Source organism: Streptomyces sp. NPDC057428, from assembly GCF_042803195.1.
Classification (GTDB): Bacteria; Actinomycetota; Actinomycetes; order Streptomycetales; family Streptomycetaceae; genus Streptomyces.
Genome location: NZ_JBHVCT010000043.1, coordinates 1 through 53,092, shown reverse-complemented (window position 1 = coordinate 53,092; position 53,092 = coordinate 1). Strand labels below are relative to the sequence as shown.

Sequence of the window (53,092 nt, the reverse complement as noted above, 5' to 3'; positions counted from 1 at the left end):
CGAGGACTTCAAGCCGAAGTTCCTCGCGAAGTCCACGATGGCCCGCAAGGCCGCCGACGCCGCGATCGGCGCGACCAAGACTGCGCTGACCGAGATGGCCCGCAAGCACGGCCGTTCCGCGCACCTCGTGCACCCGGCCCACACCACGATGGACTGCGCACAGTGCGGTGCGAGAACCAAGCACGCGCTCCCCCTTTCTGAACGTATCTACGCGTGCACCGCGTGCGGAGCCGTGTCCCCCAGGGACAAGAACTCCGCCCGCGTGATGCTCGTCCGGGCTGGTCTCAACCGCGCGCGGATCGCCCGCGTTTCGTACAGCCGTTCTTCCCGCTGTGTGACGACGTGAACGCTAACGGTCAGCAGTGACAGCCGGGACATGTACCAGCCAGTGATACGGGCGACCGGACGCCGGAACCGGTCTGAGAGAATTGGGGTGTGATCTCACGAATCGATCTGCGCGGTACCGCCCTCCCCGAGGGCGGCGCCCTGCGCGACCTGCTGCCCCGTGCCGAGTTCGACGTGGAAGCCGCCCTGGAGACGGTGCGGCCGATCTGCGAGGACGTACGCCATCGTGGCTCGGCGGCAGTGATCGAGTGGGGAGAGAAATTCGACGGCGTACGGATCGCCTCCGTCCGGGTGCCCGCCGACGCGATCCGCGCGGCACTGGAAGGTCTCGACCCGGCCGTGCGCGCGGCGCTGGAGGAGTCCGTCCGCCGCGCCCGCCTCGTCCACCGCGAACAGCGCCGCACCACACACACCACCCAGGTCGTCCCCGGCGGCACCGTCACCGAGAAGTGGGTGCCCGTGGAGCGCGTCGGGCTCTACGTCCCCGGCGGCCGCTCCGTCTACCCCTCGTCCGTCGTCATGAACGTGGTCCCGGCCCAGGAGGCCGGAGTCGAGGGCATCGCCGTCGCGTCCCCGCCGCAGAAGGAGTTCGGCGGCCTGCCGCACCCCACGATCCTCGCGGCGTGCGCCCTCCTCCGCGTCGACGAGGTGTACGCCGCCGGCGGCTCCCAGGCCGTCGCGATGTTCGCGTACGGCACCGAGGACTGCCCGCCCGTCAACCTGGTCACCGGCCCCGGCAACATCTACGTCGCCGCCGCCAAGCGCCTCCTCAAGGGCCGCGTGGGCATCGACGCCGAGGCCGGTCCCACCGAGATCGCGATCCTCGCCGACGCGAGCGCCGACCCGGTGCACGTCGCCGCGGACCTGATCAGCCAGGCCGAGCACGACCCGTTGGCCGCCGCCGTCCTCGTCACCGACTCCGAGGAGCTCGCCGCGGCCACCGAGGCCGAGCTGAAGCCCCAGGTCGCCGCCACCCGGCACGTCACCGACCGGATCGAGCCCGCACTGGCCGGCCGGCAGTCCGCGATCGTCCTGGTCGACGACATCGAGGACGGGCTCAGGGTCGTCGACGCGTACGCCGCCGAACACCTGGAGGTCCAGACGGAGAACGCCGCCGCCGTCGCCGACCGGGTCCGCAACGCCGGGGCCGTCTTCGTCGGCCCCTTCTCGCCCGTCTCCCTCGGCGACTACTGCGCCGGCTCCAACCACGTCCTGCCCACCGGCGGCTGCGCCTGCCACTCCTCGGGCCTGTCCGTGCAGTCCTTCCTGCGCGGCATCCACATCGTCGACTACACCCGCGACGCCCTCGCCGAGGTCACCCACCACGTCGTGACCCTGGCCGAGGCGGAGGACCTCCCCGCCCACGGCGCCGCGCTCAAGGCAAGGTTCGGCTGGAAGGTTCCGCAAGCGTGACGAACAGCACCAACGCCTGGGACGCGCTCCCGATCCGCGACGAACTCCGCGGCCAGTCCCCGTACGGCGCGCCCCAGCTCGACGTACCCGTCCGGCTGAACACCAACGAGAACCCCTACCCGCTGCCCGACGTGCTCGTCGACCGCATCGCCGAGCGCGTCCGCGAGGCCGCCCGCGACCTCAACCGATACCCCGACCGCGACGCCGTCGAACTCCGCACCGAGCTCGCCCGCTACCTCACCCGCACCGCGGGGCACGAGGTGGCCGCGGCCGACGTCTGGGCGGCCAACGGCTCCAACGAGATCCTCCAGCAGCTGCTGCAGACCTTCGGCGGCCCCGGGCGCACCGCGATCGGCTTCGAACCCTCGTACTCCATGCACGCCCTCATCGCCCGAGGCACCGGCACCGGCTGGATCTCCGGTCCGCGCAACCAGGACTTCACCATCGATGTCGAGGCCGCGGAGAAGGCCATCGCCGAGCACCGGCCCGAGGTCGTCTTCATCACCTCGCCCAACAACCCCACCGGCACCGCCGTGGACGCGGACACCGTCGTCGCCCTGTACGACGCCGCCCAGGCCGCCCGGCCCTCGATGGTCGTCATCGACGAGGCCTACGGCGAGTTCAGCCACCACCCCTCGCTGCTCCCGCTGATCGAGGGCCGCCCCCACCTGGTGCTCTCGCGCACCATGTCCAAGGCCTTCGGCGCCGCGGGCCTGCGCCTGGGCTACCTCGCCGCGGCGCCGGCCGTCGTCGACGCCGTACAGCTGGTACGCCTGCCGTACCACCTGTCCTCCGTCACCCAGGCCACCGCGCTCGCCGCCCTGGAGCACACCGATACGCTGCTCGGGTACGTCGCGCAGCTCAAGAGCGAGCGCGACCGGCTCGTCGGCGGGCTGCGGGAACTCGGCTTCGCCGTCACCGACTCGGACGCCAACTTCGTCCAGTTCGGCCGCTTCGCCGACAGCCACGCCGCCTGGCAGGAGATCCTCGGACGGGGCGTCCTGGTCCGGGACAACGGCGTACCGGGGTGGCTGCGGGTGTCCGCGGGAACCCCGGCAGAGAACGACGCGTTCCTCGATGCGGTGCGCGAACTGAAGAAGGAGCACGACGCATGAGCCGCGTAGGCAGGGTGGAGCGGACCACCAAGGAGACCTCCGTGGTCGTCGAGATCAACCTCGACGGCACCGGCAAGGTCGACGTCTCGACCGGGGTCGGTTTCTACGACCACATGCTCGACCAGCTCGGCCGGCACGGGCTCTTCGACCTCACGGTCAAGACCGAGGGCGACCTTCACATCGACTCGCACCACACCATCGAGGACACCGCCCTCGCGCTCGGCGCGGCCTTCAAGCAGGCACTGGGCGACAAGGTCGGCATCTACCGCTTCGGCAACTGCACCGTCCCGCTGGACGAGTCGCTCGCCCAGGTCACCGTCGACCTCTCCGGCCGCCCCTACCTGGTGCACACCGAGCCGGAGAAGATGGCGCCGATGATCGGCGAGTACGACACGACGATGACCCGGCACATCCTGGAGTCCTTCGTCGCCCAGGCGCAGATCGCCCTGCACGTCCACGTCCCGTACGGCCGCAACGCCCACCACATCGTGGAGTGCCAGTTCAAGGCGCTGGCCCGCGCGCTCCGTTACGCCAGCGAGCACGATCCGCGTGCCGCCGGCATCCTGCCCACCACGAAGGGCGCCCTGTGACCGGCCTCAACACCATTCTCATCGTCGTCGGCCTCTTCCTGGCCGGCGGCGTCTACTCATTCTGGAAGCAGGGCATGCCCAAGGGCGTCGTCGTGCTCCTCGGATTCGGCTCCGTGATGGCCCTGGTCTCGGGCATCCTGCGGATCCAGTGACTCTGGACTGAGGAATCTGTGAGCGACAAGAAGAAGATCGTCGTCCTCGACTACGGCTTCGGCAACGTCCGTTCCGCCGAGCGGGCCCTCGCCCATGTCGGCGGGGACGTGGAGATCACCCGCGACTTCGACACCGCGATGAACGCGGACGGGCTGCTCGTCCCCGGCGTCGGTGCCTTCTCGGCCTGCATGGCAGGCCTGAAGGAGGCCCGCGGTGAATGGATCATCGGGCGCAGGCTGTCCGGCGGCCGGCCCGTCATGGGCATCTGCGTGGGCATGCAGATCCTGTTCGAGCGAGGCATCGAGAACGGCGTGGAGACGGACGGCCTCGACGAGTGGCCCGGCACAGTCGGCCCGCTGAAGGCGGACGTCGTCCCGCACATGGGCTGGAACACCGTCGACGCGCCCGAGGACTCCCGCCTCTTCGCCGGCCTCGACCGCGACGAGCGCTACTACTTCGTGCACTCCTACGCGGCGCACGACTGGTCACTCGAAGTGACCAACGCCAAGATCCGTGCCCCCAAGGTCACCTGGGCGACACACGGCGAACGGTTCGTCGCCGCCGTCGAGAACGGCGCGTTGTGGGCCACCCAGTTCCACCCCGAGAAGTCCGGCGATGCCGGCGCCCAGCTGCTGACCAACTGGATCGAGACGCTGTAATGCCGAAGCTTGAACTGCTCCCGGCCGTAGACGTGCGCGACGGCCAGGCCGTCCGCCTCGTCCACGGCGAATCCGGCTCCGAGACGTCCTACGGCTCCCCGCTCGAGGCGGCCCTCGCCTGGCAGAGCTCCGGCGCCGAGTGGCTGCACCTCGTCGACCTGGACGCCGCCTTCGGCACCGGCGACAACCGCGCCCTGATCTCCGAGGTCGCCGGCGCGATGGACATCAAGGTGGAGCTCTCCGGCGGCATCCGCGACGACGCCTCGCTGGAGGCCGCCCTCGCCACCGGCTGCCGCCGCGTCAACCTCGGCACCGCCGCCCTGGAGACCCCCGAGTGGGTCGCCAAGGTCATCGCCGAGCACGGCGACAAGATCGCCGTCGGTCTCGACGTCCGCGGCACGACACTGCGCGGCCGCGGCTGGACCCGCGACGGCGGCGACCTCTACGAGACGCTCGCCCGCCTCGACTCCGAGGGCTGCGCCCGCTACGTCGTGACCGACATCGCCAAGGACGGCACGCTGGAGGGGCCCAACCTGGGCCTGCTGCGCGACGTCTGCGCAGCCACCGACCGGCCCGTCGTCGCGTCCGGCGGCGTCTCCTCGCTGGCCGACCTGCGTGCGATCTCCCTGCTCGTGCCGGAAGGCGTCGAGGGCGCGATCGTCGGAAAGGCGCTGTACGCGAAGGCGTTCACGCTCGAGGAGGCACTCAAGGCGGTCTCCGTATGACGGGCTCCGTACGCCGCGTCTCCTCGGACGACACACGGGAGGAGAAGTTCGGCTACTCCCGCGCGGTGGAGCTCCCGGGCGGTCTGGTCCTCGTGTCCGGATGCACCTCGGTGGTCAACGGCGAGATCGCGCAGGGCGGTCCGTACGAGCAGGCCGTCGCCTCCTTCCAGGTCGCCTTCGACGCGCTGAAGCAGACGGGCCTGGGGCGCGAGGACGTCGTCCGTACCCGGATGTACCTCACGCACGCCCGGGACGTGGACGAGGTCGGGCGCGCCCACAAGGAGCTCTTCGACGACGTGCGCCCCGCCGCGTCGATGATCATCGTGGCCGGTCTCGTGGACCCGTCCCTCGTCGTCGAGGTCGAGGTAGAGGCCTGCCGGGCGGGTGAGCGATGAGCCTCGCCGTACGGGTCATCCCGTGCCTGGACGTCGACAACGGCCGGGTCGTCAAGGGCGTCAACTTCCAGAACCTGCGCGACGCGGGCGACCCCGTCGAGATGGCCAAGCTGTACGACGCCGAGGGCGCCGACGAGTTGACGTTCCTCGACATCACCGCGTCCAGCGGTGACCGCGAGACGACGTACGACGTGGTGCGCCGCACCGCCGAGCAGGTCTTCATCCCGCTCACCGTCGGCGGCGGCGTCCGCACCCCGGAGGACGTCGACAAGCTGCTGCGGGCCGGGGCCGACAAGGTCGGGGTCAACACCGCGGCCATCGTCCGCCCCGACCTCGTCCGTGAGATCGCGGAGCGCTTCGGGCGGCAGGTGCTCGTGCTCTCCGTCGACGCCCGGCGCACCCCCACGGGCAGCTTCGAGGTCACCACGCACGGCGGCCGCAAGGGCACCGGGATCGACGCGGTGGAGTGGGCGCACCGGGCGGCCGAGCTGGGAGCGGGGGAGATCCTGCTCAACTCGATGGACGCCGACGGCACGAAGGACGGCTACGACATCGAGATGATCGAGGCCGTACGGGCGCACGTCACCGTCCCCGTCATCGCCTCGGGCGGTGCGGGCCGGCTGGAGGACTTCGCGCCGGCGGTCGGCGCGGGTGCCGACGCGGTCCTGGCCGCATCCGTCTTCCACTTCGGTGACCTGCGGATCTCCGAGGTCAAGGGCGCGCTGCGAGAGGCCGGGCACCCCGTTCGCTGACCCGGTCGGGGAGACAGCCGTACGGGAAGACCGGCGATCTCGCCGATGTCCGCACGCAGGACACACCGCCAGAGTGGCGCCGTCAGCAACTGACGGCGCCACCCACGCGGTGCTCCCGAAGGCCCCGGACGACGGGCCTGCGGCTGCCGCGCAGTGGTTGCGCCTCGACCGAGAGGATCCCCCCTCGTGCAGCAGCACCTCCCCTCCGGCGACATCTCCCCGCGCCACCGGATGTCGAAGAGCCGCTCCCGTACGGTCAGGCTCGCCGTGGCCGCCGCGGCCACCACCGCCGCCCTGGTCACCGCCCTGATGCCGGGCGCCCAGGCAGCGGACAACCCGTACGAGCGCGGCCCGGCCCCGAGCAACTCCAGCATCGAGGCGAGCCGCGGCTCGTACGCGACCTCGCAGACCACCGTCTCCTCGCTGAGCGTCAGAGGGTTCGACGGCGGCACGATCTACTACCCGACCTCCACCTCGGACGGCACCTTCGGCGCGGTCGTCATCTCGCCGGGCTTTACCGCCTACCAGTCGAGCATCGCCTGGCTGGGCCCGCGCCTGGCCTCGCAGGGCTTCGTGGTCTTCACCATCGACACCAACACGACGTTGGACCAGCCCGCGAGCAGAGGTGACCAGTTGCTCGCGGCGCTGGACTACCTCACCGGCACCAGTTCGGTGCGCGGCAGGATCGACTCCTCGCGGCTCGGTGTGATGGGCCACTCCATGGGCGGTGGCGGCGCCTTGGAGGCCGCGAAGGACCGTCCGTCGCTCCAGGCCGCCATCCCGCTGACCGGCTGGAACACGGACAAGACCTGGCCCGAGGTGCAGACGCCGACCCTGGTCATCGGTGCCGACGGTGACTCCGTCGCCCCCGTCGCCACGCACTCCAAGCCGTTCTACAACTCGCTCCCGAGTTCGTTGGACAAGGCGTACCTGGAGCTTCGGGGTGCCAGCCACTTCACCCCGAACAGCTCCAACACGACGATCGCGAAGTACAGCATCTCGTGGCTGAAGCGGTTCATCGACAACGACACCCGCTACGAGCAGTTCCTCTGCCCGCTGCCCTCGACCAGCCTCACGATCGCCGAGTACAGGGGCACCTGCCCGCACACCTCCTGACGACGGGGAAACCGGGGGCCGGACCGCGCGTACCGCGGTCCGGCCCCTTTCGGTGTGCGGGGACTGTGCCCCGGCACAGTGCGTACGACGTTCCGTTGGGAGCCCGCACCGCTCCGGGGCCGACCGGGAACGGGGAGCGGACGCGGGCCTTCCGACGCTGTTTACGCGGAAGTAGCGTCGATGGGGTGACCCCATCGACGACCGTGCACAGTCCGCCCCGGCTGTACGGCCGCAGCGGCGAACTCGCCATCCTGGACACACTGCTGGGACGGCTCCGGGCAGGCGACGGCGGAGCGCTCGTGCTGACCTCGCCGCCCGGCCTGGGCCGCACCGCCCTGCTACGACGCGCCGCCGCCGAGCACCACGGCAGGCACGGAGGGACCGTGCTGTACGCCGCCGCCGCCCCCACCGAACAACGGCTGCCCCACAGCGGGCTGCACACCCTGCTGTGCTCCGCGCCGCGCCCGCTGCCCGACACGCTCCTGCGGTCCGGCGTCACGCCGGGCGGGCTCCTCGCCGTGCTGCGCGGCCTGGGGGCGGAGGAGCCCCTGCTGGTCTGCGTGGACGACGCGCACGCCTGGGACCCGGACTCGCGCGCCGCACTCGGATACGCCGCTCGCAGACTCGGCGCGGGCAGCCGGGTCGCGGTCGTGATCGGCTCGGCGGACGAGACCGCCTTCGCCGGACTGCCCGCGCTGCGTCTCGCCCCGCTCGACGACGACGCGGCGACCGCGTTGCTCGATTCACTCACCGCCGCCACCAGCGATGTCGACCCCGTCGTACGCAGTGAGCTCCTGCGCGAGGCGGCAGGCAACCCGCGGCTGCTGGCCGGTCTCGTCGGCCGCCTGACCCCGGGTCAGCTCGCGGGGCGCACGGCGCTTCCGTACCCGCTGCCCGGCGCCGAGAGTGTCCTTGACGCCCACGCCGAACACCTGGGCGGGCTCTCCGCCGACACCCACACCCTGCTCCTGCTCGCCGCCGCCGCGGAGGAGCACGAGCCGGACGGGGCCGGGTCCGACGCCGCCCTGCTGCTGCGGGCCGGTGCCCGCGCCGGGCTCCCCAGCGCGCAACTCGACCGCGTACTGTTCGCGCCCGCCGGGACGGCCGGGGCCCTGCAACGCGCGGGAAGCCGGGTGCACTTCAGCCACCCGCTGCTGCGTCGCGCGGTCCTGCACCGGGCGCCGCCCGGCCGCCGCCGCGCCGCGCACGAACTGCTCGCCGGACTGCTCACACGGCCCGGCTCGCCACCGCTGCCGGCCCTCGTCCAGCGGGCCTGTGCGGCGCCCGGGCCCGACGCGGCCCTCGCGGAGCGGCTGGAGGCGGCCGCCGTCGCCCCGTACCCGCACGGCGAACGCTCGGCCGCACTGGCCCGTGCCGCCGCGCTCTCCACCGACGACACCCTGCGCGCGGCACGCTTCGCCGCCGCGGCCGAGCAGGCGAGGCTGGCCGGTGACACCAACCGGGCCCGCGCCATGCTGGCCCGCGTCGGCCCGCACCTCGCCGGGGGCGCCGCCCCGTACGTACGCGGCATGCTCGCCCTGCGCGACGGGCCGGCTGCCGACGCCCGCGAGGCGCTCCTGACCGCTGCCGGACTGCTCGCCCCGCACGACCCGCGCCGCACCCTTGACGCATTGTTCGGCGCGGCTGAGGCGGCGTGGGCGATGGGGGACGCCATCGCCTACCTCGACGCCATGAACCGCATCCCCGTGGCGGCCGCCGACCGGTCCATGGCCCAGTACCGCGCGGGTATGTGCGCGGTACTGGCCGGTCACCCCGACCGGGGCCACGCGCTGCTGCGGTGCTGCCTGGACTCCGCGGACCGCGCCGAGGACGCGGGTGAACTCCTGAGGGCGGCCGCTTCGGCGCTCGTGCTGGGCGAGGTCGACGCCGCCTGCCGGGCAGGGGCCCGCGCGCTCGCCGCCGCACGCACCCGGGGGCCCGAGTCCCTGCTGCCGCACGCACTGGAACAACTCGCCTACTCCGAACTGCGGACCGGGCAGCACGCGAGGGCGAGGGCCCACGCGCTGGAAGGGCTGCACGCCGCGCGGCGGACTGGGCAGTCCAACGCCGCGACGCATCTGCACGCCGTGCTCGCCCTCGCGGCCTCCGTGGAGGGACCCGCCGAGGCGTGCGCAGCCCATGCCGACGCGGCCCTCGCCGGCGCGGGACCGCACGGCCTCGCCCAGGCGGCCATGCTCGCCACCTGGGCGATCGCCCGCGCGGATCTCGCCGCCGGGCGGCCGGGCGAGGCGGCGGCCCGCCTCGGACCACTGGTCAGGCCGGGTCCGGGGACCGGGCACTTCGCCACCCGGATGCTCGCTGTGCCGTGCTACGTCGAGGCGATGGTGCTGTCCGGCCGCGCGGACGAGGGCTCCGCCGAACTCGCGGGCGCGGTGGCCGAGTTCGCGCTGTGGACCGCCCGGACCACCGATCCACAGGTCCCGGCGCAGCTCGCGCGCTGCCGTGCCCTGCTGGCGCCCCCCGAGGAGGCCGCCGCCTGGTACGAGGAGGCGCTCGTCCACCACGACCGGGCGGGCGGCCATTTCGAGCGCGCCCGCACCCGGCTGCTCCACGGTCAGCTGCTGCGCAGGCTGCGCCGCACCCGTGAGGCACGCGGCCCCCTGCGTGACGCACTGGTCGGCTTCGAGCGCTGCTGTGCCCGCGCGTGGGCGGACCGGGCGGGCGGGGAACTGCGCGCCGCCGGGGAGGCGGTGGACGGCGCGGACCGGAGCGGCCCGGGGCCGCTGGCCGTACTGACCCCGCAGCAGCAGCGGATCGCCCGCTGCGTCGCGGAGGGGGCGACCAACCGCGAGGTGGCCGTGCGGCTCTCGGTGAGTCCCAGGACCGTGGACCACCACCTCCGCAACGTCTTCTCGGCCCTCGGCGTCCGGTCCCGTACCGAGCTCGCGCGGCTGCTCGACCGCGGGTCCGGGACGAGGTTGCAGGACCGTGATGAGAAGAACCGCGCACACCCCTAGGTACCGACCGGGCGGTATGCCATTCTGCGGTCGTCAGGATCGATCGGTGTGCACCCGCCCGACGCAGGGCCGGGCGCACACCGGGGCCGGCCCAACCGCGGCCGGCCGATTCCCGGTGGAGGGCCGCCATGCCACAGGTCGTACGTTCACGGATCAGGGCGCTGCACGGACCGCCCCCCGTCTCGCCGATGCCGCACCGATTCCGCTCCCTGGCCGACCGTGAGGCCGTAGCGGTGCTCCACCGGGCGGCCCGCGTGCTGCTGGACTCGCTGCCGGAGCTCACCGACCGGCTGGTCGAGGCACTGCGGGAGCAGGTGCCCGCCTATCGCGCCGCGATCGAGACCGAGCCGGCCGAGATCTGGCAGGAGGTCCACCACTCGCTGCGCCACAACGTCGCATCCCTGATCCAGCCCAGGGAGTTCAGGGAAGCCGCCCACCGCACCTCCCGGTGGATCGGCGAGAGCCGGGCCGAGCAGGGCGTACCCCTCGACGCGGTCATGCACGCCTTCCGGATGGGCGGGGCGATGGTCTGGCAGGACCTGGTCGACGACACCGCCAGGCGCCACCCCGAGGACACCCGGCTGCTGGTCCATGTCGCCGCGGACGTATGGAACTTCGTCGACGAACACTGCGCGGTCGTGGCCGAGGCGTACCGGCAGGCCGAGCGGCGGCTCTCCTGGCGCCGTGAGAACCGGCAGCGACTGATGACGGCCGCCCTGCTGGACGGCACCGCCCGGATCGCGGACCTGCCGGACGCCGCCGCGGCACTGGGCCTGCCGGTGCAGGGGCGCTACGCGGTACTCGCGGTGACGGGTGCGCGCCGGACCCCGCACGGGGCGGGGTGCCCGCCCCTGGCCCTGGCCGACGGCACCCAGGCGCTCTGGCACACCGCGGGAGACGTGGAACTGGCCGTCCTCCCGCTCGGTGCCGGCCCTGCCACCTCGGAGGCCGGCACGCGGGACGAGGGAGAGGGCGCCGCCCCGTCGGCGCCGGCTCCGGAATGCGGGCCGACCGGCGGTCCCGGGGCGGACACGGGTTCCGGTCCCGGAGGCGAACTCGCTCTGCTGGCGGCCGGGCTGACGGCCTCTCCCGGAACCCGCGTGGGTATCAGCTCCGTGGTCGAGGGACTCGCGTCCGTCGGTCACGCCCGCCTCCTGGCCGAGACGGCGCTCCGCGCCTGCCCCGCGTCCGGCGGCACCGTCCTCCTGGACGAGCACCTGCCCACCGCGCTCGTCGTGTCGTCACCCGGCCTGGGAGCCGCGCTGGCCGACCGCGTGTTCGGGCAGCTGGACGCGCTCGACCCGGCCGACCGTGACGTCCTCATCGAGACGCTGACCGCGTGGCTGGACGCGGACGGCTCGGCACAGAGGGCGGGCGCCCGGCTGTACTGCCACCGCAACACCGTGCTGAACCGGCTACGGCGCTTCGAGCAGCTGACGGGGCGTTGCCTGACTCGGCCCACGGACGCGGTCGAGGTCTCGCTGGCGCTTGCGGCGCGCCGGCTGCTGGCGGGCTGAACTCTCCGAGCCGAGGCGCCACCCCCGTCGCGCGGCTCCGGCGGCAGGCGGCGCCGCCTGCCGCCGGGCCGCGGGCCACCGCGCGGGCCCGGCAGGAGCGGGACACCGACGCCCGCGGGTGCGACAAGTCCGGCGCGAATACGCGGGAGATTCGGGCACACGCACATTGTGCGGACGCACAGATCCTGGCCGGACAGGCTGTACCCGCGCCGCGTTGCGCTCCCGTCCTCTGTGCCGCGCGCGACCCGGCTGGTGCCATGGCGCGCATGTCCTCAGCTGCCTACAGAGCCGTGCCGGCGGAGCGAAACCGGTGAGCGGCGCGGTCGACGCCCGGTCCCTGGCCGTGGTCATCTTCCTGGGTTTCGTCGCGGTGTCCCTGCTGCTGTGCGGGCTCGCCGCCGCGGACCAGGACGACCCGGACCACTTCTACGCCGGCGGCTCCACCCTCGGTCCCGTCGGCGCGGGGCTGGCCATCGCGGGTGACTACGTCTCCGCCGCCACGCTGCTCTCCACCACGGGTTCCGTCGCGCTCGCCGGTTTCGACGGGCTGCTGTTCGCCCTGGCGACGGTCGCCTCCCTCGCCCTGGTCATGCGCCTGTTCGCCGAACGCCTGCGCCGCAGGGGGGTGTTCACGCTCGGCGACTTCCTCGCCGACCGGCTCGGCGACGGTTCCGTACGCCGGGCGCTGGGCGTGGCCACCCTCGTCGTCCTGGCGCCCCTGCTGCTGGTGCAGCTCACCACGGCGGGGCACGTCATGACCGCCATGTTCGGACTGCCCGACGGCGCGCTCACCGGCTGCACCGTCGCCAGTGGGACGCTGATGGTCTGCTACTCGGCCTTCGGCGGCATGCGCGGCACCGGCTACATCCAGATCCTCAAGGTGGCCGTCGTCCTCGGCGCGGTCACCCTGCTCGCCGGACTCGTCCTCGCACGTTTCGGCTGGTCCCCGTTCGCCCTCTTCGACGCGGCCCGGGCGGGCAGCAAGGCCGGCGGCGACTACGCGCGCCCCGGACTGCAGTTCGGCCACGGACTCGCGGGCGGACTCGACCTGATCGGCTTCCAGATCACGCTGGTGCTCGGCGCGGCCTGCATGCCCCACATCATGATGCGGCTCCACCCGATCCGCGACGCCAGAACGGCCCGCCGGGCCGGAGTCTGGGCCGTGGCACCCGTCGCCCTGCTGTGCGCGGGCATCGTCGTCGTCGGACTCGGTGCGTCCGCCCTGGTCGGCCGTGACCTGCTGCGCGCCGCCGATCCGGCCGGCGGCACGGCCCTGCTGATGGTGACGGGCGCACTGGACCCGGGCGCCGCGGGACCGCGCGACAGCCCGCTGTTCGCGCTCGTCGCCTGTGCCGCGTTCGCCACCACCCTGGCAGCTGTGGCCGGTATCACCCTGGCGGCCGCCTCGTCCGTGGCCCGAGACTTCACGGCGCAGCGAGGAGCCCAGGGCGAGAGCAGGGCCTCGGGCCGGGAGATCCGGCGGGCCCGCCGGGCCGTCGCCGCGATCGGAACCCTCGCCGTGCTGCTCTCGGCGTACACCCACGACCGGAACCCCCAGGTGCTGCTGTCGCTGTCGTTCGCGGCGGCGGCCTCGGTCCTCCCGCCCGTCCTGCTGTACGCACTCTTCCGCCCGCGCTTCGACGCGCGCGGGGTGCGATGGACGGTGTACGGGACGCTTCCCCTGATCGCGGTCCTGATGGTCCTGTCACCGGCGTTCTCCGGCACGCCCGTCGCACTGTTCCCGGAGTGGGACTTCGACGTGTTCCCGCTCCAGACACCGGGCCTGGTCACCATCCCCGCAGGCTTCCTCCTCGGGCTGCTGGGAACCGGCCGCGGCCCGGAGGCCGGCGACGACGCGGCCCGGCACCGCCACCGCACCCGCCGGCCACCCGCCCGGACCCGCAGCGGTGCCTGAACGGGCAGGGTGGCCGTGTCCGGGCCACGGGCTGTCCCGTCAGATCAGAGACCCAGCTCCGCCGTGTGCAGGCGGGCCAGCGCGTCCTTGTCCCCCTCCAGTTCCACCCGCGCGGCGTCCTGGCGCCCCGCCGCGAACAGCAGCAGCTCGCCCGGCTCCCCGGTGACCGTCACCACCGGGGTGCCCTTGTGGGCCACCACCGTCTGGCCGTCAGGACGCCGCAGTACCAGGCCCACCGGAGCCCGGCGGCCCATCATCCGGGCGGTCTTCTCTGTGCGTGACCACAGGACGTCGGCGAAGACCGGGTCCAGCTCCCGCTGCGACCAGTCGGGCTGGGCCCGGCGTACGTCCTCCGCATGGATGTAGAACTCCACGGTGTTGGCCGCCTCGTCCAGCTGCTTCAGGCCGAAGGGCGACATCCGCGGCGGGCCCGTACGGATGAGCTGGATCAGTTCCTCGTACGGCTTGGCGGCGAATTCGGCCTGCACCCGCTCCAGCCGGTTCTTCAGGGCGCCGAGCAGGAGCCCGCCCGCCGCGTCCGCCCGGCGTTCACGCACCACGACGTGGGCGGCCAGGTCCCGGGTCTTCCAGCCATTGCACAGGGTCAGGGCTTCCGGGCCCGCCGCCTCCAACAGGTCGGCGAGCAGAAGACGTTCACGCTTCGCATGGGTCGACATGCCCGCCAGCGTACGGCCGCCGCACGGGGTCCGCCCAGTGGACGCACGGCCTGGCACCGCCTCCGGCGCGGCACAATGGGGCGCATGACCAGCGCGCCCGGCCCCGTACCCGCAAGCAGCCTCGATCCGGCAGTCGCCGCCCGCCTCAAGCGCGGCCCCGACGGACTGGTGCCGGCCATCGCACAGCAGTACGACACCGGCGAGGTGCTCATGCTCGGCTGGATGGACGACGAGGCACTGCACAGGACCCTGACCACGGGCCGCTGCACCTACTGGTCGCGCAGCCGCCAGGAGTACTGGGTCAAGGGCGACACCTCGGGCCACGTCCAACGGGTGAAATCCGTCGCCCTGGACTGCGACGCCGACACCGTCCTGGTGAAGGTCGACCAGACGGGCGCCGCCTGCCACACCGGTGCCCGCACGTGCTTCGACGAGGACGTCCTGCCGCTCACCGGGCCCCGGTAAGGTCAGCCGCCATGGATCTTGAGACCTTCCGCAAGCTCGCCGTGGACCGGCGCGTCATCCCCGTGAGCCGCCGGCTCCTGGCGGACGGCGACACCCCGGTCGGCCTGTACCGCAAGCTCGCGGCCGAGCGCACCGGCACGTTCCTCCTCGAATCCGCGGAGAACGGCCGCACCTGGTCCCGCTACTCCTTCATCGGGGTACGCAGCGCCGCCGCCCTGACCGCCGTGGACGGACAGGCGCGCTGGCTCGGCACGCCGCCCGTCGGCGTCCCCGTCGACGGGGACCCGCTGGAGGCCCTGAGAGCCACGATCGAGACCCTGCACACGCCGCGCGACCTGGTCGGCGACGACGGCCTGCCGCCGTTCACCGGGGGCATGGTCGGCTACCTCGGCTACGACGTCGTGCGCCGGCTCGAGAGGATCACCGAGCACGGCGGCGACGACCTGAGGCTGCCCGAGCTCACGATGCTGCTCACCTCGGATCTCGCCGTCCTCGACCACGTGAACGGCACGGTGCTGCTGATCGCCAACGCGATCAACCACAACGACCTGGACACCGGGGTCGACGAGGCGTACGCCGACGCCGTCGCCCGGCTCGACGCCATGGAGCGGGACCTGTCGCGGCCCGTGGAGAACGTCCCGGCCGCCCTCCCGCCCTCCGAGCTCCCTCCGTACACCGCCCTCTGGGGCGGCCAGGCGTTCCAGGACGCCGTCGACGACATCAAGGAGCGCATCAGGGCCGGCGAGGCCTTCCAGGTCGTCCCCTCGCAGCGCTTCGAGACCCCGTGCACCGCGAGCGCGCTGGACGTCTACCGGGTCCTGCGGGCGACCAACCCGTCGCCGTACATGTACCTCTTCCGCTTCGACGGATTCGACGTCGTCGGCTCCAGCCCCGAGGCGCTCGTCAAGGTCGAGGACGGCCGCGCCATGGTGCACCCCATCGCGGGCACCAGGCACCGCGGATCCACCCCGCACGAGGACCAGGCCCTCGCCGACGAACTCCTCGCCGACCCGAAGGAGCGCGCCGAGCACCTGATGCTCGTCGACCTCGGCCGCAACGACCTCGGGAGGGTCTGCGCACCCGGCAGCGTCGAGGTCGTCGATTTCATGTCGGTCGAGCGCTACTCGCACGTGATGCACATCGTCTCCACCGTCACCGGGCGCGTGGCCGACGGCCGCACCGCGTTCGACGTTCTCACCGCGTGCTTCCCCGCCGGCACCCTGTCCGGCGCGCCCAAGCCCCGTGCCCTGCAGATCATCGAGGAGCTGGAACCGAGCCGGCGCGGCCTCTACGGAGGATGTGTCGGATATCTCGATTTCGCCGGGGACTCCGACACCGCGATCGCCATCAGGACCGCCCTGCTCCGCGACGGCACCGCCTACGTCCAGGCCGGAGCGGGCGTCGTCGCCGACTCCGACCCCGTCGCCGAGGACACCGAGTGCCGCAACAAGGCCGCGGCCGTCCTGCGGGCCGTCCATACGGCGAACCGCCTTCCGAGCCCGCTGAGCCGGTAGGGGATAGTGGAGTACGTGAGTGCTGTCCCCGTACCCCAGCCCCGTGCCCGAGCCGCCTCCGCGCCCGACAGCGCTGGAAGCCGTCGGAGCCTCGGCGCCGGCCTGCTCCTCGGGGCCGCCGGTGCCACCGTCGTCCTCCTCGCCTCCGGGCAGACCTGGGCCGAGGGCCAGGCCGCCGTCGGCGGCGGCATCCTGCCGCTCAGCGCCGACGGACAGGATGTCACCGGCCTCCCGGCAGCCCTGGCCGTCGTCGGCCTGGCCGCCCTGGTCGCCGTCTTCGCCGTGCGCGGCGGCAGCCGGGTCCTCGTCGCCGGACTCCTCGCCCTCAGCGGCCTCGGCGCCGGGCTGAGCGCCTGGGCCGGCGCCTCGGACAGTGCCGCCCTGGACGAGCAGGCCGCGCAGACCACCGGCAACACCTCGGCCACGGTCGAGGCCCTCAGCCACACCGCCTGGCCCTACGTCACCGCGGTCGGCGGGCTGCTGATCCTGCTCGCCGGGCTGCTCGCACTGCGCTTCGGCCGCGGCTGGCCCGCCATGTCCGGCCGGTACGAGCGCGACGGCACCCCCCGCCCCCGCAGGGCCCCCCGCACGGCCCCGGACCCCGACCGGCCCGAGGAACTCTGGAAGGCGCTGGACCGCGGCGAGGACCCGACGCGCGACGCATGACCCCCGAGCCTCGTGTCACTCCGTACGTACGGGACAATGGCAGCGAGCTTTTCGACAGCCGTATCTTCAGAGCAACACCAACAAGGAGCAACTCATGGCGGGCAGCAGCCACGGACACACCCCGGCCGCCTGGACAGGTGTCATCATCTGTTTCATCGGCTTCTGCGTCGCAGGCGTCTTCCTGGTCGCGGCCGAGCCGCTCGGCTTCTGGGCCGGCCTCGTGGTCATCGCCCTGGGCGGGATCGTCGGCCTCGCGATGAAGATGGCAGGCCTCGGCATGCCGAAGGAGTCGGCCGAGATGGCGGCCGCCCGGGACCGCGCCGCGAAGGCCCAGGTCACGGCTTAAGGTCCTACGTCCGGATCGGGCCGGACCGGCGGGCGGTGCAGGGCACGTGAGCCCGGCACGACCCGACGGGACGACCGGTGCGGGTGCCGGTCCACGGACACGACACGAGGCGCAGCCCGTACCGGGCTGCGCCTCTGCGTCTCAGCGGGGAGAATCACCGCGTGGACGCCTCAGTCTCTCCCGCAGCCCCGGACCCGGCCCCCGTACCCCGGGCGCCCGGCCCCGCCTTCTCCCAGGCAGCCCCCGCCCCGGTCTCCCGGCTCAGGCGGCTCGCCACGCCCGTCGGGGTCATGGCCGCCGTCGTCGCCGCGTTCGGCTACGTCGCGGCCGTCGACCCCAACGAACCCGGCCACTACCCCGTCTGCCCCATGCTCCGGTTCACCGGGGTGCTCTGCCCCGGGTGCGGCGGTCTCCGCAGCGCCCACGCGTTCGCCCACGGGGACATCCCGGCGGCCCTGGGCTCCAACGCCCTGGCCGTCCTCGGCTACGCCGTGTTCGCCGCGGTCTGGGTGCTCTGGACCGTCCGCGCGAGCCGGGGCCGGCCCATGCGGATCACCGTCGCTCCCGCCTACTGGTGGGGGGTGGGCGCTGTTCTGCTGGTCTTCTCGGTGATCCGCAATCTTCCGTTCGGATCGGCGCTGGCTCCCTGAATACCCAGCCGGTGGGACGTACGGTCGCCGGATGCGGGCTCTGCGCCCTCCTGCGGATACCATCGATACGGCTGATCCTGTTCCTCATCACCGCTTCGGAAGGGGGCCGCTCGCGTGAGTGTGCTCGACGAGATCATTGACGGCGTCCGCGCCGACCTCGCGGAGCGGCAGGCGCGTGTCAGCCTCGACGAGCTCAAGGAGCGCGCCGCGCGCGCTCCCCGGGCCAAGGACGGAGTCGCCGCACTGCGCGGTGAGGGCGTGACCGTCATCTGCGAGGTCAAGCGCTCCAGCCCCTCCAAGGGGGCCCTCGCCGCCATCGCCGACCCGGCCGCGCTCGCAGCGGACTACGAGGCCGGCGGCGCGTCCGTCATCTCGGTCCTCACCGAGGAGCGCCGCTTCGGCGGCTCGCTCGCCGACCTGGAGGCCGTCCGGGCCAAGGTCGACATCCCGGTCCTGCGCAAGGACTTCATCGTCACCTCGTACCAGCTGTGGGAGGCGCGGGCCTACGGTGCCGACCTCGCCCTGCTGATCGTCGCAGCCCTCGACCAGGAAGCCCTCGTCTCCCTGATCGAGCGCGCCGAGTCGATCGGCCTGACGCCGCTCGTCGAGGCGCACGACGAGGAGGAGGCGGAGCGTGCCGTGGACGCCGGAGCGAAGATCATCGGTGTCAACGCGCGCAACCTGAAGGACCTCATGGTCGACCGCTCCACCTTCGAGCGCGTCGCCCCCGAGATCCCCGACCACATCGTCAAGGTCGCCGAGTCCGGCGTCCGGGGCCCTCACGACCTCATCGCCTACGCCAACTCCGGCGCGGACGCGGTGCTCGTCGGGGAGTCCCTGGTCACCGGCCGCGACCCGCGGGCCGCCGTCGCCGACCTGGTCGCCGCCGGCGCGCACCCCGCCCTGCGGCACGGACGGAGCTGACCCGACCCGTGCCCGCCGACCGTCCCGCCGCCCACATCCGGCCGGGTCTGCGCCCCGCCGGGGCGAGCACCCGGGACGCGCACGGGCCGTCGGCGCGCGGCTGCCGCCCACCCCTCTCCCTCCGCCACCCTCAGCCGAGGCGCTGCGCTCCGCCCTTCTGGCACCGCGGCTGCCGCGCCCCGGCCCGGCGTGTGCACGGCCGGCGCGTGCGGTACGTGATCGGCGACGAGCCCGGACAGGTCAACGGGATGCGATGGCGCACGGGGTCCGCGCCGTAGCGAGCCCCGTCGTACCCCCGCTCCGGGCGGGACCAGCACGACACACCGCACCGACCGTCCCGGCCGGCGTGGCGCTCCGCTCACGGCGCATACGGTGAACCCACCCGTCGCAAGTCGAGGAGCACGTCGCATGTCGTCCGACTTCTTCATTCCGGACCCCGAGGGTCTGATCCCCAGCGCCGAGGGGTATTTCGGCGCGTTCGGTGGCAAGTTCATCCCGGAGGCGCTGGTCGCGGCCGTGGACGAGGTCGCCGTCGAATACGACAAGGCCAAGGCGGACCCGGCCTTCGCCGCCGAACTCAACGCCCTCATGGTCGACTACACCGGCCGGCCCAGCGCGTTGACCGAGGTCGCCCGCTTCGCCGAGCACGCCGGGGGCGCCCGCGTCTTCCTCAAGCGCGAGGACCTCAACCACACCGGTTCGCACAAGATCAACAACGTGCTCGGCCAGGCGCTCCTCACCAGGCGCATGGGCAAGACCCGCATCATCGCGGAGACCGGAGCCGGCCAGCACGGGGTCGCCACCGCGACCGCCTGCGCCCTCTTCGGGCTCGAATGCACCATCTACATGGGCGAGATCGACACCGAGCGGCAGGCGCTGAACGTGGCGCGGATGCGGATGCTCGGTGCCGAGGTCGTGGCCGTGAAGTCCGGCTCCCGGACGCTGAAGGACGCCATCAACGAGGCGTTCCGGGACTGGGTCGCCAACGTGGACCGCACCCACTACCTTTTCGGTACGGTCGCCGGGCCGCACCCCTTCCCCGCGATGGTCCGCGACTTCCACCGGGTCATCGGCGTCGAGGCCCGGCGCCAGATCCTGGAGCGGACGGGCCGGCTGCCGGACGCCGCCGTCGCCTGCGTCGGCGGCGGGTCCAACGCCATCGGCCTCTTCCACGCCTTCATCCCGGACGCGGACGTCCGGCTGATCGGCTGCGAACCCGCCGGGCACGGCGTGGAGACCGGCGAGCACGCGGCGACCCTCACCGCGGGCGAGCCGGGCATCCTGCACGGTTCACGGTCGTACGTCCTCCAGGACGAGGAGGGCCAGATCACCGAGCCCTACTCGATCTCGGCCGGCCTCGACTACCCGGGCATCGGCCCGGAGCACGCCTACCTCAAGGACGTCGGCCGCGGCGAGTACCGCGCGGTCACCGACGACGCCGCCATGCAGGCCCTGCGCCTCCTCTCCCGCACCGAGGGAATCATCCCGGCCATCGAGAGCGCGCACGCGCTGGCCGGAGCCCTGGAGGTCGGGCGGGAGCTCGGCGAGGACGGGCTGATCCTGATCAACCTGTCCGGCCGCGGCGACAAGGACATGGACACGGCCGCCCGCTACTTCGGCCTGTACGACGGCGCCGACGCGGTCGTCGAGGCCGACGTGGCCGACGGAGAGGTGGAGGTCACCAAGTGAGCGGCAACCGAGAGCTTCTCGAGGCGAAGCTGGCCGAGGCGGCGTCCGAGGACCGGGCGGCGCTGATCGCCTACCTGCCCGGCGGGTTCCCGACCGTCGACGGAGGCATCGAGGCCGTCAAGGCGGCGGTCGCCGGCGGCGCCGACATCATCGAGGTGGGCCTCCCGCACAGTGACCCGGTGCTCGACGGTCCGGTCATCCAGACCGCCGACGACATCGCGCTGCGCGGTGGCGTCAAGATCGCCGACATCATGCGGACGGTCCGCGAGACCCACGAGGCGACCGGCGCGCCGATCCTCGTGATGACGTACTGGAACCCGATCGACCGGTACGGCGTGGAGCGCTTCACCGCCGAACTGGCCGACGCGGGCGGCGCCGGGTGCATCCTGCCCGACCTGCCGGTCCAGGAGTCCGCGCTGTGGCGCGAGCACGCCGACAAGCACGGCCTCGCCACCGTGTTCGTCGTCGCGCCGAGCAGCAAGGACGCCCGCCTCGCGACCATCACGGCCGCCGGTTCCGGCTTCGTGTACGCCGCCTCGCTGATGGGGGTCACCGGCACCCGCGAGTCCGTCGGCGAGCAGGCCCAGGACCTGGTGCGGCGCACCCGCGCCACCAGCGCCCTCCCGGTCTGTGTGGGCATCGGCGTGTCCACGGCCGAGCACGCCCAGCAGGTCGCGGCCTTCGCCGACGGGGTGATCGTCGGCTCGGCCTTCGTGAAGCGGATGCTCGACGCGCCGGACGAGGCCACGGGCCTCAAAGCGGTCCGCGCGCTGGCGGCCGAACTGGCCGAAGGCGTTCGAAAGCGCTGACAGCGCTCGTCATCCGTATGGGTGGACCTGGGACCGGGGAGGCGCTGACGTGCCTCCCCGGTTCGTTTGCGCGGTGTGAATGAGAACCAAGACCGAAACAGGACCGCGCGCGACCGGCTCGTCCAGCAGCGCGAGCAGGACCGGGCGCGGGAGCGCCGCCGTCGCACGCTGATCGTCTCGACGGCGGTGGTGGGGGTGCTCGCGCTGGCCGCTGTGATCGGCCTGATCGCCGCCAACGCGGGCAAGGACGACCAGGACTCCGAGGCCGGGCCCGCCGTCACCCCGTCCGGGGCGATGGGGGAGGACGGACTCGCACTCCAGGTCGGAGCGGACGACGCCCCGTCCACGCTCACGATCTGGGAGGACTTCCGCTGCCCTGTCTGCGCGCAGTTCGAGAACGCCTTCCGCGACACCTTCGCGGAGCTGGCGGACAGCGGACAGCTCAAGGTGCAGTACCACCTGGCCACGATCATCGACGGCAACGTCGGCGGCACCGGATCCCTGCGCGCGGCCAATGCGGCCGCCTGCGCGCAGGACGCCGGCAAGTTCGCGCCGTACCACGACGTCCTCTACCGCAACCAGCCGGCGGAGACCGACGACGCCTTCGCCAAGAACAGCAGGCTGATCGAGCTGGCCGGTTCGGTGAAGGGCCTCGACACGCCCGCCTTCCGCAGCTGTGTGGAGGACGGCACCCACGACGGCTGGGTCGAGAAGTCGAACAAGGCGTTCGCTGCGGGCGGCTTCGAAGGCACGCCGACGGTACTCCTCAACGGTGAGTCGATCTTCCCGAAGAAGGGGGACGAGCAGATCTCCGCCGCCAATATCAAGAAGTGGGTGGCAGAGGCCAACAAGGGCAAGAAGCCCGGCACCGTCGGGGCGACGCCCTCGTCCTCCTGAGGGTGCTCCGGCGAGCTCCCGTTACCCAGAAGTTGCCGGACGGCTTGCCGTACGTCCCGTCCGGCAGGGTAGCGTCGACCCCGTCATGAACATTGCCTTCATTCCCAGCCCGTCGACCGGGGTGATCGAGCTCGGCCCGATCCCGCTCCGCGGCTACGCGTTCTGCATCATCATCGGTGTCTTCGTCGCCGTCTGGTTCGGCAACAAGCGCTGGATCGCCAGGGGCGGCAAAGCCGGCACCGTGGCCGACATCGCCGTCTGGGCCGTGCCCTTCGGCCTCGTCGGCGGCAGGCTCTACCACGTCATCACCGACTACCAGCTGTACTTCAGCGACGGTGAGGACTGGGTCGACGCCTTCAAGATCTGGGAGGGCGGACTCGGTATCTGGGGCGCGATCGCGCTCGGCGCGGTCGGTGCCTGGATCGCCTGCCGTCGCCGCGGCATCCCGCTCCCGGCGTGGGCCGACGCGCTGGCTCCGGGGATCGCCTTCGCCCAGGCCATCGGCCGCTGGGGCAACTGGTTCAACCAGGAGCTGTACGGCAAGCCCACGGACCTCCCCTGGGCCCTCAAGATCAGCGAGGGCACGAACCGGGTCGCGGGCACCTACCACCCGACCTTCCTCTACGAGTCCCTGTGGTGCGTCGGTGTCGCACTGCTGGTGATCTGGGCCGACCGCCGGTTCAAGCTGGGCCACGGCCGGGCGTTCGCGCTCTACGTCGCGGCGTACTGCGTGGGCCGCGGGTGGATCGAGTACCTGCGCGTCGACGAGGCGCACCACGTGCTGGGCCTCCGCCTCAACGTGTGGACCGCGATCATCGTGTTCGCCCTGGCGGTCACGTACATCGTGATCTCGGCGAAGGTGCGCCCGGGCCGCGAGGAGATCGTCGAGCCCGACCTGACTAAGGACGGCGGGAAGCCCGGATCCGCCGAAGGCTCCTCCTCCGACGACGCACCCTCCGACGACGCCTCGGCCGAAGGCACCTCTCCGGAGAACGCCTCGTCCGGCGACGCGAAGTCCCCGGAGAACGCCACGACCGGCGACGTACCCGCCGCCTCCGCCGACGGGGCGCAGGAACCGGAGGACGACGGAGCGGCGCCGCAGAAGGCCGACCGGAGCTGACGCACACGACACCCGAAGGGGCCGTCCGACCCGCACGGGGCGGACGGCCCCTTCGGTGTCCCCGGCCGCCCGGTCCGCGCGTCCGGGGCGTCAGCGGCGCCGGGCCAGCGCGAGCGTGCGCTGCGCACTCGCCACCACGGCCGCGTCCACGAACCTCCCGTCCGGCAGGGCCTGGGCGCCCTCCTGGGTGCGGGACGCCGCCACGATCTGCTCCGCCGCCTCGACCTCACGCGATGTCGGCCGGAACGCCCGCTCGATCACCGGCAGCTGCCTCGGATGGATCGCCGCCCGTCCCAGCAGGCCGAGGCCCCGGCCGTGCGCGCAGGACGACCGCAGACCGGACAGGTCCCGGACGTTCGGGAACACCGACATGACGGGCGGGGCCAGACCGGCAGCCCGGGCCGCGATCACCACGCGGCTGCGCGACCAGTCCAGTCCGGTGTCGTCCCGCACCCCCAGATCGGCCCGGAGGTCCGCCTCGCCCAGCGCGATCCCCCGTACGTCGTGATGAGCCCCCGCGATCGAGTACGCGTGCTCGATCGCCAGCGCCGACTCCAGCAGCGGATACAGCGACACGCCGGGTGCCAGGGCCGCGACGTGGTGCACGGATGCCGCGTGGGTGATCTTGGGAAGCCGCATTCCGGAAAGTCCGGGCAGCCGCGCCAGGGCTTTGACGTCCTCCTCGCCGTGGACTCTGACGTGGACCGGTGCCACCGGCGGGCCGGCCGCCGGAGGATCGGAGAGCAGCTCCGCCGTCGCCGACCGCGCGTACTCCTTGCGATCGGGCGCGACGGCGTCCTCCAGGTCGACGATGACGACGTCCGCGCCCGAACCGAGTGCCTTGAGGACCACGGCCGGCTTGTCCCCTGGGACGTACAGCCAGGTCAGTGCCACCTCGGCCCCGTTCACAGCGTACCCTCCTCCCGGAGTTCCGCGATCCTCGGCGCGGAGAACCCGAGCGCCGTCAGGATCTCCTCCGTGTCCGCTCCGTGCGGGCGGCCCGCCCAGCGGATCGATCCGGGTGTCTCAGAGAGCCGGAACAGCACGTTCTGCATCCGCAGAGGCCCCAGTTCCGGGTCGTCGACCTCGGCGATCGTGCCCAGCGCCCGGTACTGGGGGTCCTCCATCACGTCCCGTACGTCCTGGATCGGCGCGATCGCCGCCTCGGCCTTCTCGAACGCGTCCACCGCCTCCGCCCGGGTGCGCCGGGCGATCCAGTGGCCCACGGCCTCGTCGAGCTCGTCGGCGTGTTCGGCGCGGGAGCTCCCGGCACCGAACCACGGCTCCTCGATCAGTTCGGGGCGCCCCACCAGGCGCATGACACGTTCCGCGACCGACTGCGCCGAGGTGGAGACGGCGACCCAGTGCCCGTCGCAGGCGCGGTAGGTGTTGCGCGGCGCGTTGTTGCGGGAGCGGTTGCCGGTACGCGGCTGGACGTAGCCGAGCTGGTCGTACCAGAGCGGCTGCGGCCCCAGCACGGTGAGGATCGGCTCGATGATCGCCATGTCCACCACCTGACCGCCGCCGGTGCGGTCACGTCCGGCCAGCGCCGTCATCACCGCGTACGCCGTTGCGAGCGCCGCGATCGAGTCGGCGAGCCCGAACGGCGGAAGGGTCGGTGGGCCGTCCGGTTCACCGGTGACGGCGGCGAAGCCGCTCATGGCCTCGGCGAGCGTGCCGAAACCCGGCCGGTGCGCGTAGGGGCCGGTCTGGCCGAAGCCCGTGACCCGGGTGAGCACCAGGCGCGGGTTGACGGCGCTCAGTTCCTCCCAGCCGAGACCCCAGCGCTCCAGGGTCCCGGGCCGGAAGTTCTCGATGATCACGTCGGTCTCCGCGGCCAGCCGCAGCAGGACGTCCCGGCCGCCGGGGCCGGACAGGTCCAGGGTCAGCGTGCGCTTGTTGCGGCCGAGCAGCTTCCACCACAGCCCCACGCCGTCCTTCGACGGGCCGTGACCACGTGAGGGGTCGGGCTTGCGGGGGTGCTCGACCTTGATGACCTCGGCCCCGAAGTCCCCGAGCATCGTGGCCGCGAGAGGCCCGGCGAAGAGTGTCGCGATGTCCAGGACCCGCAGGCCGGCGAGTGGCGGTGTCGTCTCCGGGCCGGTCATGCGGCATCGATCTCACTGCGGAACGGCATCGACGTCGAGGCACCCGCCCGCTGTACGCAGAGCGCGGCGGCGGAGGACGCCCAGGCCAGCGCCTCGGGCACGGACCTGCCCTCGCCGAGGGCCACGGCGAGGGTGCCCACGAAGGTGTCCCCGGCCCCCGTCGTGTCCACGGCGGTGACCTCGGGCGCCGGGAACAGCACCGGTTCGCCGCCCCGGGCAGCGTAGAGACAGCCCCTGCGCCCGAGGGTGATCACGACCTCCGGGACCTGCCGGAGCAGGATCTGCGCCGCCGCGTGCGGTTCCTCGTAACCGGTGAGCGCCGCGGCCTCGTGCTCGTTGGGGATCAGCAGGTCGACCGCGCCGAGGAGCTCGGACGGCAGCGGCTGTACGGGTGAGGGCGTGAGGATCGTACGTACGCCCCGTGCCCTTGCCGCCCGCGCCGCCTGGGTCACGACGGTGAGCGGGAGTTCCAGTTGCAGGAGCAGCAGGGCGGCCGCGGCGATGGCGTCCTCCTCGCCCGCGCCCAGCGTGGTCACGGTGCCGTTCGCACCGGGGACGACCACGATCGAGTTGGCCCCCTCGTCGTCGACGACGATGTGCGCGGTGCCGCTGGGGCCCGCGGCGGTGTGCAGCAGTTCCGTGTCCACCCCCGCGTGTTCCAGATTCGTCCGCAGCCGCGAGCCGTACTCGTCCGTGCCGACCGCGCCGATCATCACCACGTCGCCTCCCGCGCGCGCCGCCGCGACGGCCTGGTTGGCGCCCTTGCCACCGGGCACGGTCCGGAACTCGCGTCCGGTGACGGTCTCCCCGAGCTCTGGTGCCCGGGCGACGTAGGCGACGAGGTCCATGTTGGTGCTGCCGAGCACCGCGATCGCTGTCATGGGCGGCGTACCTCCTTATAGGTCAGTTCCGCGAGGGTGTCGAAGCCGATGGAGCCGAAGCCGGTCACGGATGTGGCGAGCCTGTTCTTGAGCGGCGCGGTCCACCGGTCGGGCAGCGCGTCGGCCCGGCCGGCGAGCAGCCCCGCGAGCGAACCGGCGGTCGCGCCGTTGGAATCGGTGTCCCAGCCGCCGGACACCGCCCGGCAGACGGAACCGGCGAAGTCCCCGTCCGCGTGGGTGAGAGCGGCGGCGAGCAGCGCCGCGTTGGGCAGGACGTGCACCCAGTGGTGCGTGGCCGCGAAGGTGGAGTGCAGGCGGTCGACGACCGCGTCGAAGTCCGGCTCGTCGCGGGCCGCCGCGATGCCGAGACGGACGGCCGCGGCGTAACGGGAGCGTGGGGGGACCACGCGGAGTCCCGCCGCGAGGCAGCCGTGCACATCCGTCTCGCCGCCCGCCGCCTCCGCGAGCGCAGCGGCGGTGAACATCGCGCCGTACACCCCGTTGGCCGTGTGCGACAGCACCGCGTCCCGGTGCGCCTGTTCGGCGGCCGCGGCGGGGTCACCGGGGTGGGTCCAGCCGTGCACGTCCGCCCGGATCTGGGCGCCGATCCACTCCCGGAAGGGGTTGCGGTGGCGGGCGGTGTCCGGCGGCTCGACGCCGTCGAGGAGGTTGCGGTAGGCGACGCGTTCGGCGGTGAAGACGCGTCCGGCGGGGAGCTCGCCGAGCCAGAGGCGGGCGACGTCGTCCGTGGTGAAGTCCGGCCCATGACGCTGGAGCAGCAGCAGTGCCAGGAGCGGGTAGTTGAGGTCGTCGTCCTCCGGCATGCCGTCGATGTTCTCGGCGAGGGAGGTGGGCGCCGAACGCCGGTTCCACGGGTGGGCGGCGGCGAGGGCGGCCGGCAGCCCCCGGGCGGTGAACCAGGTGGTGAGCGGCCAGTTCCCGGTGGCGCGGCCGATGGCCCGGATGCCCTCCAGAGGGAGCTTCTCGACCGGCTTTCCGAGCAGACAGCCGGCCGCCCGGCCCAGCCAGGCGGCGTGGAGGCGGTCGGGTCCCGGGGACACCATGCGGGTACGGGGGGCCGGCCACCGGGGGCACGCGGCCCTGATCGCGGACAGGCCCGCCGGCTCCTCCCGGGCCGACGGGCACTCCAGCCGGCCGAGTTCGTGCAGCAGCTCTTCGGCGAGCGGGCGCAGTCCGGGCGGCCCGTGCGGTTCGGAGGCACCCGCCCGCTCGGGGGCCGGGGCGCCGCCCGCCGCGTACCACCGCTCCGCGATGTCCCGGGCGTCCCGGCCGTCCTGGGCGGCCTGGCGCAGCTCATGGCCCACCAGGTCCTCGGGCTGGATCCACGTCAGGCGCACGCTCACCGGTCGCCGCCCGCCAGCGCGGCGAACGCCCTCTCGTGCGCGCGACGCCGTGCCGTGTCCCGCGCGAAGACCTCGCGGGCGACCTCCGCAAGGGCCCGCGCCGGAGCGTGCAGATCGAGGCGGCTGGCCTCGGAGACCGTCTTCACCCAGTCGACGGGAATGCTCTGCTCGCCGTGGAGCGCTCCCGCGAGAGCGCCGCTCATCGTGGCGATCGAATCGCAGTCGCGGCCGTAGTTGACCGAGCCGAGCACCGTGCGGCGGTAGTCGCCCCCGCCGACGAGCAGCATGCCGAGTGCGACCGGCAGCTCCTCGATGGAGTGCAGCCGGGAGGGCCTGCGCGCACCGAGAGAGGGCTCGCGGTAGTGGGGGCCCACCGTGTCGAACGGTTCGACGGCGGCGCGCAGCGGGGCCAGCGCGGACTCGAAGTCCGTGTGCCGGGCGGCGACTTCGCACACGGCTTCGATCGCCGACCGGGTGCCGTCCTTGGCGAGCGACAGGGCTGCCTCGACGACGGACTCGGGTGTGGCGCCCGGCGCGCAGGCGGCGGCGACGGCGGCGGCCAGGACCCCGGCGGCCTCCCGGCCGTACGAGGACTGGTGGGCCCCGGCGACGTCGAGCGCCTCCGCGTACGCGGCCTCCGGGTGGGCGGCGTTCACCAGTCCGACCGGGGCCATGTACATCGCGGCCCCGCAGTTGACGATATTGCCCGAGCCCGCCTCGCGGGGGTCGGCGTGGCCGTAGTGCAGCCGTGTGACGATCCACTTCTCGGCGAGGAAGATCCGCTGCAGGGGGAGCGCCTCGGCCTCCAGTTCGGGGATCCAGCGGGGCCGCGACATCAGGTCCGGCACGAGGTGGCCGGCGACATCGTACGCGTCGAGATGGCCCCTGACCGTCTCGTACACCCGCACCAGGGCATGGGTCATCAGGGTGTCGTCGGTGACGTGCCCGTCGCCCTTGTGGTACGGGGCGATGGGCCGTGCGGTGCGCCAGTCGTCGCCGTACCAGGGGCCGACGACACCGCTCACCCGGCCGCCGTGACGCTCGGCGATCTGCTCGGGGGTCCAGCCCTCGACGGGGCCGCCGAGGGCGTCCCCGACGGCCGCTCCGACGAGTGCCCCGGTGATGCGCTCATCCAGGGTGAGGGTCGTGGCGGCGATGGGTGTGTGAGTCGCTTTGTGAGCCATGTCGGAAGTGTCCACCCGGAGTGACCGGTTCCGTGGCTGCCAGCAGCCCGGCGAGTTCGATCAGGTCGGTGCCGGCCAGGCGCGGCAGCGCGCATCCGGCGAGTGTGCGGCAGGCTTCCCGCCAGCCCGCCGGTACGCTGCCGATCCCGCCCAGCGCGCCGGTCAGCGCCCCCGTGAGAGCGGGGGCCGAATCGGCGACCCGGGACAGGCAGGCGGCTGCCGGGACGGCCTGCGCGATCTCACCCCGGGCCGCGACCGTCAGGGCGAGTGCGACCGGCACGGTCTCGGCGGCGGCGATCCCGTAGCTGTAGACGTGGTCGACGATCTGATGCTCCAGCACCGGGACGAGCGCGAAGGCACCCGCCGCCTCGTCCGCGAACTCCCGGGCCAGTCGCACGGCGTGGACGGCGTTGCGGGCGATCTCGGTTCCGTCGGGCAGTTGTTCGAGTGCCGTGTCCACCACCGTGTCGACATCAGCCCCCGCGAGCGCGGCGGCGATGGCGGCGGCGACCGCCCGCGCGCCGTACACCCCGTCACCGTCCTGGGTGTACCGGGCGTCGAACTCGGCGAGCTCCGCCGCCGCCGCCGGGTCGCCGGCGTGCACGACCGCGAGCACCGCGGCGCGCACGCAGGCGGCGTCGTCGAAGTAGTGCGGGTTGTCGTGGCCGGTGGCGGGCGGCCGCAGCCCGGCGGCCAGATTGCCCAGCCCGGCCCGGACCGAGATCCGGGCCCGGAGCGGGAGCACGGCGGCCTCGACCTCGGGCGCGCGGGCGCTCGCGGCGGCCACCTTCGCGGCCAGCGCGTTCCACGACCTGTCGATCGCGTCCCGCATCCGCCGGCCGGGGGAGAGGCCTGGTGCGTGGTCGGCCGCGGCGGCCAGCACGGTACGGGCGGCGAAGGCGGCCCACTCGGCGTCGTCCGACGGCCCGAGCCGCAGCGGCTCGGGCGGCTGGTTGAGCGCGATGGGCACGGGGAGCGTCGTCGTCGCGTTCTGTTCCGCGAAGGTGTCCAGCTCCCGGGTCAGCCGCCGGGTCCACTCCGGCATGCGCGCGGCCCGGTGCCGCGCCGCGGGCCATCCGGCCGCGTCCCCGGCGGCCAGCCCCAGCAGCAGGCCCTCGATCCTGGACCGCCTGCCGGGGGCCCCGTGACCCCCGGCGTCAGGGGCCGGGCCGGCGGCCGGCCCGGCGGTGATGCGGATGGCCACGTGCGGGGCGGCCGGACCACCGGTGGCGGGGGAAGCGCTCCCGGGGGCGCGCCGGGCGGCGGTCACCGGCCGGCCTGTCCGGCACGGGCCCCTGGGGCGCCGGGCGCCGGGGTGTGCCACCCGAGGGCGCCGGGGGCTTTTGCGCATGCGTGCTCCCGCTCCGGGACGGGAGCTGTCCCCGGGGGGTTCTTCGGCGGGTCCTCGGCCTCGTCCGGGGTCAGCAGCTCCGCGATGTCCAGCACGTGATAGCCCCGCATCGAGGGCAGGCAGCTGCCCCGCACCGGCCCGATCGCCGACGCCCATTCGCGGGGGATCGCCGACGCCCCGTGCAGCGCCCCGGCCAGCGCTCCCGCGACGGCCGCAGTGGTGTCGGCGTCCCGGCCCATGTTCACCGCCGTGAGCACCGCCGTTCGGAAGTCGCCGCGCGCCGCCGCGAACGCCCCGAACGCCAGACCCACCGCCTCCGGCGCCAGGTCCGTCCACGGGTAGCCGCCGATCACCACCGCGGAGCGCACCGCGCGTTCCCCCGTCAGCCGGTCCGGGTACGAGCGCTGAGCGGCGGTGACCGCGCGCCGCAGTGAGCGGGCGGTCCAGGAGTCCATCGGTACGACGGAGAGCGCGGCGGCGATCACCGACGCGAGCCCGGCGCCGACCATCGCGGCCGCCACCCCGGCCGCGACCGCCTGACCGCCGTAGATGCCCTCGCCCTCGTGGCTGACCCGCCCGTCCACGGCCACCAGTCGGGCGGCTTCCGCGGGCCGGCCCGCCGCGAAGACCCCGAACGGCGCCGCCCGCATCGCGAGACCGTCGCTCCAGGCGTGCCGGTGCTGGGCCGAGATCGGCGCGGCGAGACCCCGCCGCAGGTTCTCCAGCGTGCCCCGCTCGCTGAATCCCGCGCCCCGGAAGGGCCCCTCGTCCAGGTCGGCGATCCAGTGGTGCCACGCCCGCTCGACGTGCGCGACGGTCAGCGCCGAACCGTGCCTGGCCAGCAGCAGCCCGGAGAAGATCGCGTACTCGGTGTCGTCCGTACCCGCCGGGTCGTCGCTCACGAAGCCCTCGATGCGGCCCCAGCGGCGACGGATCTCGGACGGCCGCAGGTTCTCCGCCGGGGCGCCGAGGGCGTCACCGACCGCGAGCCCCAGCAACGCCCCCCGCGCCCGGTCGCCCGTGCCCGCCGCCGGTCCGTCCGCCGTGAGCTCCATCGTGTCGCCCCTTCGCTCGCATCCGCCACTCGCACCCGGAGCAACCGGATGAACCGGATGGCCCCGGCTAGAAGGGGATTCCACATGCGGATGGAAGAGAGGCGTGTAAAACGTATAAATCGGCCACCCGGGTGACGCTTCCACGGCAGGTAAGTTCGGCCTTCCTTGCTGGCGGGAGGCCTTTTTCGTGCGTACTTTCGAGTGTGCGGAGCGGAAGTTGGAACGTTCGGGGCCGCTCCCGGAAAAGGGGAGAGCTGTGTCCATCATCGAGACCGACGCCGTACTGCACGAGGCGCACCGGGACAACCACACCCACCGTGACGTCAACGGCGGCTGGCTGCGCCCCGCGGTCTTCGGTGCCATGGACGGCCTGGTCTCCAACCTCGCGCTGATGACGGGTGTCGCCGGCGGCGCGGTCTCCCACCAGACCATCGTGATCACGGGCCTCGCGGGTCTGGCCGCCGGTGCGTTCTCGATGGCCGCCGGGGAGTACACCTCCGTCGCCTCGCAGCGCGAGCTCGTCGAGGCGGAGCTCGCCGTCGAGCGGCGCGAGCTGCGCAGGCACCCCGCCGACGAGATGGAGGAGCTCGCCGCCCTGTACGAGTCCCGGGGCGTCGAGCCCGCGCTCGCCCGCGAGGTCGCGCTGCAGCTGTCCAGGGACCCCGAGCAGGCCCTGGAGATCCACGCCCGCGAGGAGCTCGGCATCGACCCGGGGGACCTGCCCTCGCCGCTGGTCGCCGCCGTGTCGTCCTTCGGCGCCTTCGCGCTGGGCGCGCTGCTCCCCGTGCTGCCCTTCCTGCTCGGCGCCGTCCAGCTGTGGCCAGCCGTGCTGCTCGCGCTCGTGGGTCTCTTCGGCTGCGGCGCCCTGGTCGCCAGGGTGACCGCGCGCAGTTGGTGGTTCAGCGGTCTGCGTCAGCTCCTCCTCGGCGGAGCGGCCGCCGCGCTCACGTACGGGCTGGGTGTCCTGTTCGGCGTAGCCGCGGGCTGACGCCGCCGGGACGCTCCGGCACGCGGGGATGTCCCGCCCGCCGCCCGCCGCCCGCCGCGCGTTCCGGGCAGCCGGGGCGGGACTTTGCCGGTGCCTTTCGGCGTTGTACTCATGTGACGTACGTCTTGGCGCACGTCACTGGGCGTATGAGTAAGGGGCCCATAAGATGAGACGCTATGCAGTGCTACACATAAGTAGCCGTTACCTGGCGGTTTCGATTCTATGACCGCCGGGCAAGAGCCGTAGACATCGCGGGCAACGACGCCCGCTCTCTGCGGTCTCCCAGGACAGTGATCCACAATGATCCGTCCCCTCGTGACCCACCCGCACCACGTTTCGTGGTGTCCGCATGGTGGAACGTCCTATTCGCTTTTTGAGAAGCGTTCCATCATGTAACCTGCACGAAATTTCGCAGAGGGCCAGCGTCGTCCCTCGGCACAGCACATGCCACGACGACGACGGGAGTGCCGATGCGCATCCACGCCTGGTCGCCCATGGACGGTCGCCCCGCCCAGCAGGGGATGTACGACCCCCGTAACGAGCACGACGCCTGCGGCGTCGGGTTCGTGGCCACCCTGACCGGTGTGGCCAGCCATGAGCTGGTCGAGCAGGCGCTGACCGTACTGCGCAACCTCGAACACCGCGGCGCCACAGGATCCGAGCCCGACTCCGGCGACGGCGCCGGCATCCTCGTGCAGGTCCCGGACGCCTTCCTCCGCGAAGAGGCCGGCTTCCCGCTCCCCGAGGCGGGTTCCTACGCAGTCGGCATCGCCTTCCTGCCCGCGGAGGACTCCACCGGCTCCGTCCAGCAGATCGAGAAGATCGCCGCCGAAGAGGGCCTCGACGTCCTCGGCTGGCGCCAGGTCCCGGTCACGCCGGACATCCTCGGCAATGGCGCCCGCGCCGTCATGCCGGAGTTCCGCCAGCTGTTCGTCGCCGGTGGCGGCAGCACCGGCATCGCACTGGACCGCAAGGCGTTCGTCCTGCGCAAGCGCGCCGAGCGTGAGGCCGGGGTGTACTTCCCCTCGCTCTCCGCACGCACGATCGTCTACAAGGGGATGCTCACCACCGGGCAGCTGGAGCCGTTCTTCCCGGACCTCTCCGACCGCCGGTTCGCCACCGCGATCGCGCTGGTCCACTCCCGCTTCTCCACCAACACCTTCCCGAGCTGGCCGCTCGCCCACCCGTACCGCTTCGTCGCGCACAACGGCGAGATCAACACGGTCAAGGGCAACCGCAACTGGATGAAGGCCCGCGAGTCCCAGCTCGCCTCCAGCCTCTTCGGCGAGGCGCAGCTCGACCGGATCTTCCCCGTCTGCACCCCGGACGCCTCCGACTCGGCCTCCTTCGACGAGGTCCTGGAACTGCTCCACCTCGGCGGCCGCTCGCTGCCGCACTCGGTCCTCATGATGGTCCCCGAGGCGTGGGAGAACCACGCCTCCATGACCCCGGCCCGTCGCGCGTTCTACCAGTACCACTCCACGATGATGGAGCCCTGGGACGGACCGGCCTGCGTCACCTTCACCGACGGCACCCAGGTCGGCGCGGTCCTCGACCGCAACGGTCTGCGACCCGGCCGCTACTGGGTCACCGACGACGGCCTCGTCGTCCTCTCCTCCGAGGTCGGCGTCCTGGACATCGACCCGGCCAAGGTCGTCCGCAAGGGCCGCCTCCAGCCCGGCCGGATGTTCCTCGTCGACACCGCCGAGCACCGCATCGTCGAGGACGACGAGATCAAGGCGTCCCTCGCCGCCGAGAACCCGTACGAGGAGTGGCTGGAAACCGGCGAGATCGAGCTCGAGGACCTCCCCGAGCGCGAGCACATCGTCCACACCCACGCCTCGGTCACCCGCCGCCAGCAGACCTTCGGCTACACCGAGGAAGAGCTCCGCATCCTCCTCGCCCCGATGGCCCGCACCGCCGGCGAACCCCTCGGTTCCATGGGCACCGACTCGCCCATCGCCGCACTGTCCGAGCGCCCCCGGCTGCTCTTCGACTACTTCACCCAGCTCTTCGCCCAGGTCACGAACCCGCCGCTGGACGCCATCCGCGAGGAACTCGTCACCTCGCTGCGCTCCTCCCTGGGCCCCCAGGGCAACATCCTGGAGCCGACCGCCGCCACGTGCCGCAGCGTCACGCTGCCGTTCCCGGTGATCGACAACGACGAGCTCGCCAAGCTCATACACATCAACGCGGACGGCGACATGCCGGGAATGAAGGCCGCCACCCTGGCCGGCCTCTACCGCGTCAGCGGCGGCGGCGAAGCCCTGGCCGCCCGGATCGAGCAGATCTGCACCGAGGCCGACGCCGCCATCGAGGACGGTGCCCGCCTGATCGTCCTGTCCGACCGGCACTCCGACGCCGAGCACGCACCGATCCCGTCGCTGCTGCTCACCTCCGCCGTCCACCACCACCTTATCCGCACCAAGCAGCGCACCCAGGTGGGTCTGCTGGTCGAGGCCGGAGACGTCCGCGAGGTCCACCACGTCGCGCTGCTCATCGGCTACGGTGCCGCCGCCGTGAACCCGTACCTCGCGATGGAGTCCGTCGAGGACCTCGTCCGCGCCGGTACGTTCATCGAGGGCATCGAGCCCGAGCTGGCCATCCGCAACCTGATCTACGCCCTCGGCAAGGGCGTCCTGAAGGTCATGTCCAAGATGGGCATCTCGACCGTCGCCTCCTACCGGGGCGCGCAGGTCTTCGAGGCCGTCGGCCTCGACGAGGCCTTCGTCGACCAGTACTTCAAGGGCACCGCCACCAAGATCGGCGGCGCCGGACTCGACGTCGTCGCCAAGGAGGTCGCCGCCCGGCACGCCAAGGCGTACCCCGCGTCCGGCATCTCGGCGTCGCACCGCGCGCTGGACATCGGCGGCGAGTACCAGTGGCGCCGTGAGGGCGAACCGCACCTCTTCGACCCGGACACGGTCTTCCGCCTCCAGCACGCCACCCGTAACCGCCGGTACGACATCTTCAAGCAGTACACGGGCCGGGTCAACGAGCAGTCCGAGCGCCTCATGACGCTCCGCGGACTGTTCGGCTTCAAGAGCGGCCGTGAGCCGATCTCCATCGACCAGGTCGAGTCCGCCTCCGAGATCGTCAGGCGCTTCTCCACCGGCGCCATGTCGTACGGCTCCATCTCGCAGGAGGCGCACGAGACCCTCGCGATCGCCATGAACCAGCTGGGCGGCAAGTCCAACACCGGTGAAGGCGGCGAGGACGCCGAGCGCCTCTACGACCCCGCCCGCCGCTCGTCCATCAAGCAGGTCGCCTCCGGCCGCTTCGGTGTGACCAGCGAGTACCTGGTCAACGCGGACGACATCCAGATCAAGATGGCGCAGGGCGCCAAGCCCGGCGAGGGCGGCCAGCTGCCCGGCCACAAGGTCTACCCGTGGGTCGCCAGGACCCGGCACTCCACCCCGGGTGTCGGCCTGATCTCGCCCCCGCCGCACCACGACATCTACTCCATCGAGGACCTGGCCCAGCTGATCCACGACCTCAAGAACGCCAACCCGGCGGCCCGCATCCACGTGAAGCTGGTCTCCGAGGTCGGCGTCGGCACGGTCGCGGCCGGTGTCTCCAAGGCCCACGCGGACGTCGTCCTCATCTCCGGCCACGACGGCGGTACGGGCGCATCGCCCCTCACCTCCCTCAAGCACGCGGGCGGTCCCTGGGAGCTCGGCCTCGCCGAGACCCAGCAGACCCTGCTGCTCAACGGTCTGCGCGACCGCATCGTCGTGCAGACCGACGGCCAGCTCAAGACCGGCCGCGACGTGGTCATCGCCGCGCTCCTCGGCGCCGAGGAGTTCGGTTTCGCGACCGCGCCGCTCGTCGTCTCCGGCTGCGTCATGATGCGCGTCTGCCACCTCGACACGTGCCCGGTCGGCATCGCCACCCAGAACCCCGTCCTGCGCGAGCGGTTCTCGGGCAAGGCCGAGTACATCGTCAACTTCTTCGAGTTCATCGCCGAAGAGGTCCGCGAGATCCTCGCCGAGCTCGGTTTCCGCACGATCGAGGAGGCCGTCGGCCACGCCGAACTCCTCGACACCGACCGGGCCGTAACGCACTGGAAGGCCCAGGGCCTCGACCTCGAGCCCCTCTTCTACGTGCCCGAACTTCCCGAGGGCGCGGTGCGCCACCAGATCGCCGAGCAGGACCACGGCCTGGCCAAGGCACTCGACAACGAGCTCATCAAGCTCGCCGCCGACGCCCTCGGCGCCGACAGCGCCGAGACGGCACAGCCGGTCCGCGCGCAGATCGCGATCCGCAACATCAACCGGACCGTCGGCACCATGCTCGGCCACGAGGTGACCAGGAAGTTCGGCGGTGCGGGCCTGCCCGATGACACCATCGACATCACCTTCACCGGGTCCGCCGGGCAGTCCTTCGGCGCGTTCGTGCCGCGCGGTGTGACGCTGCGACTGGAGGGCGACGCCAACGACTACGTCGGCAAGGGCCTCTCCGGCGGCCGCGTCATCGTCCGCCCGGACCGCGGCGCCGACCACCTCGCCGAGTACTCCACGATCGCCGGCAACACCATCGGCTACGGTGCGACCGGCGGCGAGCTCTTCCTCCGCGGCCGGACCGGTGAGCGCTTCTGCGTCCGCAACTCCGGTGCCACGGTCGTCTCGGAAGGCGTGGGCGACCACGGCTGCGAGTACATGACCGGCGGACACGCGGTCGTACTCGGCGAGACCGGACGCAACTTCGCGGCCGGCATGTCCGGCGGCATCGCGTACGTCATCGACCTCGACCTCGACAACGTCAACACCGGCAACGTCGGCGCCGTCGAAACGCTGGACGACACCGACAGGCAGTGGCTGCACGACGTCGTGCGCCGCCACCAGGAGGAGACCGGATCCACGGTCGCCGAGAAGCTGCTGGCCGACTGGGACACCGCGGTCACCCGCTTCAGCAAGATCATCCCGTCCACCTACAAGGCAGTGCTCGCCGCCAAGGACGCCGCTGAGCTCGCCGGTCTCTCCGAGCAGGAGACCACCGAGAAGATGATGGAGGCGGCGACCAATGGCTGACCCCAAGGGCTTCCTGACCACCGGACGCGAGGTCGCCAAGACCCGTCCCGTCGGCGAGCGCGTCAAGGACTGGAACGAGGTCTACGTTCCGGGCTCGCTGCTCCCGATCATCAGCAAGCAGGCCGGCCGCTGCATGGACTGCGGCATCCCGTTCTGCCACAACGGCTGTCCCCTCGGAAACCTGATCCCCGAGTGGAACGACTACGCCTACCGCGAGGACTGGTCGGCGGCGTCGGAGCGCCTGCACGCCACGAACAACTTCCCGGAGTTCACGGGCCGGCTGTGCCCCGCTCCGTGCGAGTCCGCGTGCGTCCTCGCCATCAACCAGCCGGCCGTCACCATCAAGAACGTCGAAGTCTCCATCATCGACAAGGCGTGGGACAGCGGCGACGTCACCCCGCAGCCGCCCGAGCGCCTCTCCGGCAAGACCGTCGCCGTCATCGGCTCCGGCCCGGCGGGTCTCGCCGCCGCCCAGCAGCTGACCCGGGCCGGCCACACGGTCGCGGTCTTCGAGCGCGCGGACCGCATCGGGGGACTTCTCCGTTACGGCATCCCCGAGTTCAAGATGGAGAAGTCGCACATCAACCGCCGCATCGAGCAGATGCGCGCGGAGGGCACCAAGTTCCGTACGGAGGTGGAGATCGGCAAGGACATCGACGCCGCCAAGCTCCGCCGCCGCTACGACGCGGTCGTCATCGCCGCCGGTGCCACCGTCTCCCGCGACCTGCCCGTCCCGGGCCGTGAGCTGAACGGCGTGCACTTCGCGATGGAGTACCTCCCGCTGTCCAACAAGGTGCAGGAGGGCGACCTGACGGTCTCCCCGATCAGCGCCGAGGGCAAGCACGTCGTCGTCATCGGCGGCGGCGACACCGGGGCCGACTGCGTCGGCACCGCCCACCGGCAGGGCGCGGCCTCCGTCACCCAGCTGGAGATCATGCCCCAGCCGGGCGAGGAGCGTAACGCCAACCAGCCCTGGCCGACCTTCCCCATGCTCTACAAGGTCACCTCCGCGCACGAGGAGGGCGGCGAGCGGATCTACTCCGTCTCCACCACCCACTTCGAGGGCGACGAGGAAGGCAACGTCCAGTCCCTGCACCTGATCGAGGTCGAGTTCAAGGACGGCAAGCTGGAGCAGAAGGCGGGCACCGAGCGCGTCATCCCCGCCCAGCTCGTCACCCTGGCCATGGGCTTCACCGGCACGGACCAGGCCAACGGCCTCGTCCAGCAGTTCGGGCTCGCGCTCGACGACCGCGGCAACGTCGCACGTGACGACGACTACGCGACCAACGTCGACGGCGTGTTCGTCGCCGGCGACGCGGGCCGCGGCCAGTCCCTCATCGTGTGGGCCATCGCCGAGGGCCGCTCCGCGGCACGCGGCGTGGACCGCTTCCTCACCGGGACGAGCGCGCTGCACGCCCCGATCCGCCCGACGGACCGTTCCCTGACGGTCTGATCACGGCACAACAGACGTCCCGTACAACGGCGTACGGAACTGAACGCGGCGCCCGCCCAGTCCCCGACCGGACCGGTGGGCGCCGTGGCGCGTCCGGGGCGCCCGGACCGTGCGCCTGAGCCCGCCCTCCACACCCCCTGGCGGCCGACCGCCCCGTTCTCCTACGATCGAGGGAGTCCACGGGGGAGGCGGAATCACATGACGGTGCGCGGACGGCGCCTGGAGCGGTCCGTGGCCTGGATCCTCAAGAACATCGACGTGGTCATCGCCGCCGGTGTGGCGCTCACCATCGGTTTCCTCGACATCTTCGGCGACGTCATCACCAGCGACGTCGCGTCGGGCGCCACACTCGTGGTCCTCGGCGCCCTGGCGCTCGGCTCGATAGTGGAACGGGTGCGCCAGCCCGCGACGATCGAGGAGGCCATGGCCGGCACACGGCGCGCCCTCGAAGACCTCACCATGGTCCGCTCCCTCGCCGGCAACGAGGTCGCCGAGGCCCTGCGCGCAGCCCGCCAGCGCACCCACCTCTGGTACTTCAAGGGCGGCACGGGCACCTACTTACGTGCCGTCACCCTGCCCCAGTGCGTCGCCGCGGCGCGCGAACAGCGCTCCCAGCTCACTATGAAGATCGACATCATCAACCCGGCCGACGAGCGGACCTGCCAGGCCTACGCCCGCTTCCGTCAGATGTTCGCCACCCGCACCAGCACCGGACACGCCGGGCACTGGACGACCGACCGGGTGCGCAAGGAGTCCTACGCGACGGTCCTCGCCGCCTGCTGGTACCAGGACAGGCTCACCACCATGGACATCACGGTGCACCTCTCCTCGACCGTCCCCACCCTCCGCTTCGACCTGTCCGAGTCCTGCCTGGTCATCACCCAGGACGACACCTCGCGGGTCAACCTCCTGGTCGAGCGCGAACAGCCCCTCTACGACTACTACGTCACCGAACTCCACCAGAGCCGCGCACAGGCGGTCCCGGTCCCCGTGCGTGTGGGCGTCCCCCTGGGCGAGGAACCCACGGTCGACGAGACCCGGGCGCTGTTCGAGACCCTGGACCTTCCCCTGCCCCGGACGTTCACCGACAGCGACATCGGGGAGATCATCGTCAAGGCCCTGCACGCGGAGGACCCCTACCGGAGGTGAAGCGCCTGCGGGCGCGATCCCATGGACTACGACGAGCTCGAACTGGCCCTCTCCGGCGGCGGATCCGGGCACCCCGCCACCGACCCCCGCCGGCCCGCGGTGGGCGCGCTCACCGAGGTCGCCACCGGGGTCCGGGCCCTGCGCGCCGTGCACCACCCCCTGGGGTTCCTCTGTCTGCCGCTCCTGCGCGACGGGCCGCGCGGGATCTGCGTCCACCTCTTCGACCCGGGGCACGGCGCCGTGCACGACGCCGAACCCTGGCACGCGCACAGCTGGGAACTGCGCAGCCACGTCCTGTACGGAAGCGTCACCAACGTGCCGGTACGGGTCACCACGTCCCCCGACTCACCCACGCACCGGGTGTTCGAGGTGCACAGCGGGCCCGGGGGAGTGGACGAGATAGTCCCCACCGCCACACTCGTCCGCGGCGAGCCCGGCCGTGAGCGCGTCAACGGACCCGGAGAGACGTACACCCTGCCCGCGGGCGAGTTCCACGCCACCTGCACCGACGGCCGCACCCCCGCCGCCACCCTCGTGCTCGGCCGGACCGTGCCCGGCGGAACGGACCTCTCGCTCGGGCCGCTGGAGGGACCCGCGCGCACCATGACACGCGGACTGTACGACGAGGAACACACGGTGGCGGCCGTCCGCACCGCTCTCAGGAGGATCGATGAGCACGTCAGCGCCTGATCCCGGTCCCGCCGCCGGCCAACTGCCCGGCGGCGCCGGACCCTACGCCGAGGAGCGGGCCGTCGCCGTGGCGGCGGCCGAGGCCGCCGGTCACATGCTCCGCGAACGGTTCCGCGCCCCCCTCACGGTGCGCACCAAGGACGCCTCCGGTGACGTCGTCACCGCGCTCGACCTGGCCGCCGAGGAGATCGTCCTGGCACGGCTTCGCCGCCACTTCCCGTACGACAGCATCCTCTCCGAGGAGGCCGGGATGCTGGACGGACCGGGCCACCGCACCTGGCTGGTCGACCCGCTCGACGGCACGAACAACGTGGCGGTCGGGCTGCCCGCCTACGTCGTCGGCATCGCCCTGTGCGTGGCTGGCGCACCCGTGCTCGGGGTCGTCCACGAACCCCTGACCGGCCGCACCTGGCACGCCGTGTCCGGGCACGGGGCGCACGCCGACACCGGCCCGCTGACCGGGCCCGACGGCAGACTGCCCGCGCCCGGACCGGTCATCGCCTGGACCCAGGGGCACGCCGTGGGCCGCGGGAACGTCCGGGCCGCCGCCCTGCGCCAGCACCTCGAACTCGGCTGCCGCCGCGTGCTCCAGCTGTGGGCGCCGCTGCTCGGGTGGAGCATGCTGGCCAGAGGGACCATCGACGGCTTCGTCGGCTACCGGGCCGAAGGGCTCGACCTGCCCGCCGGGGCGCTCCTCGCGGCCGAGTCCGGGGTGCTCCTGCGGACGCTGGGGGGCGGCGTGTTCAGACCCGGCTTCGAAGGCCCCGGCGAGGACCGCAGCTTCGTCGCCGCCCGCGCGGACACCCTGGACTACCTGCTGGCCCAGGTGGCCGCGGTGGGCGCCCGCAGCCCCTGCCGCCCTCGGGTCAGCTGACCAGAGCCAGCGCGCAGACCGCGGCGAGCGTCCCCGTCACCGACAGCACAAGACCCGTCCACAGGAAGCGGCCCATGTCGATCCGCGTCCCGTGATAGCGGCACCGCTCGAACCACAGCAGTGTCGCCAGGGACGCCCACGGAGTGATGACCGGGCCCACGTTGACACCGATGAGCAGGGCCAGCAACTGCTCGTGGTTCCCCGCCGGGACGACCGCCTCGCCCGCCACATAGGCCGGCAGGTTGTTCAGCACGTTGGACATCCCCGCTCCGACGGCGGCCGACCGCAGCATCCCCACGAAGCCGTTGTCCGAGCCCAGCACCCACTCCAGCAGCTCGTGCAGTCCGTGCGCGTTGACCGTCTCCACCACCAGGAACATCCCGGGCACCAGGACCAGCAGCCGCCACGGCACCAGCGACAGCTTCAGCTCCCCCCTGCGCCGTACGGCGAACGCCACCACCACGACCAGCATCGCCGTCAGCGACGCCGACCAGAGCGGCACGTCGGCGACCAGGATCGCCAGCAGGAAACCCGCACAGGCCACCGCGCAGATCCGCAGCAGCACGGGATCCTCCGCCACCGGCGGCGCGGGCGGGGTGTACCGGTCCTGGCCGCGCCGGCCCCGCCGCCAGTAGAAGGCCCACAGGCAGGCCGCCGTCACGCCGATCGCCGCGAGCTGGGGCAGCCACATCACGGCGGCCAGCCCGGACGGCGACAGCGCCACCCGGTCCGCCGCCAGCAGATTCGTCAGATTCGACACCGGCAGCAACAGGCTCGCGGTGTTCGCGAGCCACACCGTCGTCATCGCCAGCGGGACCGCCGCGATCCCCACCCGGGTCGCCATCGCCAGCATGACCGGGGTGAGCAGCACCGCCGTCGTGTCCAGGTTGAGCGTGATCGTGGTCAGCGAGGCGAACAGCACGCACAGCCCGAAGAGCAGCGGGTACCGGCCACGGCCCGTCCGCGCCACCCAGGAGGCCACCACGTCGAACACCTGCGCCCGGCCGGTCAGTTCGGCCATCACGATCACAGTGCCCAGGAACACCACCAGCGGCCCGATACGCCGCAGCTGGTCCGCCGCCGGACCCGTGGGCAGCAGTCCGGTCACCACCGCGATCAGCCCGAGGGCCAGCAGACCGCCCGCGAGCCAGTCGAGCGGATGCAGCCGCCGCGCGACGCCTTTCGGCCCGCCGTCCCCGGACCGGCCGGACCACAGTCGCCGCCATGAGAAATCTCTTACCATGGAACGATGGTGTCAGACGGTGAACTCAGCTCAGAAGCAAGCGAGTTCGATTTCTTCATCAGCTACTCGCCGGCCGACGAGCCCTGGGCGGCCTGGATGGCCTGGACGCTCGAGGAAGCCGGCTACCGCACGGTCGTCCAGGCATGGGACTTCGTGCCCGGCACCAACTTCATCGACTACATGGACCGCGGCGTGAGCGAGTCCGCCGCCGTCATCGCGGTCCTCTCCCGGCACTACGAACGCTCCATCTACGGCCGTATGGAATGGCAGGCCGCCCTGCGCGCCGCCCCCGAGGCGCCGGAGCGCCGGCTGCTCACCGTACGGGTCGACGACATGCCCATCGAAGGGCTCCTCGCCACCCTCACCTACGTGGACCTCGTCGGCGTCGACACCGCCGACGCCGCCCGCTCCCTCTTGCTGACCCGCGTGGAACAGGCCCTGGACGGGCACGCCAGACCGTCACGGCGCCCCGGGTACCCCGGCTCCCCGCCCGTCCCCGGCCGGTCCGTACTCCCCGACGCCTATCCGCCGGGACCCGACCGCGACAACGGCCGCGGACCCGGCTGGACCGGACGGCGCCGACCCGCCCGCGCCCCCGGATACCCGCCCGTCACCACCGCCGCCCCCGGCCGCGACACCGTCACCGTGCTGCACCTCGCCGGTCCCGACTTCGGGCGCGGCCGCGAACCGGAGACCCTGGCACGGCAGCTCCGCGGCGACATCGTCGAACTCCGGGACGCCGGAGCACCCGCCCCCGACCTGCTCGTCGTCACCGGCGACCTCACCTCGTCCGGCAGCCCCCGCGAATGCGACCAGGCACTCGGCTTCCTCACCGCACTGCGCTCCCAGCTGGAACTGCCACCGCAGCGCGTGGTCGTCGTGCCGGGCGCCCAGGACGTCAACCAGGCTGCCTGCCGCGGCTACTTCCACACCTGCGAAGCCGACGAGGTCGTCCCCCAGGCCCCCTACTGGCCCAAATGGCGCCACTACACCCGGCTCTTCCGCAGCCTCTACCAGGGCCTCGACATCGTCTTCGACAGCGACCAGCCCTGGACCCTCTTCCCCGTCCCCGAACTCAACACCGTGATCGCCGGATTCAACTCCACCATGGCCTTCAGCCACCGCGCCGACGACCAGTACGGCTCCGTCGGCCGCGACCAGGTCGCCTGGTTCGCCGAGGCCCTGCGCGGCTACGAGGAGGAGGGCTGGCTGCGGATCGGCGCCCTGCGTCACCCGCTCACCGGCGCCCGCCACCGGGCCGACACCGCCGGAGGCCCCGGCCCCCTGCGCGACGCCGACGTCCTCACCCGGCTCACCGGACCCCGGCTCAACCTCCTGCTCCACGGCCCCACCGGCGGCCCCCGCACCACCGGCGGCGAACCCACCCACTACGAAGCGGAAGCGGGAGCGGGCAGGCTACCCGTCTTCGGCTCGGCAGCACCCGCACGCTTCCAGCTCCTGCAGATCGCCGCCGACGGCGTCACCCGCTGGGACGACCGCACCCCCGGAGCCGCGCCCTCCGCGCTCCCCACCGGGCCCTGGCGGAACACCGGCCGCACCTTCCCCGCCCGGGCCGCCGCCCCCACCGCACCCGACTTCGACGGGCCGGCCCCCTCCGACACACCCGACGACTCCCTCACCGCCCGCGTCAAGGAGATCTGCCGGGCGCGCCGCGACGGCGTCGGCCTCCGCGACATCCCCCGCCGCGGACCCGGCGACATGGCCCAGGTCATGGCCACGTGGCAGGAGGACGGAGTCGTACGCCAGCAGCGCATCGCCATCCACCCCGACGTGCCCACCGAGGCCGAACTCGACCGGTTCGCCGCCCAGACCCACGCCATGGGCACCGGAGCCGACGCCGTCGTCGTGTACGCAGGAGAAGCACCCGGCCCCGCGCTGCGCGCACACGCGGCGTCCGGCGGCGTCCGGATCAGGCTCCGCAGCTTCATCGAGTTCCAGGGCCTGCTGGACCTGCGCGGCTACGTCGCCGCCCAGACCGCCCGCCTGGACGGCAGCGAGCTCTACCCGCCGGCCCGCTACCTCACCCAGCGCTACCGCGACGCCGACCGCACCGGCGGCGGCGAACACACCGGCCTCGTCGAGGACCTCATCGACCTCCTCGACAGCGACCACGGCCGGTTCCTGCTGCTCCTCGGGGACTTCGGCCACGGCAAGACCTTCGCCCTGCGCGAGCTCGCCCGCCGCATCCCGGAGCAACTGCCCAACCTCATCCCGCTGCTCATCCCCCTCAACACCCTCGACCGGGCCCACACACTCGAAGGACTCGTCGCCGCCCATCTCGCCGCCCACGACGTCGACGTCATCGACCTGCGCGCCCTGCGCTACATGCTCGCCGAGGGCCGGGTCGTCCTCCTCTTCGACGGCTTCGACGAACTCGTCAACCGCGTCAGCTACGACCGGGCGGCCGACCACCTCCAGGTCCTCCTCGACGCCGCCGTCGACCGCGCGAAGATCGTCGTCAGCAGCCGGACCCAGCACTTCAAGTCCCACGACCAGATCCTCACCGCCCTCGGCGAACGCGTGGGCCTGCTCCCGCAACGCCGCATCCTCTCCGTCGAGGGCTTCACCCCCGACCAGATCCGCACCTACCTCGAACGCCTCTACGGCGACGAACGCCTCGCCGGACAGCGCTTCCAGCTCCTGCGCGACATCCCCGACCTGCTCACGCTGTGCCGCAACCCCCGACTGCTCTCCTTCGCCGCCGTACTCGGCCAGGACCGGCTGCACGCCGTCGCCGGAGCGGGCCGCGCCCTGAGCCCCGCCCGCCTCTACGAGGACGTCTTCACCTCCTGGATCGACCACGAGGAGCAGCGCGGCCAAGGCGGACCCGGCGCCGCGCCCGGACTCGGCGCCGAAGCCCTCTGGTCCTCCGTCACCGCCCTCGCCCTGCGCCTCTGGGAATCGGGCCGCACCGCCCTGCGCCTGGACGAACTCACCGAGACCGTGGCCGGCACCCTCAGCGGCCTCACCGGCCCCTCCCGCACCGCCGTCGAACTCTCCACCGCCGAACGCGCCCAGGCCGTCGGAGCCGGAAGCCTGCTCGTCCGCAGCGACGACGGCGTCTTCCAGTTCATCCACGGCTCCGTACTCGAATGGCTGGTCGCCCGCGAGGCAGCCCACCGGCTCGACCGGGGCGACCACCACCTCCTGAGCACCCGCACGCTCAGCCGGCTCGCCGTCGAGTTCCTCTGCGACCTCGCCGACCACGAGCGCTGCGCCCGCTGGGTACGCGACACCCTCGACCCCGAAGGGCCCCCGTCCGGCGAGAGCGCCCGGGCCAACGCCCTGCGGATCGGCGACCGGCTCCGCGTCCCGGCCGGTGCCGACCTGCGCGGGGCACGGCTCGCGGGCGAGGACCTCTCCCACCGCGACTTCTCCGGCGCCGACCTCACCGGCGCGGACCTGACCGACGCCCAGCTCACCGGGACCAGCCTCACCGGCGCGATCCTGCGGGACGCCGTACTCGCGGGAGCGCGCCTCGACCACGCGGACCTGACCGGCGCCGACCTCACCGGCGCCGACCTGACCGGCAGCAGGCTCACCGCCGCCGACCTCAGAGGTGCCCGCCTCACCGGCAGCCGCTGGCACCGCGCCGCGCTCGTCGCACCCGTACTCGACGACGCCGTACGCGCCGCCCCGGAACTCGCGGCCGCGGCCATGGCGCCGGGAATGGCCGTCGAGGCCGGGCACCGCCCCTCCTCGGTTGGCGTCCCCTACGGCTTCGACATGCGCACCAGCAGACTTCCCGAGCCCATCGCCTACAGCCCCGACGGCGAACTCCTCGCCGTCGGCAGCGAGGACGGCGGCGTCCTCATCTGCGGCGCCGACACCGGCCAGGCACTGCGCACCCTCCAGGGCCACTCGGGGCGCGTGTACGCCGTCAAGATCGCCGCCGACACCATCGCGACCGGCAGCTCCGACGGCACCGTACGCCTGTGGGATCCGGTGTCCGGGTCCTGCCGCCACCGCATCGAGGTCCACCCGGACGGCGTGTGGCCCCTCGTCCTGGACACCACCGGCGGTCTCCTCGCCACCGGGGACAAGGACGGACTCGTCACCGTCTGGTCCGTCGCCACCGGCGAGGCCCTGCACCGGCTCCCCGGCCACACCGCCCCCGTCTACACCGCTGTGTTCGCCCCCGGCGGGTCCACACTGATCACCGGGGACGCGTCCGGCAGGGTCCGCCGCTGGGACCTCTCCGACGGCTCCTGCGCGGGCGAACTCACCGGCCACCACGGCTCGGTCTACCGCGCCCGGTTCAGCCCCGACGGCTCCCTGCTCGCCACCGCCGACCAGGGCGGCGCCGACGGTGGCGCGGTCCGCATCTGGGACGCCGTCGGCTTCCGGCTCCTGCACACCTTCGCCGGTCACACCGGACGCGTCTACGCCCTGGACTTCCACCCCGACGGCACCCTCCTGGCCACCGGCGGCACCGAGGGCCAGGTCCGCCTCTGGGACCCCGTCGTCGGCACACCAGCCGGCGCCCTGGAACGCGGCACGGGCGCCGTGTACCAGGTCCTGTTCCACCCCACCGGACAGCTCCTGGCCTCATGCGACAGCGACGGCAAGGTCAGGCTGTGGAGAATCGCGGGCGATGCGCGCCGCGGCCGCACCGTCACCCTCCACGACCGCCAGCCCACCGCCCACCGGGGCTCCGCCTGGGCATGTGCCTTCCGCCCCAGCGACCGGCAGCTCCTCACCGTCGGCAACGACGGGGGCGCCCAGATCTGGGACGCCGACACCGGCCAGGGCCGGCGCATCCTGCGCGGCCACGGACGCCGGGTCACCGGACTCTCCTTCAGCGCCGACGGCACCCTGCTCGCCGCGGCGGGCAACGACGGGATCGTCCGCCTCTGGGAAACCGCGACGGGACGCCGCACCGAGGAGATCACCGGCCGGGGCAACCGGCTCGTCTCAGCGTTCTTCAGCCCCGCCGAGGACATACTCGCCGCAGCCGGCAACGACGGCGACATCCACCTGCGGGGCCTCCCCGACGGCGGCCACCTGCGGGACATCGACGCCGAGACCGAGCACATCTGGGCCGGGGCGTTCAGCGCTGACGGCCGGCTGATCGCGACGGCGAACGACGACGACACCGTCCGCCTCTGGTACCGCTCGACCGGCGCGCCCGTCGCCACCCTGACCGAGCACCGGGGCCGCGTCAGGGCCATCGCCTTCGCCCCCGGCGCGACCCCTCTGCTCGCCACCGGCTGCGACGACGGCGCGGTCCGCCTCTGGCGCCCCCGGACGGGAGAGCTCCTCGCCGACCTGCGCGCGCACACCGACCGGGTCTACGGGGCCGCCTTCGGTAACGACGGAACCTGGCTGGTCACCGCCGGCTGGGACGGCGTGGCGGTCCTGTGGCGCGACGGCGTCGCCGCACACCGGCTCACCGGACACCGGGGCAAGCTGTGGACCGCGGCCGCCCACCCCACCGCACCACTGGCCGCCACCGCCGGCGACGACCGCGTCGTCGGACTCTGGGACACGGAGACCGGGGCACGCCTCACCGGCCTCACCGGCCACTCCGGGCGGATCCTCGCCCTCGCCTTCAGCCCGGACGGCGCCACCCTCGCCGCCGCGGGCGAGGACGGCACCGTACGCCTGTGGACCCTCCCGGCCGACGGCTCCGACCCGCGGCCGAGGGCGACCCTGATCGGCCTGCCGGGCGGCTGGGCAACCCTCACCCCGTCGGGCGGCTACAAGTACGACGGGGACGCCGCGGGGGAGTTCTGGCACGTCGTGGGCATGACCCGCTTCACGCCCGGTGAGCTTGACCCCCACCTGCCGGAAGTGAGGCGGCTGCCCATCGGCGAACCGCTGTAGGCGGGCGCCCCCGGCCGGGCGGTCCCAGGCCCGGTCAGACAGCTCCGGTCAGCGCCGCCGTCCGCACGGCCACCACCACCGCCAGCAGCGCCACCAGGGCCACTCCGCCGACCAGTTGCACCCCGGAGGTCCGCAGCTTCGCCGGCGCGTAGGCTAGGCCGTACGTCACGAGGCCACCGGTCAGCAGCCCGCCGAGGTGCGCCTGCCACGAGGTGAACAGCGCCGACACCACCATCCAGATCAAGAACCCCGCCATGAACTGGTTGACCGGCCGCATGTCCCGCCCCAGACGGCGGCTGATGACGTAGAACGACGCCGCGAGACCGAAGACCGCCCCCGAAGCACCGACCGTCTCGGTGTCCGGCGACGCGATCAGGTAGACCAGCACCGAACCGCCCAGCGCGGACAGCAGATACAGCGCCAGATACCGCGCGCGGCCGAGCTGGCCCTCCACGACCCGGCCGATGTTCCACAGGGCGAGCATGTTGAAGACGAGGTGCATCACCCCGAAGGAGGTGTCCGGCGGCAGGTGCAGGAACGCACCCGTCAGGAGCCGGTACCACTCCCCGCCGGCCACGCCCGTCAGTTCGAGACCCGGAAAGGTCCCGCCCCTGTAGTAGTACTGCCCGCCGTCCGGACCGACCAGCACCGCGCCGAGCATGCCGAACCGCTCGACCGTGGCGGGCCGGACCACCTCGACGACGTACGCGAGGACGTTCAGCACGATCAGGACGTACGTGACGACCGGCGTCGCCGCCGTCGGCACCTCGCCGCCGAACAGCGACCGCGCCCGGCGTACCGAGCGCTGCCCCTCCTTCACGCACTCCACGCAGTGATGGCCGACTGCCGCCTCACGCATGCAGTCCGGGCAGATGTAGCGGTCGCAGCGCGTGCAGCGCACATACGTCTCGAACGACGGGTGGCGGTAACACGCGGTGGCGGCGGCCTCCATGGCCGGCTCCTTCACTCGTGGACGGGCAGGAGGGGCCGCTGGGGGCGGCGGCGCTCAAGATAGCGAACGCCGCCGACGAGCGGATCACTCGGGTGACCCCCGCTTCGCCATCCAGGCCGACCCGGGGCCCGATGCCGGGACGACGACGGGGACGTCCGTGTCTCCGGCCGGGAGTGGAGGTCACCGACCCCGCCGTCCGGGCCCGCTTCGTCGAGGAGGTCACACCGCCGGAGCCCTTCCTCCTCTTACGCGCCGAACCCGCCGAGGCCGTCCGCACCGGGATCGGCGGCGACGACATCGTCGTGCAGGTCCGGCGCCCCGGCCACCCTCTGCGCAGAGGAGCCGACGCGAGTCCGGTACGCGAGGTGTGACCGTCTGACCTGCGGCCACGCGGTGCCGACCGCTCCGTAGCCGGACCGACAATGGGGGAGTGCCTACCAAGAGGAAGCCCACGGCGGCAGCCCGGCCCGGCCGCCGCCCCGAACTCCTGGCCATCGCCGCGGAGGTCTTCGCCGCCCAGGGATACGACGCCACCACCGTCCGCGGGATCGCGGACGGGGCCGGGATGCTCGCCGGCAGCCTCTCTTCGATTCGAAGGAATCGATGGTCGACGCGATCCTCACCTCCTTCCTGGGCGGACTCCGGGCCGCTTACGGCACCGTGCTCGACGCCGGGCTCGCCCCCCGGGAGACCCTCGAAGCACTGGTCACCGAGACCTTCCGGCGGATCGGGCACGACCCCGCGGCCGCCGCGATCTGCCGGACGGACGCCACACACCTGGCAGCCCGCCCGGGCTTCGCCCACCTGGCCGAGGCGCTGAAGACCTGCGAGGACGTCTGGCGGCGCCCCCTGGAGTGCGGCGTCGCGGAGCGGGCCTTCCACGCGGGGACGGACATCCCGCTCACCGGCCGCTTCATCCACGACGCGGTCTGGGGCACCGCCTCCTGGCACCGGCCTGCCGGGAACGACGACCCCGGTGGCCTCGCCCGCCCGTACCTCGCGCTCCTGCTGGACGGCCTCGCCCCACGCCGCTGACCGCCGCCCGCCGGGGGCCCCGGGGAGAACACGAGGAGAAGAGGCCGGGAACGATTTCGGAACCTCCCGTGCGCGACCCGGCCCACGCCCCGGGTCTGCGGGACTCGCGGCACGCCGGTGCGAAGGGCTCTGCCGTCCGGCGACGGAACGTGCTACGGTTGTCCAGTTGCAGTTTTGGTACCCATGAACTTTATGTGCGCCTGACGGGAACCCTCCTCAGGCGCTTTATTGTTTTCCGGCTTTCTCCGGATGGGGCTCAATGCGGCGACTTGGAATTCGTAAAGTGCGGATTCTCGGCACTGCACCTCTTTTAGGAGAATGACATGGCTACTGGAACCGTGAAGTGGTTCAACTCGGAAAAGGGCTTCGGCTTCATCGAGCAGGACGGCGGCGGCGCCGACGTCTTCGCCCACTACTCCAACATCGCCACCTCGGGCTTCCGTGAGCTCCAGGAGGGCCAGAAGGTCTCCTTCGACGTCACGCAGGGCCAGAAGGGCCCGCAGGCGGAGAACATCGTCCCGGCCTAATTGCCGCGACGCGTACCTCGCAGCCGGGGCCCGCACCGTGAAGGTGCGGGCCCCGGTTTGTGCTGTTTCCGACTCGTCCTGTCCCCGTCGGCCCCGCCACCGGGACACCTGCTCTGTGCATGCATCCTGGGGCGCACAGACCGAGCAGTCGCAGGAGTCGGCAGTGATCCAGTGATCCCAGGAATCCCCCAGGAGGGCAATTCCGTATGACCCGCTCCGAACGCCAGGACCGACCGACCCGCAACCGCCCCATAAAGGGACGCGGCGCGGACCGGCCGCAGGCGAACACCCGCGGTGCCGGCAGGGCTCCCGCGCGCCGCAAGCCCGCACCGTCCCAGGGCGGCGAATTCGCCCTGCCGCAGACGCTCACCCCGGCGCTTCCCGCCGTCGAGTCGTTCGACGCGCTCGACATGCCCGCCGCGCTGCTCAAGACCCTCGCGGCCCAGGGTGTGACCGACCCGTTCCCCATCCAGGGCGCCACCCTGCCGAACTCGCTGGCCGGACGGGACATCCTCGGACGGGGCCGCACCGGCTCCGGCAAGACCCTGGCCTTCGGGCTGGCCCTGCTCGCCCGCACCGCAGGACGCCGCTCGGAGCCGCACGCCCCGCTGGCGCTCGTGCTCGTCCCCACCCGAGAGCTGGCCCAGCAGGTCACCGACGCGCTCACCCCGTACGCCACGGCCGTGAACCTGCGCGTCGCCACGGTCGTCGGCGGCATGTCGATCAGCCGCCAGTCCGGCGCGCTGCGCCGCGGCGCCGAGGTGCTCGTCGCCACCCCCGGCCGGCTGAAGGACCTCATCGAGCGCGGCGACTGCCGGCTCGACGCCGTCTCCATCACCGTCCTCGACGAGGCGGACCAGATGGCCGACATGGGCTTCATGCCCCAGGTCGTCGCGCTGCTCAAGCAGGTCGAGCCGGACGGCCAGCGGATGCTGTTCTCCGCGACCCTGGACAAGAACATCGACCGGCTGGTCAAGATGTTCCTCACCGACCCGGTCGTGCACTCCGTCGACCCGTCCGCCGGTGCCGTCACCACCATGGAGCACCACGTGCTGCACGTGGCCGACGAGACCGACAAGAAGGCCGTCGCCACCCGGATCGCCGCCCGCGAGGGCCGCGTGATCATGTTCGTGGACACCAAGCGCGCGGCCGACCGCTTCGCCAAGCGTCTCCTCGCCAGCGGTGTGCGCGCCGCGGCCCTGCACGGCGGACGCTCCCAGCCGCAGCGCAACCGCACCCTGGACCAGTTCAAGACCGGCGAGGTCACCGCCCTCGTCGCCACGAACGTCGCGGCCCGCGGCATCCACATCGACGACCTCGACCTGGTCGTCAACGTGGACCCGCCGACCGACCACAAGGACTATCTCCACCGCGGCGGGCGCACGGCGCGCGCCGGGGAGTCCGGCAGCGTCGTCACGCTCGTGCTGCCCGAGGAGAAGCGCGACATGACCCGGCTGATGGCGGACGCGGGTATCGCACCGCAGACCACCCGGATCAAGTCCAGCGACGAGGAGCTCAGCCGCATCACGGGCGCGCGCGAGCCCTCCGGTGTGGCCGTCGTCATCGAGGTACCGCAGCCGACGCAGCCCAAGCCGCGTACGCGCGGAGGCAGTCAGGGCGCCGGTGCCGTCGGCGGCGGGTCCTTCCGCTCGGGCAGCCGGGGCCGCGGCCGTCGTGGCGGCTCGGGCACGGGTTCGGCTTCGGGTGCCGCGCAGGGCGGCGCAGGCGCGGCCCGTGGCGGCGCCGGAGCCCGCGGTGGTGCCGGCGGCGGTGCGGCCCGTGGTGGTGCCGGGTCCGCGGGCGGTTCCCCCCGAGGTGCCGGCGCCGGCCGGTCCGCCGGCACCGGTCGCGGCAGCGCGCCCGGACGTGGCCGCCGGGCCGCATGACCTGAGGACGCGTTGACCGGCACTCGCCGGTCAACGCGCCGAGCG

Annotated in this window: 43 protein-coding genes and 2 pseudogenes; 35 read left to right on the top strand and 10 right to left on the bottom strand. The window is 72.7% G+C overall.

The features are described from left to right. The 13 genes from ACFU5K_RS18410 to ACFU5K_RS18350 form a co-directional block, all read left to right on the top strand. On the top strand, positions 1-346 hold a 346-nt coding region (locus tag ACFU5K_RS18410; RefSeq protein ID WP_384062577.1), incomplete at its 5' end, for a zinc ribbon domain-containing protein. Between the two features lie 89 nt (positions 347-435). Next, positions 436-1,758: a histidinol dehydrogenase gene (gene hisD, locus ACFU5K_RS18405; protein ID WP_384062576.1), complete on the top strand. Its 1,323-nt coding sequence runs from the start codon at positions 436-438 to the stop codon at positions 1,756-1,758. Then, a complete protein-coding gene (locus ACFU5K_RS18400) occupies positions 1,755-2,873 on the top strand; it encodes a histidinol-phosphate transaminase (protein ID WP_384062574.1) in 1,119 nt (372 codons plus the stop codon). Before hisD ends, ACFU5K_RS18400 begins: the two co-directional genes overlap by 4 nt. Continuing rightward, positions 2,870-3,463: an imidazoleglycerol-phosphate dehydratase HisB gene (gene hisB / locus ACFU5K_RS18395; RefSeq protein ID WP_384062573.1), complete on the top strand. Its 594-nt coding sequence runs from the start codon at positions 2,870-2,872 to the stop codon at positions 3,461-3,463. Before ACFU5K_RS18400 ends, hisB begins: the two co-directional genes overlap by 4 nt. Further along, positions 3,460-3,615, top strand: a complete 156-nt coding sequence (locus ACFU5K_RS18390; protein WP_384062570.1) for a hypothetical protein — start codon at positions 3,460-3,462, stop codon at positions 3,613-3,615. The genes hisB and ACFU5K_RS18390 overlap by 4 nt, the downstream gene beginning before the upstream one ends. An 18-nt stretch (positions 3,616-3,633) precedes the next feature. Continuing rightward, entirely contained in the window at positions 3,634-4,275 is a 642-nt protein-coding gene (gene hisH / locus ACFU5K_RS18385; protein ID WP_384062567.1) for an imidazole glycerol phosphate synthase subunit HisH, read from the top strand. Further along, a complete protein-coding gene (gene priA, locus ACFU5K_RS18380) occupies positions 4,275-5,000 on the top strand; it encodes a bifunctional 1-(5-phosphoribosyl)-5-((5-phosphoribosylamino)methylideneamino)imidazole-4-carboxamide isomerase/phosphoribosylanthranilate isomerase PriA (protein ID WP_384062565.1) in 726 nt (241 codons plus the stop codon). The genes hisH and priA overlap by 1 nt, the downstream gene beginning before the upstream one ends. Then, positions 4,997-5,395 (top strand): Rid family hydrolase, encoded by a 399-nt coding sequence (locus ACFU5K_RS18375; RefSeq protein WP_384062562.1) that lies wholly within the window; start codon positions 4,997-4,999, stop codon positions 5,393-5,395. The genes priA and ACFU5K_RS18375 overlap by 4 nt, the downstream gene beginning before the upstream one ends. After that, positions 5,392-6,147, top strand: coding sequence for an imidazole glycerol phosphate synthase subunit HisF (gene hisF / locus ACFU5K_RS18370; protein WP_384062559.1), 756 nt, complete (start codon positions 5,392-5,394; stop codon positions 6,145-6,147). The genes ACFU5K_RS18375 and hisF overlap by 4 nt, the downstream gene beginning before the upstream one ends. A 186-nt stretch (positions 6,148-6,333) precedes the next feature. Continuing rightward, positions 6,334-7,263 (top strand): alpha/beta hydrolase family protein, encoded by a 930-nt coding sequence (locus tag ACFU5K_RS18365; RefSeq protein ID WP_384062556.1) that lies wholly within the window; start codon positions 6,334-6,336, stop codon positions 7,261-7,263. A gap of 185 nt (positions 7,264-7,448) precedes the next feature. After that, on the top strand, positions 7,449-10,241 hold the full coding sequence (locus ACFU5K_RS18360) for a LuxR C-terminal-related transcriptional regulator (RefSeq protein ID WP_384062554.1): 2,793 nt from the start codon (positions 7,449-7,451) through the stop codon (positions 10,239-10,241). Positions 10,242-10,369: 128 nt separating this feature from the next. Next, positions 10,370-11,758 (top strand): PucR family transcriptional regulator, encoded by a 1,389-nt coding sequence (locus tag ACFU5K_RS18355; protein WP_384062552.1) that lies wholly within the window; start codon positions 10,370-10,372, stop codon positions 11,756-11,758. Between the two features lie 310 nt (positions 11,759-12,068). After that, a complete protein-coding gene (locus ACFU5K_RS18350; RefSeq protein ID WP_384062550.1) occupies positions 12,069-13,673 on the top strand; it encodes a cation acetate symporter in 1,605 nt (534 codons plus the stop codon). Positions 13,674-13,717: 44 nt separating this feature from the next. Here the strand turns inward: ACFU5K_RS18350 and ACFU5K_RS18345 are convergent, their stop codons facing one another. Then, positions 13,718-14,350, bottom strand: coding sequence for a TIGR03085 family metal-binding protein (locus ACFU5K_RS18345; protein WP_384062546.1), 633 nt, complete (start codon positions 14,348-14,350; stop codon positions 13,718-13,720). 84 nt (positions 14,351-14,434) lie between these two features. Between ACFU5K_RS18345 and hisI the strand changes: the two genes are divergently transcribed. The 11 genes from hisI (at position 14,435) to lgt (ending at position 23,430) form a co-directional block, all read left to right on the top strand. Further along, positions 14,435-14,815: a phosphoribosyl-AMP cyclohydrolase gene (gene hisI / locus ACFU5K_RS18340; RefSeq protein ID WP_327119568.1), complete on the top strand. Its 381-nt coding sequence runs from the start codon at positions 14,435-14,437 to the stop codon at positions 14,813-14,815. Between the two features lie 11 nt (positions 14,816-14,826). After that, positions 14,827-16,329 (top strand): anthranilate synthase component I, encoded by a 1,503-nt coding sequence (locus ACFU5K_RS18335; protein ID WP_384062544.1) that lies wholly within the window; start codon positions 14,827-14,829, stop codon positions 16,327-16,329. A 6-nt stretch (positions 16,330-16,335) separates the two neighbouring features. Further along, on the top strand, positions 16,336-16,995 hold the full coding sequence (locus ACFU5K_RS18330) for a TIGR02234 family membrane protein (protein ID WP_384062541.1): 660 nt from the start codon (positions 16,336-16,338) through the stop codon (positions 16,993-16,995). Positions 16,996-17,089: 94 nt separating this feature from the next. Further along, a complete protein-coding gene (locus tag ACFU5K_RS18325; RefSeq protein WP_384062538.1) occupies positions 17,090-17,341 on the top strand; it encodes an HGxxPAAW family protein in 252 nt (83 codons plus the stop codon). Between the two features lie 161 nt (positions 17,342-17,502). Then, a complete protein-coding gene (locus tag ACFU5K_RS18320) occupies positions 17,503-17,991 on the top strand; it encodes a DUF2752 domain-containing protein (protein ID WP_384062535.1) in 489 nt (162 codons plus the stop codon). Between the two features lie 114 nt (positions 17,992-18,105). Next, positions 18,106-18,915, top strand: a complete 810-nt coding sequence (gene trpC, locus ACFU5K_RS18315) for an indole-3-glycerol phosphate synthase TrpC (RefSeq protein WP_384062533.1) — start codon at positions 18,106-18,108, stop codon at positions 18,913-18,915. An 8-nt stretch (positions 18,916-18,923) separates the two neighbouring features. After that, a complete protein-coding gene (gene trpM, locus ACFU5K_RS18310) occupies positions 18,924-19,193 on the top strand; it encodes a tryptophan biosynthesis modulator TrpM (protein WP_384062531.1) in 270 nt (89 codons plus the stop codon). 130 nt (positions 19,194-19,323) lie between these two features. Further along, on the top strand, positions 19,324-20,604 hold the full coding sequence (gene trpB, locus ACFU5K_RS18305; protein ID WP_384062528.1) for a tryptophan synthase subunit beta: 1,281 nt from the start codon (positions 19,324-19,326) through the stop codon (positions 20,602-20,604). Next, positions 20,601-21,413 (top strand): tryptophan synthase subunit alpha, encoded by an 813-nt coding sequence (gene trpA / locus ACFU5K_RS18300; protein WP_384062525.1) that lies wholly within the window; start codon positions 20,601-20,603, stop codon positions 21,411-21,413. Before trpB ends, trpA begins: the two co-directional genes overlap by 4 nt. 75 nt (positions 21,414-21,488) lie before the next feature. After that, on the top strand, positions 21,489-22,310 hold the full coding sequence (locus tag ACFU5K_RS18295) for a thioredoxin domain-containing protein (RefSeq protein WP_384062523.1): 822 nt from the start codon (positions 21,489-21,491) through the stop codon (positions 22,308-22,310). Between the two features lie 85 nt (positions 22,311-22,395). Then, the gene (gene lgt, locus ACFU5K_RS18290; protein ID WP_384062521.1) at positions 22,396-23,430 is read left to right on the top strand and encodes a prolipoprotein diacylglyceryl transferase; all 1,035 of its coding nucleotides are present in this window, start codon (positions 22,396-22,398) and stop codon (positions 23,428-23,430) included. Between the two features lie 90 nt (positions 23,431-23,520). On the opposite strand, the gene ACFU5K_RS18285 is transcribed toward lgt, so the two are convergent. From ACFU5K_RS18285 to ACFU5K_RS18255, 7 genes are read right to left on the bottom strand one after another with little or no spacing between them, the layout of a single operon-like run. Continuing rightward, positions 23,521-24,339, bottom strand: a complete 819-nt coding sequence (locus tag ACFU5K_RS18285; protein WP_384062518.1) for an HpcH/HpaI aldolase/citrate lyase family protein — start codon at positions 24,337-24,339, stop codon at positions 23,521-23,523. Beyond that, the gene (locus ACFU5K_RS18280; protein WP_384062516.1) at positions 24,336-25,538 is read right to left on the bottom strand and encodes a CaiB/BaiF CoA transferase family protein; all 1,203 of its coding nucleotides are present in this window, start codon (positions 25,536-25,538) and stop codon (positions 24,336-24,338) included. The genes ACFU5K_RS18285 and ACFU5K_RS18280 overlap by 4 nt, the downstream gene beginning before the upstream one ends. After that, positions 25,535-26,419, bottom strand: a complete 885-nt coding sequence (gene rbsK, locus ACFU5K_RS18275; RefSeq protein WP_384062513.1) for a ribokinase — start codon at positions 26,417-26,419, stop codon at positions 25,535-25,537. Before rbsK ends, ACFU5K_RS18280 begins: the two co-directional genes overlap by 4 nt. After that, positions 26,416-27,783 carry an ADP-ribosylglycohydrolase family protein gene (locus ACFU5K_RS18270; RefSeq protein WP_384062509.1) on the bottom strand — a complete coding sequence of 456 codons (1,368 nt, stop codon included), beginning with the start codon at positions 27,781-27,783 and terminating at the stop codon, positions 26,416-26,418. Before ACFU5K_RS18270 ends, rbsK begins: the two co-directional genes overlap by 4 nt. Further along, positions 27,780-28,967 (bottom strand): ADP-ribosylglycohydrolase family protein, encoded by a 1,188-nt coding sequence (locus tag ACFU5K_RS18265; RefSeq protein WP_384062506.1) that lies wholly within the window; start codon positions 28,965-28,967, stop codon positions 27,780-27,782. Before ACFU5K_RS18265 ends, ACFU5K_RS18270 begins: the two co-directional genes overlap by 4 nt. Then, positions 28,912-30,237, bottom strand: a complete 1,326-nt coding sequence (locus ACFU5K_RS18260; protein WP_384062503.1) for an ADP-ribosylglycohydrolase family protein — start codon at positions 30,235-30,237, stop codon at positions 28,912-28,914. The genes ACFU5K_RS18265 and ACFU5K_RS18260 overlap by 56 nt, the downstream gene beginning before the upstream one ends. Beyond that, the gene (locus ACFU5K_RS18255) at positions 30,234-31,373 is read right to left on the bottom strand and encodes an ADP-ribosylglycohydrolase family protein (RefSeq protein ID WP_384062501.1); all 1,140 of its coding nucleotides are present in this window, start codon (positions 31,371-31,373) and stop codon (positions 30,234-30,236) included. The genes ACFU5K_RS18260 and ACFU5K_RS18255 overlap by 4 nt, the downstream gene beginning before the upstream one ends. 256 nt (positions 31,374-31,629) lie before the next feature. On the opposite strand from ACFU5K_RS18255, the gene ACFU5K_RS18250 reads away from it, so the two are divergent. The 6 genes from ACFU5K_RS18250 (at position 31,630) to ACFU5K_RS18225 (ending at position 41,557) form a co-directional block, all read left to right on the top strand. Next, the gene (locus ACFU5K_RS18250; RefSeq protein ID WP_384062498.1) at positions 31,630-32,361 is read left to right on the top strand and encodes a VIT1/CCC1 transporter family protein; all 732 of its coding nucleotides are present in this window, start codon (positions 31,630-31,632) and stop codon (positions 32,359-32,361) included. Between the two features lie 470 nt (positions 32,362-32,831). Further along, on the top strand, positions 32,832-37,391 hold the full coding sequence (gltB, locus tag ACFU5K_RS18245) for a glutamate synthase large subunit (RefSeq protein ID WP_384062496.1): 4,560 nt from the start codon (positions 32,832-32,834) through the stop codon (positions 37,389-37,391). After that, positions 37,384-38,844, top strand: a complete 1,461-nt coding sequence (locus ACFU5K_RS18240; RefSeq protein WP_384062493.1) for a glutamate synthase subunit beta — start codon at positions 37,384-37,386, stop codon at positions 38,842-38,844. The genes gltB and ACFU5K_RS18240 overlap by 8 nt, the downstream gene beginning before the upstream one ends. Positions 38,845-39,042: 198 nt before the next feature. Beyond that, positions 39,043-39,993: a hypothetical protein gene (locus tag ACFU5K_RS18235; protein WP_384062490.1), complete on the top strand. Its 951-nt coding sequence runs from the start codon at positions 39,043-39,045 to the stop codon at positions 39,991-39,993. 21 nt (positions 39,994-40,014) lie between these two features. Next, a complete protein-coding gene (locus ACFU5K_RS18230) occupies positions 40,015-40,683 on the top strand; it encodes a hypothetical protein (protein ID WP_384062488.1) in 669 nt (222 codons plus the stop codon). After that, positions 40,664-41,557: an inositol monophosphatase family protein gene (locus tag ACFU5K_RS18225; RefSeq protein WP_384062485.1), complete on the top strand. Its 894-nt coding sequence runs from the start codon at positions 40,664-40,666 to the stop codon at positions 41,555-41,557. The genes ACFU5K_RS18230 and ACFU5K_RS18225 overlap by 20 nt, the downstream gene beginning before the upstream one ends. Here the strand turns inward: ACFU5K_RS18225 and ACFU5K_RS18220 are convergent. Then, entirely contained in the window at positions 41,550-42,800 is a 1,251-nt protein-coding gene (locus ACFU5K_RS18220) for an SLC13 family permease (protein WP_384062482.1), read from the bottom strand. The two genes, ACFU5K_RS18225 and ACFU5K_RS18220, sit on opposite strands and share 8 nt — an antisense overlap. Positions 42,801-42,806: 6 nt before the next feature. Between ACFU5K_RS18220 and ACFU5K_RS18215 the strand changes: the two genes are divergently transcribed. Further along, positions 42,807-48,647: a TIR domain-containing protein gene (locus tag ACFU5K_RS18215; protein ID WP_384062479.1), complete on the top strand. Its 5,841-nt coding sequence runs from the start codon at positions 42,807-42,809 to the stop codon at positions 48,645-48,647. A 34-nt stretch (positions 48,648-48,681) separates the two neighbouring features. Here the strand turns inward: ACFU5K_RS18215 and ACFU5K_RS18210 are convergent, their stop codons facing one another. Further along, entirely contained in the window at positions 48,682-49,599 is a 918-nt protein-coding gene (locus ACFU5K_RS18210; protein ID WP_384062477.1) for a rhomboid family intramembrane serine protease, read from the bottom strand. A gap of 88 nt (positions 49,600-49,687) precedes the next feature. Here ACFU5K_RS18210 and ACFU5K_RS18205 point away from each other — a divergent pair. The 4 genes and pseudogenes from ACFU5K_RS18205 to ACFU5K_RS18190 all read left to right on the top strand — a co-directional run. After that, positions 49,688-49,970 (top strand): annotated as a pseudogene (locus tag ACFU5K_RS18205) (pyridoxamine 5'-phosphate oxidase family protein); the annotation flags it as partial. Between the two features lie 59 nt (positions 49,971-50,029). After that, positions 50,030-50,634: pseudogene (locus tag ACFU5K_RS18200) on the top strand (TetR/AcrR family transcriptional regulator). A 323-nt stretch (positions 50,635-50,957) separates the two neighbouring features. Further along, positions 50,958-51,161, top strand: a complete 204-nt coding sequence (locus ACFU5K_RS18195; protein ID WP_003969786.1) for a cold-shock protein — start codon at positions 50,958-50,960, stop codon at positions 51,159-51,161. 206 nt (positions 51,162-51,367) lie between these two features. Beyond that, on the top strand, positions 51,368-53,047 hold the full coding sequence (locus ACFU5K_RS18190; protein ID WP_384062475.1) for a DEAD/DEAH box helicase: 1,680 nt from the start codon (positions 51,368-51,370) through the stop codon (positions 53,045-53,047). The last annotated feature ends 45 nt before the right edge of the window (positions 53,048-53,092 follow it).

What these genes read in the sequence shown, in the direction of transcription:
- ACFU5K_RS18325 (WP_384062538.1), top strand. Translation starts at nt 17,090, where the DNA reads ATGGCGGGCAGCAGCCACGGACACACCCCGGCCGCCTGGACAGGTGTC.
- ACFU5K_RS18210 (WP_384062477.1), bottom strand. Translation starts at nt 49,599, where the DNA reads ATGGAGGCCGCCGCCACCGCGTGTTACCGCCACCCGTCGTTCGAGACG.
- hisB (WP_384062573.1), top strand. Translation starts at nt 2,870, where the DNA reads ATGAGCCGCGTAGGCAGGGTGGAGCGGACCACCAAGGAGACCTCCGTG.
- ACFU5K_RS18220 (WP_384062482.1), bottom strand. Translation starts at nt 42,800, where the DNA reads ATGGTAAGAGATTTCTCATGGCGGCGACTGTGGTCCGGCCGGTCCGGG.
- trpB (WP_384062528.1), top strand. Translation starts at nt 19,324, where the DNA reads ATGTCGTCCGACTTCTTCATTCCGGACCCCGAGGGTCTGATCCCCAGC.
- ACFU5K_RS18280 (WP_384062516.1), bottom strand. Translation starts at nt 25,538, where the DNA reads ATGACCGGCCCGGAGACGACACCGCCACTCGCCGGCCTGCGGGTCCTG.
- ACFU5K_RS18255 (WP_384062501.1), bottom strand. Translation starts at nt 31,373, where the DNA reads ATGGAGCTCACGGCGGACGGACCGGCGGCGGGCACGGGCGACCGGGCG.
- ACFU5K_RS18335 (WP_384062544.1), top strand. Translation starts at nt 14,827, where the DNA reads ATGGATCTTGAGACCTTCCGCAAGCTCGCCGTGGACCGGCGCGTCATC.
- lgt (WP_384062521.1), top strand. Translation starts at nt 22,396, where the DNA reads ATGAACATTGCCTTCATTCCCAGCCCGTCGACCGGGGTGATCGAGCTC.
- ACFU5K_RS18265 (WP_384062506.1), bottom strand. Translation starts at nt 28,967, where the DNA reads ATGGCTCACAAAGCGACTCACACACCCATCGCCGCCACGACCCTCACC.
- ACFU5K_RS18375 (WP_384062562.1), top strand. Translation starts at nt 4,997, where the DNA reads ATGACGGGCTCCGTACGCCGCGTCTCCTCGGACGACACACGGGAGGAG.
- ACFU5K_RS18230 (WP_384062488.1), top strand. Translation starts at nt 40,015, where the DNA reads ATGGACTACGACGAGCTCGAACTGGCCCTCTCCGGCGGCGGATCCGGG.
- rbsK (WP_384062513.1), bottom strand. Translation starts at nt 26,419, where the DNA reads ATGACAGCGATCGCGGTGCTCGGCAGCACCAACATGGACCTCGTCGCC.
- ACFU5K_RS18225 (WP_384062485.1), top strand. Translation starts at nt 40,664, where the DNA reads ATGAGCACGTCAGCGCCTGATCCCGGTCCCGCCGCCGGCCAACTGCCC.
- ACFU5K_RS18215 (WP_384062479.1), top strand. Translation starts at nt 42,807, where the DNA reads ATGGTGTCAGACGGTGAACTCAGCTCAGAAGCAAGCGAGTTCGATTTC.
- hisI (WP_327119568.1), top strand. Translation starts at nt 14,435, where the DNA reads ATGACCAGCGCGCCCGGCCCCGTACCCGCAAGCAGCCTCGATCCGGCA.
- ACFU5K_RS18190 (WP_384062475.1), top strand. Translation starts at nt 51,368, where the DNA reads ATGACCCGCTCCGAACGCCAGGACCGACCGACCCGCAACCGCCCCATA.
- ACFU5K_RS18345 (WP_384062546.1), bottom strand. Translation starts at nt 14,350, where the DNA reads ATGTCGACCCATGCGAAGCGTGAACGTCTTCTGCTCGCCGACCTGTTG.
- ACFU5K_RS18235 (WP_384062490.1), top strand. Translation starts at nt 39,043, where the DNA reads ATGACGGTGCGCGGACGGCGCCTGGAGCGGTCCGTGGCCTGGATCCTC.
- ACFU5K_RS18240 (WP_384062493.1), top strand. Translation starts at nt 37,384, where the DNA reads ATGGCTGACCCCAAGGGCTTCCTGACCACCGGACGCGAGGTCGCCAAG.
- priA (WP_384062565.1), top strand. Translation starts at nt 4,275, where the DNA reads ATGCCGAAGCTTGAACTGCTCCCGGCCGTAGACGTGCGCGACGGCCAG.
- gltB (WP_384062496.1), top strand. Translation starts at nt 32,832, where the DNA reads ATGCGCATCCACGCCTGGTCGCCCATGGACGGTCGCCCCGCCCAGCAG.
- hisF (WP_384062559.1), top strand. Translation starts at nt 5,392, where the DNA reads ATGAGCCTCGCCGTACGGGTCATCCCGTGCCTGGACGTCGACAACGGC.
- ACFU5K_RS18195 (WP_003969786.1), top strand. Translation starts at nt 50,958, where the DNA reads ATGGCTACTGGAACCGTGAAGTGGTTCAACTCGGAAAAGGGCTTCGGC.
- ACFU5K_RS18355 (WP_384062552.1), top strand. Translation starts at nt 10,370, where the DNA reads ATGCCACAGGTCGTACGTTCACGGATCAGGGCGCTGCACGGACCGCCC.